Source organism: Scytonema sp. HK-05 (assembly GCF_963872035.1).
Lineage (GTDB): Bacteria > Cyanobacteriota > Cyanobacteriia > Cyanobacteriales > Nostocaceae > Kalymmatonema.
The window spans coordinates 57032-114702 of the sequence record NZ_CAWMYC010000125.1; the positions used below are offsets into that span (position 1 = coordinate 57032).

50 protein-coding genes, 1 tRNA gene and 2 pseudogenes (2 of these 53 running past the window's edge) are annotated in these 57671 nt (G+C 44.8%); 28 read left to right on the forward strand and 25 right to left on the reverse strand.

Annotation, left to right across the window (positions count from 1 at the left end; genetic code table 11):
• Positions 1-292, forward strand: partial view of a class I SAM-dependent methyltransferase gene (locus tag AACT52_RS26960; RefSeq protein WP_073627538.1) — the end only. The gene continues 434 nt to the left of window position 1, outside the view; only the last 292 of its 726 coding nucleotides appear in the window; its start codon lies off the left edge, out of view; the stop codon is at positions 290-292.
• A 112-nt stretch (positions 293-404) separates the two neighbouring features.
• Entirely contained in the window at positions 405-653 is a 249-nt protein-coding gene (locus AACT52_RS26965) for a hypothetical protein (protein ID WP_233153791.1), read from the forward strand.
• A gap of 40 nt (positions 654-693) precedes the next feature.
• Here AACT52_RS26965 and rfaE1 read toward each other — a convergent pair whose 3' ends face one another.
• The 3 genes from rfaE1 to AACT52_RS26980 all read right to left on the reverse strand — a co-directional run bounded on the left by rfaE1 (position 694) and on the right by AACT52_RS26980 (position 3426).
• Complete coding sequence (gene rfaE1 / locus AACT52_RS26970) at positions 694-1722, reverse strand: D-glycero-beta-D-manno-heptose-7-phosphate kinase (RefSeq protein WP_073627540.1); 1029 nt, start codon at positions 1720-1722, stop codon at positions 694-696.
• A 326-nt stretch (positions 1723-2048) separates the two neighbouring features.
• A complete protein-coding gene (locus AACT52_RS26975; protein ID WP_073627544.1) occupies positions 2049-2705 on the reverse strand; it encodes a DUF6391 domain-containing protein in 657 nt (218 codons plus the stop codon).
• A gap of 451 nt (positions 2706-3156) precedes the next feature.
• Positions 3157-3426: a helix-turn-helix domain-containing protein gene (locus AACT52_RS26980; protein ID WP_073627546.1), complete on the reverse strand. Its 270-nt coding sequence runs from the start codon at positions 3424-3426 to the stop codon at positions 3157-3159.
• 412 nt (positions 3427-3838) lie between these two features.
• On the opposite strand from AACT52_RS26980, the gene AACT52_RS26985 reads away from it, so the two are divergent.
• Positions 3839-3976, forward strand: coding sequence for a hypothetical protein (locus tag AACT52_RS26985; RefSeq protein ID WP_158054503.1), 138 nt, complete (start codon positions 3839-3841; stop codon positions 3974-3976).
• Between the two features lie 337 nt (positions 3977-4313).
• On the forward strand, positions 4314-5291 hold the full coding sequence (locus AACT52_RS26990) for a carbohydrate kinase family protein (protein WP_073627548.1): 978 nt from the start codon (positions 4314-4316) through the stop codon (positions 5289-5291).
• Between the two features lie 151 nt (positions 5292-5442).
• Here the strand turns inward: AACT52_RS26990 and AACT52_RS26995 are convergent, their stop codons facing one another.
• Positions 5443-6573 carry a DUF7453 family protein gene (locus AACT52_RS26995; RefSeq protein WP_073627550.1) on the reverse strand — a complete coding sequence of 377 codons (1131 nt, stop codon included), beginning with the start codon at positions 6571-6573 and terminating at the stop codon, positions 5443-5445.
• A gap of 551 nt (positions 6574-7124) precedes the next feature.
• Between AACT52_RS26995 and AACT52_RS27000 the strand changes: the two genes are divergently transcribed.
• The 5 genes and pseudogenes from AACT52_RS27000 to AACT52_RS27020 all read left to right on the forward strand — a co-directional run bounded on the left by AACT52_RS27000 (position 7125) and on the right by AACT52_RS27020 (position 10878).
• Positions 7125-7319, forward strand: a complete 195-nt coding sequence (locus AACT52_RS27000; protein WP_073627552.1) for a hypothetical protein — start codon at positions 7125-7127, stop codon at positions 7317-7319.
• 425 nt (positions 7320-7744) lie between these two features.
• Positions 7745-8452 carry an AraC family transcriptional regulator gene (locus AACT52_RS27005; RefSeq protein ID WP_073627554.1) on the forward strand — a complete coding sequence of 236 codons (708 nt, stop codon included), beginning with the start codon at positions 7745-7747 and terminating at the stop codon, positions 8450-8452.
• 172 nt (positions 8453-8624) lie between these two features.
• Positions 8625-9053 carry a GFA family protein gene (locus AACT52_RS27010; RefSeq protein ID WP_073627556.1) on the forward strand — a complete coding sequence of 143 codons (429 nt, stop codon included), beginning with the start codon at positions 8625-8627 and terminating at the stop codon, positions 9051-9053.
• Positions 9054-9102: 49 nt separating this feature from the next.
• Positions 9103-9297, forward strand: a pseudogene (locus tag AACT52_RS27015) (restriction endonuclease); the annotation flags it as partial.
• Between the two features lie 105 nt (positions 9298-9402).
• Positions 9403-10878 carry an SAM-dependent methyltransferase gene (locus tag AACT52_RS27020; protein WP_233153792.1) on the forward strand — a complete coding sequence of 492 codons (1476 nt, stop codon included), beginning with the start codon at positions 9403-9405 and terminating at the stop codon, positions 10876-10878.
• On the opposite strand, the gene AACT52_RS27025 is transcribed toward AACT52_RS27020, so the two are convergent.
• Complete coding sequence (locus AACT52_RS27025) at positions 10856-11341, reverse strand: gluconokinase (RefSeq protein WP_073627560.1); 486 nt, start codon at positions 11339-11341, stop codon at positions 10856-10858. The genes AACT52_RS27020 and AACT52_RS27025 overlap by 23 nt on opposite strands.
• An 80-nt stretch (positions 11342-11421) precedes the next feature.
• Positions 11422-12744 carry a 3-isopropylmalate dehydratase large subunit gene (locus AACT52_RS27030; protein ID WP_073627562.1) on the reverse strand — a complete coding sequence of 441 codons (1323 nt, stop codon included), beginning with the start codon at positions 12742-12744 and terminating at the stop codon, positions 11422-11424.
• A gap of 175 nt (positions 12745-12919) precedes the next feature.
• On the opposite strand from AACT52_RS27030, the gene AACT52_RS27035 reads away from it, so the two are divergent.
• On the forward strand, positions 12920-14251 hold the full coding sequence (locus AACT52_RS27035; RefSeq protein ID WP_073627564.1) for a hypothetical protein: 1332 nt from the start codon (positions 12920-12922) through the stop codon (positions 14249-14251).
• A gap of 63 nt (positions 14252-14314) precedes the next feature.
• On the opposite strand, the pseudogene AACT52_RS27040 reads toward AACT52_RS27035, so the two are convergent.
• The 3 genes and pseudogenes from AACT52_RS27040 to groES all read right to left on the reverse strand — a co-directional run.
• Positions 14315-14572: pseudogene (locus AACT52_RS27040) on the reverse strand (methyltransferase); the annotation flags it as partial.
• A 319-nt stretch (positions 14573-14891) separates the two neighbouring features.
• A complete protein-coding gene (groL, locus tag AACT52_RS27045; protein WP_073627768.1) occupies positions 14892-16532 on the reverse strand; it encodes a chaperonin GroEL in 1641 nt (546 codons plus the stop codon).
• An 87-nt stretch (positions 16533-16619) separates the two neighbouring features.
• Positions 16620-16931 carry a co-chaperone GroES gene (gene groES, locus AACT52_RS27050; RefSeq protein ID WP_073627568.1) on the reverse strand — a complete coding sequence of 104 codons (312 nt, stop codon included), beginning with the start codon at positions 16929-16931 and terminating at the stop codon, positions 16620-16622.
• Between the two features lie 261 nt (positions 16932-17192).
• Here groES and AACT52_RS27055 point away from each other — a divergent pair, with 261 nt between their 5' ends.
• Together AACT52_RS27055 and AACT52_RS27060 are read left to right on the forward strand one after the other, a co-directional pair.
• A complete protein-coding gene (locus AACT52_RS27055; RefSeq protein WP_073627570.1) occupies positions 17193-17651 on the forward strand; it encodes a (2Fe-2S) ferredoxin domain-containing protein in 459 nt (152 codons plus the stop codon).
• A gap of 355 nt (positions 17652-18006) precedes the next feature.
• A complete protein-coding gene (locus AACT52_RS27060) occupies positions 18007-18654 on the forward strand; it encodes a response regulator transcription factor (protein WP_073627770.1) in 648 nt (215 codons plus the stop codon).
• Positions 18655-18832: 178 nt separating this feature from the next.
• Here the strand turns inward: AACT52_RS27060 and AACT52_RS27065 are convergent, their stop codons facing one another.
• Together AACT52_RS27065 and AACT52_RS27070 are read right to left on the reverse strand one after the other, a co-directional pair.
• On the reverse strand, positions 18833-19141 hold the full coding sequence (locus AACT52_RS27065) for an NIL domain-containing protein (RefSeq protein WP_073627572.1): 309 nt from the start codon (positions 19139-19141) through the stop codon (positions 18833-18835).
• 257 nt (positions 19142-19398) lie between these two features.
• Positions 19399-20289: a LysR family transcriptional regulator gene (locus AACT52_RS27070; protein ID WP_073627574.1), complete on the reverse strand. Its 891-nt coding sequence runs from the start codon at positions 20287-20289 to the stop codon at positions 19399-19401.
• 156 nt (positions 20290-20445) lie between these two features.
• Here AACT52_RS27070 and AACT52_RS27075 point away from each other — a divergent pair, with 156 nt between their 5' ends.
• From AACT52_RS27075 to AACT52_RS27085, 3 genes are all read left to right on the forward strand, one after another.
• A complete protein-coding gene (locus AACT52_RS27075; protein WP_073627576.1) occupies positions 20446-21774 on the forward strand; it encodes a Na+/H+ antiporter NhaC family protein in 1329 nt (442 codons plus the stop codon).
• A 30-nt stretch (positions 21775-21804) separates the two neighbouring features.
• Positions 21805-22293: a GNAT family N-acetyltransferase gene (locus AACT52_RS27080; protein WP_073627578.1), complete on the forward strand. Its 489-nt coding sequence runs from the start codon at positions 21805-21807 to the stop codon at positions 22291-22293.
• Between the two features lie 172 nt (positions 22294-22465).
• Complete coding sequence (locus tag AACT52_RS27085; RefSeq protein WP_073627580.1) at positions 22466-27442, forward strand: beta strand repeat-containing protein; 4977 nt, start codon at positions 22466-22468, stop codon at positions 27440-27442.
• 256 nt (positions 27443-27698) lie between these two features.
• On the opposite strand, the gene asnS is transcribed toward AACT52_RS27085, so the two are convergent.
• Both asnS and AACT52_RS27095 read right to left on the reverse strand, forming a co-directional pair.
• Positions 27699-29090 carry an asparagine--tRNA ligase gene (gene asnS, locus AACT52_RS27090; protein WP_073627582.1) on the reverse strand — a complete coding sequence of 464 codons (1392 nt, stop codon included), beginning with the start codon at positions 29088-29090 and terminating at the stop codon, positions 27699-27701.
• A gap of 1 nt (position 29091) precedes the next feature.
• Complete coding sequence (locus AACT52_RS27095; RefSeq protein WP_073627584.1) at positions 29092-29445, reverse strand: hypothetical protein; 354 nt, start codon at positions 29443-29445, stop codon at positions 29092-29094.
• A gap of 70 nt (positions 29446-29515) precedes the next feature.
• On the opposite strand from AACT52_RS27095, the gene AACT52_RS27100 reads away from it, so the two are divergent.
• A complete protein-coding gene (locus AACT52_RS27100; protein ID WP_073627586.1) occupies positions 29516-29800 on the forward strand; it encodes a DUF6439 family protein in 285 nt (94 codons plus the stop codon).
• Between the two features lie 77 nt (positions 29801-29877).
• Here the strand turns inward: AACT52_RS27100 and AACT52_RS27105 are convergent, their stop codons facing one another.
• Positions 29878-30345, reverse strand: a complete 468-nt coding sequence (locus AACT52_RS27105; protein WP_073627588.1) for an ATP-binding protein — start codon at positions 30343-30345, stop codon at positions 29878-29880.
• A gap of 381 nt (positions 30346-30726) precedes the next feature.
• Positions 30727-32142, reverse strand: coding sequence for a 23S rRNA (uracil(1939)-C(5))-methyltransferase RlmD (gene rlmD, locus AACT52_RS27110; protein ID WP_073627590.1), 1416 nt, complete (start codon positions 32140-32142; stop codon positions 30727-30729).
• A 146-nt stretch (positions 32143-32288) separates the two neighbouring features.
• Between rlmD and AACT52_RS27115 the strand changes: the two genes are divergently transcribed.
• From AACT52_RS27115 to purF, 5 genes are all read left to right on the forward strand, one after another.
• Complete coding sequence (locus AACT52_RS27115; protein WP_073627592.1) at positions 32289-32774, forward strand: allophycocyanin subunit alpha-B; 486 nt, start codon at positions 32289-32291, stop codon at positions 32772-32774.
• A 781-nt stretch (positions 32775-33555) separates the two neighbouring features.
• On the forward strand, positions 33556-33678 hold the full coding sequence (locus tag AACT52_RS27120) for a hypothetical protein (protein ID WP_339375006.1): 123 nt from the start codon (positions 33556-33558) through the stop codon (positions 33676-33678).
• Positions 33679-34365: 687 nt separating this feature from the next.
• Positions 34366-34515: a hypothetical protein gene (locus tag AACT52_RS27125; RefSeq protein ID WP_158054505.1), complete on the forward strand. Its 150-nt coding sequence runs from the start codon at positions 34366-34368 to the stop codon at positions 34513-34515.
• A 33-nt stretch (positions 34516-34548) separates the two neighbouring features.
• Entirely contained in the window at positions 34549-38373 is a 3825-nt protein-coding gene (purL, locus tag AACT52_RS27130; RefSeq protein WP_073627594.1) for a phosphoribosylformylglycinamidine synthase subunit PurL, read from the forward strand.
• 151 nt (positions 38374-38524) lie between these two features.
• On the forward strand, positions 38525-40024 hold the full coding sequence (gene purF, locus AACT52_RS27135; protein ID WP_073627596.1) for an amidophosphoribosyltransferase: 1500 nt from the start codon (positions 38525-38527) through the stop codon (positions 40022-40024).
• A 211-nt stretch (positions 40025-40235) separates the two neighbouring features.
• Here the strand turns inward: purF and AACT52_RS27140 are convergent, their stop codons facing one another.
• The 3 genes from AACT52_RS27140 to AACT52_RS27150 form a co-directional block, all read right to left on the reverse strand.
• The gene (locus AACT52_RS27140) at positions 40236-40517 is read right to left on the reverse strand and encodes a hypothetical protein (protein ID WP_073627598.1); all 282 of its coding nucleotides are present in this window, start codon (positions 40515-40517) and stop codon (positions 40236-40238) included.
• Positions 40518-40606: 89 nt separating this feature from the next.
• Positions 40607-41653: an ABC transporter permease gene (locus tag AACT52_RS27145; protein ID WP_073627600.1), complete on the reverse strand. Its 1047-nt coding sequence runs from the start codon at positions 41651-41653 to the stop codon at positions 40607-40609.
• 60 nt (positions 41654-41713) lie between these two features.
• Complete coding sequence (locus AACT52_RS27150; protein WP_073627602.1) at positions 41714-42232, reverse strand: adenine phosphoribosyltransferase; 519 nt, start codon at positions 42230-42232, stop codon at positions 41714-41716.
• A 389-nt stretch (positions 42233-42621) separates the two neighbouring features.
• On the opposite strand from AACT52_RS27150, the gene AACT52_RS27155 reads away from it, so the two are divergent.
• Positions 42622-43251, forward strand: a complete 630-nt coding sequence (locus tag AACT52_RS27155) for a DUF3038 domain-containing protein (RefSeq protein ID WP_073627604.1) — start codon at positions 42622-42624, stop codon at positions 43249-43251.
• Positions 43248-44813 carry a DUF4335 domain-containing protein gene (locus AACT52_RS27160; RefSeq protein WP_073627606.1) on the forward strand — a complete coding sequence of 522 codons (1566 nt, stop codon included), beginning with the start codon at positions 43248-43250 and terminating at the stop codon, positions 44811-44813. Before AACT52_RS27155 ends, AACT52_RS27160 begins: the two co-directional genes overlap by 4 nt.
• 86 nt (positions 44814-44899) lie before the next feature.
• On the opposite strand, the gene AACT52_RS27165 is transcribed toward AACT52_RS27160, so the two are convergent.
• Positions 44900-47173, reverse strand: a complete 2274-nt coding sequence (locus AACT52_RS27165; protein WP_073627608.1) for a transglycosylase domain-containing protein — start codon at positions 47171-47173, stop codon at positions 44900-44902.
• A gap of 448 nt (positions 47174-47621) precedes the next feature.
• Between AACT52_RS27165 and AACT52_RS27170 the strand changes: the two genes are divergently transcribed.
• A complete protein-coding gene (locus tag AACT52_RS27170; protein ID WP_073627610.1) occupies positions 47622-48323 on the forward strand; it encodes a hypothetical protein in 702 nt (233 codons plus the stop codon).
• Between the two features lie 661 nt (positions 48324-48984).
• Here AACT52_RS27170 and lspA read toward each other — a convergent pair.
• The 3 genes from lspA to AACT52_RS27185 all read right to left on the reverse strand — a co-directional run bounded on the left by lspA (position 48985) and on the right by AACT52_RS27185 (position 50852).
• Positions 48985-49455 (reverse strand): signal peptidase II, encoded by a 471-nt coding sequence (lspA, locus tag AACT52_RS27175; RefSeq protein ID WP_073627772.1) that lies wholly within the window; start codon positions 49453-49455, stop codon positions 48985-48987.
• Between the two features lie 445 nt (positions 49456-49900).
• On the reverse strand, positions 49901-50209 hold the full coding sequence (locus AACT52_RS27180; protein WP_073627612.1) for a zinc ribbon domain-containing protein: 309 nt from the start codon (positions 50207-50209) through the stop codon (positions 49901-49903).
• Positions 50210-50261: 52 nt separating this feature from the next.
• On the reverse strand, positions 50262-50852 hold the full coding sequence (locus AACT52_RS27185) for a biotin transporter BioY (RefSeq protein WP_073627614.1): 591 nt from the start codon (positions 50850-50852) through the stop codon (positions 50262-50264).
• 795 nt (positions 50853-51647) lie between these two features.
• On the opposite strand from AACT52_RS27185, the gene pstS reads away from it, so the two are divergent.
• From pstS to pstB, 4 genes are all read left to right on the forward strand, one after another.
• Entirely contained in the window at positions 51648-52829 is a 1182-nt protein-coding gene (pstS, locus tag AACT52_RS27190; RefSeq protein ID WP_073627616.1) for a phosphate ABC transporter substrate-binding protein PstS, read from the forward strand.
• 194 nt (positions 52830-53023) lie between these two features.
• Positions 53024-53974 carry a phosphate ABC transporter permease subunit PstC gene (gene pstC, locus AACT52_RS27195; RefSeq protein ID WP_073627618.1) on the forward strand — a complete coding sequence of 317 codons (951 nt, stop codon included), beginning with the start codon at positions 53024-53026 and terminating at the stop codon, positions 53972-53974.
• 19 nt (positions 53975-53993) lie between these two features.
• Entirely contained in the window at positions 53994-54884 is an 891-nt protein-coding gene (gene pstA / locus AACT52_RS27200; RefSeq protein ID WP_073627620.1) for a phosphate ABC transporter permease PstA, read from the forward strand.
• A 53-nt stretch (positions 54885-54937) separates the two neighbouring features.
• Positions 54938-55744, forward strand: coding sequence for a phosphate ABC transporter ATP-binding protein PstB (pstB, locus tag AACT52_RS27205; protein WP_073627622.1), 807 nt, complete (start codon positions 54938-54940; stop codon positions 55742-55744).
• A 126-nt stretch (positions 55745-55870) separates the two neighbouring features.
• On the opposite strand, the gene AACT52_RS27210 is transcribed toward pstB, so the two are convergent.
• The 3 genes from AACT52_RS27210 to AACT52_RS27220 all read right to left on the reverse strand — a co-directional run.
• Positions 55871-55941 (reverse strand) — tRNA-Gly (locus AACT52_RS27210).
• A gap of 47 nt (positions 55942-55988) precedes the next feature.
• Positions 55989-57332, reverse strand: coding sequence for a hypothetical protein (locus AACT52_RS27215; protein WP_073627624.1), 1344 nt, complete (start codon positions 57330-57332; stop codon positions 55989-55991).
• Between the two features lie 217 nt (positions 57333-57549).
• Positions 57550-57671: the 3' end of a response regulator gene (locus AACT52_RS27220; RefSeq protein ID WP_073627774.1), read on the reverse strand. Its footprint extends 3391 nt past the window's final position; the window shows 122 of its 3513 coding nt (coding positions 3392-3513); its start codon lies beyond the right edge, outside the window — the gene reads right to left on this strand; it ends in the stop codon at positions 57550-57552.

Here is a 57671-nt window from a genome sequence, read left to right on the forward strand (position 1 = left end):
ATGGTTATTTGGTTATCACGATGAAATGCTTGGTCATTATCGGCGCTATCATAAGCAAGAATTAATCAACAAATTATCTCTTGACTTTAATGTCAACAAATGCCGTTACTTTGGCTCAAGTCTTATTCCTGTTGCCTTGTTTTATAGTCGGTGGTTACGCAAAGCTAACCCAGTTAGCGAACTAGAACAGCAGTCACTGACTACAAAAATTTTAGAATCTGTACTGGAATTTGAGTCTAAAGTACCCCTTCCTATTGGCATATCATTAATAGCATTAGCAACAGCGGCATAGGCGAAAATCACGCCAGATTCCTCAGATTCCCGACTTCTTTAAGAAGTCGGGAATCTTGTTGTGAGAATTGTAGTTAGTTATTGCACCTCACATCACAATTTATAATTTTCGTATGAATGAGCCAAAGTTCCACACGGTAGACCCTGAATCTCTCAAAAACATTTCCGTTGAGCAGATTCTTCGCCAGCACAACCCAGCATTAGAGAATGCTGATTATACAACTCCCATACCTACAGAAAATCAGACCATTCCTCACCGCGACGGTACTGATCACTACTACATAAAAGTGATAGAGGGATGGAACCCCATTGTCAAGCCTAATCTTGATTCTCCGTATCGAGGTCGTATTGGCGGATGTTAAGTTGCTCTTCCTGTGCGTCCTTAGCGTCTAGTGTGGTTAATTAACTATCCTCCAACAACCGTTGCAACGCCACCCTCATTTCTTCAGGTGTCGTCGTTGTCGTACCAAACCGCCGCACAACAATACTAGCCGCTAAATTACCTAAAATAGTCGCTTCCCATGCCGACGCCCCAGCAGTCAAACCCAAAGTTAACGCCGCCACCACAGTATCTCCAGCACCAGTCACATCAAACACCTTAGTCCGATTAAAAGCTGGGATGTGATGTTCACCGCCCTCGCTGTCAAACAAACTCATCCCTTGCTCGCCACGCGTAATCAAAATATGCTGCGCCTGCGTCAAGGCAAGCAAGTCTTGTCCTGCTTGAGTTAAAGTTGCCTCATCAGTAATTGCATAACCTACAGCAAGTTCTGCTTCCGGCAAATTTGGCGTAAATAACGTCGCCCCCTGATACCGTTCCAGATGTTTTTGGGCGTCCACAATTGTTCGGGAAGCAGACAGCGCCGCCGAAATCACAGGCTGAGTCAGAGTTCCATCACCGTAATCAGAACATATCACGGCATCTATGGAATGAATTTGTTCTTTAATATATTGAGACAACTGCACTTGCAAATCCAAGTCTGGCAAATCGTCCGATTTTCGGTCTACCCGAACGATTTGCTGAGTCACCGATTGACGCGAATGACCAGAAATCCGCGTTTTAGTCACTGTCGGGCGATTGGGATCAACAAAAACACCATCAGTATTGATTTGTGCAGCTTCCAAAAGACCACGTAGCGCCCTTCCCTGTTCATCTTTGCCCAAAAGTCCTACTGCTAAAACGTTTGCCCCCAATCGGGCAAAGTTGTAAATCGCATTCGCCCCACCTCCTGGCACTTGCTTGGTAGTTTCATGGCGGAGAATTAACACTGGTGCTTCGCGAGAAATTCTTTCCACCTGACCAGTAAGAAACTCGTCTAGAGTCAAATCTCCGATGACTAGCACCCGTGCAGAGGTGAATTTGTCTAACAAGGAGAACAATCGGTCAGCCGAAGCACGCAGTTTAGGGGCAAAATCAGGGTCTAAAGACATATAGTACAGAGTATTCAACACACCAGCACACGATTTTACAACCCAAAATGGGGAAATGGGGAGATGAGGAAGATGAGGAGCCAGCGCCCAACGGGAGAGCAGTCGCCTGGGTCGGGAGACCCTCCAAAGGGCGCTGTCTCACCGTGGGCGGGTTTCCCGACTTGAGGAGCCAGCCCCGTGCGGGGGTTCCCCCCGCCCTTGGGGACTGGCGTGCGACTGGCGTGGGGATGAGGGGGATGAGGAAGAGACTCCGAATTTTGAATTTTGAATTTTGAATTTTGAATTTTGAATTTTGAATTGATTTCTCCCCCTGCTCCCCCATCCTCCTATTCCCGCCACTGCACGTCGACAAAATACGCCTGTCGTCCCCAAAAGTCACGTGTACGTGTAATATTTTCAATTTCTAAATTGAAGGGAATTGAAGTTGTCAGGTAACGCTGCGCCAAAGCACCAATGTCAGGAGCTAGTTCAGCGGCTGTTGTCGCCGCCAAGCCCAAACCTATCAATTGCTCAATCGGTCCTCGCGGTAGCAGCAGATGCATTCCCACTGCTAGTCCAGCTGTGAGCAGCATTCCTACTGATGCATTTGTCCCACAACGGGGATGCACAGCCAAGTCCCATTCTCCATTAGTAAGGCGATGGCGAGCAAGCGTTACCGCACGCCGCAAATTGCTGATATTTACTTCTCCATATAGATAGAATCCTCGCTCTGTAGACAAACCCCCTAAGAGTTCGTTGTCAACTTGAAAATTGCTCGTCGGGGTTCTTGTGCGAGCTTGGAAGTTTTTTGATCCACTCAGAACCCAAACTGTGGCGTGTTCCAGCGCATGAACCTGTCGCACCATTAAAATTTCTTTTAATCCAGGGATAAACGATAGATGCCTCAGTAAATCCGCATCTTGTGTGGGCTGAGGTGCTGTAAAATCAAAATTAAAAAAATCAAAGGGAGACGAGCCACCTTTAGCAAAAGCGGAAGTATTCATTGCAACACTGCTCCCTAAGCTGATGGAGCAATAGAGATTTCTTTTAAATGTAGCGTTTCAGCCTGTGGATGGTTGCTAAATTTTGTTGATTATCGGATCTATTTCAGTCTACTAAAGGCAAAATTTTAATAAGGACACATAGCGGCAACGAGGTTTTTCCTTCTTGAAAGCTGAGAAACCTTGGCTTCTATGCTTTGTGGGCAAACCCAAAAAGCGCTTTCTGTCCAGCTTTCTGTCGCGCTGCTAGTGTCCTTGTGCCTAGGGTTGAAACAATTTCCACAGTAAATATCTTTATTTATGATCTGAGGAAAAACAACCTTTATCCAGAACGACATAATCCAGTAATCTGTGGTGCTTGATTTTGATAGGTTTACACTTAATAGGTAAGTTGTGAGGAGGAGAACAATAAGTTACCAGTCAAAATGAGCTTGGCAGTATACTAGGTATTCATTTATTCGTTCTGATTAGGCAGAGGCAGGGGACAGCAATTTACATCATTCAAGCAGACTTTGCCCCAATGCAAAGCCCAGCGGACTAGTGCCACTCGGTTGTCAGTACCGGTCTTGGTGAGAATATTGCTGATATGGTTATCAACTGTACGCTTGCTTATTTCCAGTTTAGCTGCAATTTCTTGGTTAGTTAAGCCAGCGGCCACTAAGTCGATAATTTGCAGTTCTCTGTCTGACAGACTAACGGGGGTCTGAGACTCGCCACCAGCCATGAGTTATTTTATCCTCCTTAGTATATGTACTTAATCGCTCTTTCTCATTCTAGAAGATTCTTCTGTGGGTAGTTGTTTCAAATGTAAGCATAAATACTCTTTTTAGAAAAGTGGAGTTTAGGGAGTTAGGGGAGGCAGCGCCCTTTGACTTCATGCCCGTTCCAAAGCGGTAACACCATTTTGGATTTTAGATTTTAGATTTGGGATGCAAAAGAATTATTCGTAATCGCTTTTAGCGCTCCATCTGTCGCAATCATTTTTCACGCTTGGTATAACATAAATCAAAAATTTAAGTATCAATAAATACTATAAAATTAAAAAAAAATACAAAATATTACTGATGTCAAATGAGCAGTAAGGAGCAACATCCACGGCTTATTTAAGAAACAAAAATTGCTATTTAATTGTATGAATGACTGCCGACAAAGTAGCACAAATTATTGTAGATTTTATACTGGCAATTCGTAATCCAAAATCTGAAATTCAGTCATCAACCCTTGGCTCAAGCCACTGGGCTTGTCCGAAACAAGTCGGGCGACGTAAGTGGTGACTAGCTCATAGAGACATAACTTGGTACACACTCCCGAATACTTCTCCAGTTTGGGTTATCTGTAAGACTTCTTGTTAAGTCGTGGTTAAAGACCAGCATCTTAGTTGTGTTGAGCGAGGAGACCCTTCGGGTATGCCTTCGGCACACCTTCGGTGAACGGCAATATCCTGCGACGGGAAACCCGTCTTCAGATTTGCCTCACTTAAACAGGTTTGCTAGTTCCTTGGGATTATATCCAATCAAAAACTAGCCCCTTTCACGGGGACGCGCAGTCCCTCGTGTCGTTTTTCCTCTCAGGGCTAAAGCCTCTGAGTTTCCAAACATCCCGCGAGGTTTTATGAGCAATCCCCATGTTTTGTGCCTGGGTGAAGTTTTGTTTGACCGTTTAGCCGATCAACTGGGGCGAAAGCTAGAAGAAGTTGAGTCATGGACTGCCTACCCTGGGGGAGCACCAGCGAACGTAGCTTGTGCTTTGGTGAAGCTGGGGACACCAGCAGCATTTATCGGAGCCGTGGGTGAGGATGCACCAGGTAATGAACTGGTAGAGCTATTACAAAAAGTTGGTGTGGATACAACAGGAGTACAGCGCCATCCCACAGCACCAACGCGGCAAGTGAATGTTGTGCGATCGCTCTCAGGCGATCGCACTTTTGCCGGGTTTAAAGACCATGACACCACAGAATTTGCAGATACGCGCCTCAAAGCTGATAAATTACCTCTGAAGTTATTTGAAGCAGCAGATTTTCTGGTTTTGGGTACTTTGGAACTCGCTTATCCTGAAAGTGGGCAAGCAGTCCACCGTGCGCTTGAGTTAGCAGAACAGTACGATATCAAAATTTTATTGGATGTCAACTGGCGTCCGGTATTTTGGACAAATCCTGACATCGCTCCCCAAAAAATTCAAGAATTATTTAAGCAAGTAGATTTTCTCAAACTTTCAAAAGAAGAAGCAGAATGGCTATTTGATACCGCAGATCCTGGGGCAATTACTTACCGCCTTGATTCTGTAGAAGGCGTGCTGGTGACAGATGGGGAAAACGGTTGCGCCTATTGCCTGGGTGAAAACGAAGGCAAAATACCTGCTTTTTCCATCCCCGTCGTTGATACAACAGGTGCGGGGGACAGCTTTGTGGCTGGGTTCATCCACCAAATCCTCACTCATGGTATTCACAGCTTAAACAATCCAGAGATAGTGAGAAGAATCGTCACATATGCAAGTGGATCGGGGGCATTAACGACTATGAAACCAGGGGCGATCGCCTCCCAACCGACAGCAGATGAAGTGGAAGCTTTTCTGGCTTCGCATCAAGTTTAGGGAGTAGCGCAAGTACAGGTAAAGATTATGGCGGGAGCGTTCTCGCGGAGTTAGGTAAGGGGAGGGGGACACGGCGATGTGTGCCTCCTTACCCAATAAAGTCAGAGGTTTTGGAATTTTCGGTCAGTTAACTTTGCCTGGAAGCACTAGCTCAGATGACTTGATTAGCAACAAAGATGCCTGTAGTGCCATTCGCCAAACTAGCGTAGAAAGCGATTTGACCGACATCATTGAGTCCTTCTCCAAAAAACTCAAGGTTTGTCACCGTCGAACCAAACAGAGAATCGCCGGTGGCAATAACCTTATCAGCTATCGGATCTGATCCAGTGTAGATGCCTTCACCACGGGTATCGGCGTCTAGGGAAGCGAGAAAAGCGACATCTCCACTATTATTAATAGAAGGATTGAAGTTAAAACGAGCAAACGGACCACTGGTATCAGCAATCGTTGAAATCACGCCATCGTTTTTGGTGAAGATGCCACTACCTCCTCCATCTAAGCTTCCACCAAAGGCTACTGTTCCTGCATCGTTGAGCGAAGGGTTATCTAAGGAGAGAGTGCCGAAACTGCTGAAAGGTCCACTATTATCAACAACGGTAGTAACTACCCCGTTGCTATTGATAGATATACTGTCCGTACCCTTGGAAGGTTGTAATGTTCTATAGAGTACTGTTCCTTCCGCATTAATGTCAGAACTAGAGAACCTAACAAAGTTGTCGCTGGTCTCAACAATAGGAGTGAGCGCTCCACCATTACCAGTGAAAACGCTTTCGCCCGATGTATCTAGAAGAGCCTGAAAAGCTACCGTTCCCTTATCGTTGATAGAAGGAGAAAATACAGACGAAAAGGAGCCGCTCGTGTCAGCGATGGTAGAAGTCGCCCCACCGTTACCAACAAAGATGCCGCTGCCACCCTCGTCTACATCAGCAGCAAAAGCCACCGTTCCTTGGTTGTTGAAGGAAAAATCGCTGTAGATGAAAGAAAAAGGACCGTTGGTGTCAGCAATAGTGGTCGTTGCTTTACCGTTACCAATGAAGATACCGTTACCTCCTGCATCTAATTCAGCAGCAAAGGCAACTGTTCCCGTATTGTTAATTGCAGGTCTAGGATAATTCGTGAAAGATTTAAACGGACCACTGGTGTCAGCAATCTTCGTAAACTTATAACTTACATTACCCCCTAGACCATCAAGCAAGTTATTGCCATTCGAGCGGAAAATACTATCAGCACCAGAAGTCCCAACGAGGGTGTCGTCTAGCACAGTACCATTGATAAGTGACATAAGTTTTATTTCTATCTCCTCAACTCAATAATCTCAGTGTTGTCCAACCTAGATGTCTAGAATCGGTCATCCTAAATGTATAAGGCTAGTTAATAGATGCTTTCAGAAAAGGAACTGGGATTGATGCGAAGTTATTTAGGACTACCCTGAATTCCAAACAGCTTAATCTTACTAGACAAACGCAAAACTTTTTCTGCTTTATAAGGACGGCTAGCTGGTTTTATCGACTGAACCATAAATTGGCTCTGTTGGCCCTGCAACGAATACACGAGTTGAAACGCATGTTGAGCTTGCGCTTGGTGCGGCACCGTGGTTATAAACTTTAGGTAAAACTAGACAGTACAACAAGAAGGCGGGAAGAAAACCTTCACCACCTTTTGCCCAGCAAAATTGCTTAAATTATCTGGTAACAATATAGTTCAGTTAAGGCTCCAAGTTAAGTAAATTTAAGTAGTGTTCCCAAAAATGGAAATTGAGTGTGGTGGTTCTGGTCGGATTTGTCGTTGCTGTCTGCCAATGTTCTCATTAGCCGAGCCAAAAAGGTGAGAGTCATGTCAAAAACAGAACATCAATACTGCGCTGTAGAAAAGGCAATCTTAAAAAGCTTTAATCGTCAATCTCTACTCTCCAACGACGATTCGCTTTGGAACGGCATCCGCTTCCAGTTCACTCAAAGCAGGAGCGCAAGTGCATTGCCAGAGGAGATTATCTTTCCAGAGAATGCGATTCATCAAAAACCTGGGTAGAAACCCCGTCCTTCTAGGACGGCTTTTTATTTTGCTTTTAGAATATTTGTGAACCATTACCGCCTTGGGGCTACTCAATACCGTGTAGTTTTGCAATCTACTTTCGCTCAGGCAATTATGAACTGATATCTTTTACCCTGTACGCATAACGGTTTTTGCTCCGTAGAGCCTTCTCTTTCGAGAGTAATGTGAGCCTAGACAAAGTTACTGGTCGGTACTTCTAAAAGACACTGGCTTAACCCGCTAAACCTGTTTAATCTTTTAGTTCTAGAGCGTAGAACTGGCCAGAGCGCATTCTACGGTAGGTTCTGAAACCTTGCCAGTAACGGAGTACGCGAAGGTACTGAGTCGGGTCAACTATTCCTAAAGGGAAGAGGCGCTTAAGCCCCGTACCTTTAGGTCGGGGTGTTGACATTTATACAGATATGCCCTCTGGGTACGTTGTTGAAGCGCGAATTAATGGACGCTTGCAAAAAAGCTCCCTTGTCACGGGTCATAGTCTCATCATTCCACGGGGCACAGCTTATTGGCAATCAGACAACCACAAAAGCAAAGGCATTACCTTAGGTTTGAATTTCGGCTTTCTTGAGCGCACTCTCTCTGAATCGATTGACCTAAGTAGTCTTGAACTGCATCCTCAATTTCCGACGTTTGACCCGCTCATTTATCAAATTGGGCTGGCGCTAAAAGCTGAACTAGAACAGAATCCGCATTCTAGCCGCTTATATGCAGAATCTGCCGCGACGTTTCTTGCCACCCATCTTTTCCACCATTACGCCCAAGGCAAACAAAAGGAGCAAATTACAACAAGTGGCTTGCCTAAGTACAAATTACAACAGGTCATTGATTACATCCATGCCAACCTTGAGTGTAATATTGGCTTGACTGAATTGGCTGACTTGGCTCAGATGAGTCTGTCGCACTTCTCTCGATTATTCAAACAATCAACCGGATACTCACCCCATCAGTTTGTCATTAAATGCCGGGTCGAGCGTGCTCGTGAACTCCTGCTCAAAGGTGACTTGTCAATCGCCGATATCACTTATAAAGTCGGCTTTGCCAATCAGGGACATTTAACCAGTCATTTTAAGCGCCTGCTTGGAGTCACGCCTAAGGTCGTTCGAGCAAAGTAGCACAAACGTGTAAAAAAAGCAAAAACTTGTAAGACCAAATAAGAGTGCGATCGCTACTTTGGAAATCAGGACGTACCACAAGTGTCAGATATTGCTTAGTGAGCAAAGTATGCTGGCTGCACCCGCGTCCTAGAAGTCACAAAACTTAGAAGTTCCAAGGAGAGACATTCTTATGACGATAAAATTTACTGGCGGTTGCCTGTGCGGATCTGTCCGCTACGAATGTTCAGCCGAACCCATTGCGATGGGAAATTGCCACTGTCGCGATTGTCAACGGGCGACAGGAACTGCGTATGCCTCCGGGCTTCTCGTGCCGCAAAGTGCAGTCACCATCACCGGAGATGTGAAATACTATGACGTGATTGGTGATAGCGGAAGCATTGTTGGTCGAGGTTTTTGCCCAAACTGCGGTTCCCGATTATTTAGCAAGCCCCCAATTCCTGAGCTTATGGGCATTTTGGCAGGGAGTCTCGATGACCCAAGTTGGTTTCGACCTACGATGGACTTTTACACAGCTAGTGCCCAACCGTGGGATCACATGAACCCGGATCTGCCCAAGTTCGACAAGATGCCAGTGGTGCAGCGGGAGCTCACCGAATAACTGGGTCTGAAGCCCCGTCCTTCTAGGACGGCTTTTTTAACCGTGCTACGACCTTGCTGCCTTCATGATGGATCGCAACCTACCAGTTGATGAAATTGAAGCAAATAACATTGCTGAGGAGATACTTAATAATCCACGTGAGCAGGGTTATTTAACAATCTCAAATGCTCTACAATGGCGACTTCAATATAGTCGTATTATACAGCAAGCTGGCGAGGTAAGCGGTATTATTAGAGTGCGATGAACTGAAATGGTACGACACAAAAGTAAGATTTTATGTGAATTTGGGGATTTTCAGACACCAGTAACTCTAGCCTTAGAGGCGACGAATGTCCTTAATAGGTTAGGTGTGGCACCAAGGTCTGTTTTAGAGCCTACTTGTGGTCGTGGAGCCTTTTTATTGGCTGCTTGTCAAGTATTTTCACAGGTCAATAAATTTCTCGGTGTTGATATTAGTACAGAACATTTAAGTTACCTCAAAGAAAGGGTTACAGCCGAAAAGTATTCTGCACAAATAGAGATTATTAACGGTGATTTTTTTAATTTCAATTGGTCACATATTATTAACACCTTAGCCGAACCATTACTAATTATTGGTAATCCTCCTTGGGTGACAAGTTCCGAGCTAGGCTTATTAAAAAGTTCTAACTTACCGCAAAAATCGAATTTTCAAGGAAAAAGCGGATATGATGCGTTAACGGGCAAAAGTAATTTTGATATTTCCGAATGGATGCTGCTAAAGCATTTAGAGTGGCTGAAAGAACGGACTGGCATAATTGCAATGTTATGTAAGACTTCTGTTGCCAGAAAAATTCTCACTCATGTTTGGCAGTATAAGCAAAAAGTTATCCGTGCTCAAATTTATAGAATAGATACGCTTAAAAACTTTAATGCATCTGTAGATGCCTGTTTTTTTGTTTTGTTGATTGGAGATGGGAGTTTATCAAATACTTGCGAGATTTTCGAGGATTTGTCTGCTCAAAAGCCATCACACGTTATTGGGTACCAAGATAATACACTCGTTTCCAATGTCATAGATTATAAGCGTTGGTCTCATTTACGAGAAACTAACTCAGTTTATATTTGGCGTTCAGGCTTGAAACATGACTGTTCCAATGTTATGGAATTAGAACAAGAAGGTGATAAATTCCGTAACGGATATGGTAATGTTTTTTCTCTTGAACGAGATTGGGTTTACCCACTTTTGAAAAGTTCCGATGTTGGAAATAGTCGTACATCTACTTGTAGAAAATATGTTCTTGTTACTCAACGGTATATTGGCGAGGATACAACACACTTAAAGTTTGATGCTCCCAAGATATGGGGCTATCTTCAGAATTATCGAGAGTATTTGTCAAAGCGTAGCAGTTCTATTTATCGGAATCGTCCAGAATTTTCTATATTTGGCGTCGGGGAATATACTTTTGCACCTTGGAAAGTCGCTATATCAGGTTTTTACAAAACTCTTAACTTTGTGCAAGTAGATCCGATTGACGGACAACCTGTTGTCTTTGACGATACAATTTACTTTTTATCATGCGGATCTAAATCTGAGGCATCTTTTATTGCTGCTTTGCTAAATTCGCAGCCAGCCAAAGAGTTTTTAGAATCAATGATTTTTTGGAGTGATAAGCGACCAATAACTATTGAATTACTCAAGCGGCTAAATTTGCGAGCATTAGCCCAGGTTTTGGGTAAAGAAGAGGACTATAACGGTTACGCCTTAAGCAATTATTATCAAAAATCTTCTATTTTGCCACTATCTCAGCATAGCCGTTATGAAACTTCTCCCATCAACTCGCCTAAACCCCCAAACTCACTCTAATCTTCTGCACAATCACCTCTTGTGGATCGGAAATATCCACAGTAATTGCACCAGATGGCTCCTCAAGGGTATTAAACTGACTTTTGAGGAGTTCTTCGGACATAAAGTGATCCTGACGCATATGCAGGCGCTTTTGAATTAACTGAAATGATCCCTTAAGGTAAACCAGCTTGACGCGTTCCTCATCCAATACCAAAACTTCGCGATAGCTGGCTTTTAGTGCAGAACACGCCAGCACCACATTTTTATTCTCTTGCAACCACTGTTGTATTGCCTGTTGTAAAGCAAGCAGCCAAGGCATCCTATCTAAATCATTTAGGGGGATACCATGCCGCATCTTCTCTATATTCTCTGGCGAGTGGAAAGCATCAGCATCAGCAAACTCGCAGTGTAAAGAGTCCGCCAACAGTTGCCCGATGGTGGACTTTCCAGAACCAGAGACACCCATTACAAGAATAATCATCTGGGCAAATTTGGATTTTAGATTTTAGATTTTTAACCACAGATGTAGGCGTAAGCCTACATCTGTGGTTTCATTTCTAATTAACTCAAAAACTCACGCGGATCTGTCACATACCCAGTGACTGCAGAAGCTGCGGCGGTGTAGGGCGAAGCAAGATAAACTCCAGCTTCTTTATGCCCCATACGTCCAGGGAAGTTGCGGTTGGTGGTAGAAACGCAAATTTCTGGCTCATTCATCCGCCCAAAGGTGTCTTTGGGACCACCCAAGCAAGCGGCGCAGGAAGGCGCAGCCGGTTCAATGCAACCAGCATCTAAGAAAATTTCCGAGAGGGTTTGCTCTTCGTACTTCAATGTAAACAGGTCTTCGTAGACTTTTTGAGTGGCGGGTACTATGTAGGTGGGAACCTTCACCTTGTGACCTTTGAGAACTTGTGCTGCATGGAAAAAGTCCTCTGTTTTGCCGCCCGTGCAGGAACCGATATAAACTCGGTTAATCTTGACATCGCTGCATTCGCGTGCCAAAGCGCGGTTATCGGGGGAGTGGGGTTTGGCAACGACTGGTTCTAGTTTGGAGACATCATAGCGATGCTGACTGTAGAATTTGGCATCAGAGTCTGTGTATACTGACTCAAAAGGTTTGTTGGTACGTCCTCTTAAATATTCAAATGTGGTTTCATCGGGAGCAATGGTACCATTCTTGCCGCCAGCTTCAATCACCATGTTGCACAAGGTCATCCGTTCTTCCATCGTCATTTGTTCGACGGCTTCGCCACTAAATTCCATCGTCCGATAGGTTGCCCCAGCAACGCTGATATCGCCGATTATTTGCAAAATCAGGTCTTTCGCTAACAAGTAAGGAGGCATTTCGCCATCCAATACAAAGCGCATGGTGGCGGGAACTTTGATTAACAGTTTGCCAGTTCCCATGATGAAGCCAGCGTCTGTGTTGCCGATACCTGTGGCAAATTGACCAAAAGCACCAGCGTTACAAGTGTGGGAGTCGGTACCAAATAAGACTTCACCTGGGCGGGTGTGACCTTCTTGGGCTAAGGCGACATGGCAAACGCCTTTGTAGTCTGGGTTTGCCTTAAAGTTGGCACGGTCAGTAATGTCGTAAAAGTATTTTATACTTTGTTCTTTAGCAAAATCACGTAAAATATCAACGTTGCGGTTAGCTCGTTCGTCGGCGGTGAAAATATAATGGTCGGGAATTAACACGATTTTTTCGGAGTCCCAGACTTTGGCATCAGCACCAAACTCGCGTTTGAAAACGCCGATGGTTCCCGGTCCACAAACATCGTGTGTCATTAAAACATCAACATTAACCCAGATATTTTCCCCCGGTTCGACGACTGATCGACCGGAGGCTTTTGCCAAAATTTTTTCTACAAGGGTCATGCCCATAGCGATCGCGTTCTTGTAAAAGGGTACAAATTATATCCTACCTGCCTGGTTGTCTGTCAACCAAACATTCATCAGGAAATAACGGATAAGCATCTCCACATATCCTGCAATAGCCAGATGCCAAAATTCTCTCGAAACCTCTAACCTACAACTGTCGAATCCGAGAAATTAACTTGTGGATGCAATTTTAGAGCGATCGCACCAACTCAAGCAAGACCTCACTGATTTTGTCTATGACGCTGAAGACGAACTCGCACAAGCACTGGAAACCTATGCTGCTGTGAAGTCCCGTCGTGGAAGCGGTGATAATTTTCAACAAGAACTGATTATTGACTCATTTATTACAGAAGGGCGAGTCGGTGACGACTCACCATTGGATTTGTTTATTCAAAGCCACCAAGAGTTGTCGGAGAGCGATCGCAAACTGATCAAAAGTTGGCATCGCACTTTTATTGGCTTATTTGCTATTACAAAAATTCTACCTGATGGCTTTGAGTTTAGGAACTGGCTAACAGATAAACACTACACTGTCAAGCCGGACAATGCCCAAAAACTACAGGAAATGTCTCGGCTGAAAGAGGGAGAAATTTTACTGACTCGCATTTCTCCTGTAACTGATAGCTACTGGACGTTCTCTGGTCCTTACACGCAAATGGGTAAATTGGGCAAACCAAAACTCGCAGTAGCTATTGGTAATTTTAAAGAGAATTATAAAGAACATCTTTATGGAGATGCGCCTGAGTTGCTAGAGGAAGCTTGGCAGTCTGTAGAAGTTTATCATCAGCAGTTTCTAGACTTTTTTGGCGCTGATGAAGTCACAATGCCAGGATATCAACTAAACAAAAAGATTGCCGAATTCCAAGAAATATTAACGAAAAAACGCTTGGAAGAAGCAGGCATTGATCCCTCAAAATCTCTGGAAGAAGTAGCACAAGAAGCTGGTATTGGAGAAGAAGAAATCAAAGCAGTTGCAGAAGAATTTGGTACCGACTCTCAAGCCGTTTCGCAAATGTTTGACAACAAAAACGGTACCAGCAAAATGGTAACGCCAAAAGTTGATTTGCCTGCTGAACTTAAAAAAGCAGAACAGTTGACAGCTATATCCCACCCGCGTTGGGGACAGATGTTTCTCCCAACCTACTTTAAGATGAAGGCAATTTTAGAAGCAGAAGATTGGCAAAGTGTAGAAGGTGCTGAAAAACTCATTCGTTTCTATTTACAAGATAAAAGTATTAATGCCTTCATTTGGCATCGGTTAGCTCAACAGTATCCAACACAATTACAAAAAGTGCTGCAAACATTTCTTCAACGTCCAGAATTTCAGCTTCAAACTGACTTGGATGCTCTATTACAAGAATACAACAAACCGATAGAGCCAGAATTACCAGAAATTGCCAGCGTCCCAATACATCTAAACAATTTATTTCAAGAAGCTGTGGTAGAAGTTCACAAATCTAAGCCCAAAGAGAAAAGTCAAAAGCAGTCAGCCAAGGGCTTTCAAAAATGAGATCAAGATACAAGCAGGGGAAGTTGTACTTAACGCAGTACACTTCCCTGTATCCGAAAATCTTTAAACTGGCACACCTTGTATCACACTCACAGCAGATGCAGTGGGAACAATTCTAATGAGCTGAAATCCTGCCTTTTCCATTAGGGTGCGATACTCTTGTTCCGTGCGTTCGCACCCACCCGGACATAATACCAACATATGTAGGTCAATCAACTTGGCAAAAAAAGGCTGATTACCGGGTGGAATGACTTGCTCTACAATCAATAGCTTGCCGTGTTCTGGCATTGCTTCGTGACAACGCTTAAGAATGGCGATCGCCCGTTCATCATCCCCGTGGAAAAAACCTGCACAAAACGCGCAACCCTTTTACGGTTACTCGTTCTACGCTCCACGATTACTCGTGAAGTGCCCCAAATCGAGCGGTTTCTTAGAAAAAATTGTCAAGCTTTCACGAAAAATGCCGCTCGATTTGTTGTCGGGTTGCGCGTTTTGTGTAGATTAATGCGTCCCCACAAAATTTGTATTGTACTCAAGTAAGAACCGCTATAAAAAGTTCGTTTCAAACAAAAAAACAGCCGCCTCCACAAAGGAAGCAGCTGTTTTATCAAAGGTGGGCAAAACCCACCCTACAAAAATCTTAGTAATCGAAGTCGCCGCCGCCCATACCAGCGCCAGCACCAGCAGGAGCGTTATCCTTTGGCTCAGGCTTGTCAACCACGATACACTCGGTGGTCAAGACCATACCAGCGATAGATGCAGCGTTTTGCAGAGCAGAACGTGTCACTTTAGCTGGGTCAACAATACCAGCCTCAAAGAGATCAACGAACTCGTTCTTGGCAGCATCGTAGCCAATGTTGAATTCTTTTTCCTTCACGCGCTCAGCAATGACAGCGCCATTCTGACCAGCGTTTTCAGCAATTCTCTTGAGAGGAGCAGCCAAGGCGCGAGAGACAATCAACGCACCAGTCAACTCTTCACCTTTGAGATTGCTATTTGCCCACTCTTCTAGCCCAGGAGCGAGGTGAGCCAGAGTTGTACCACCGCCAGGAACGATACCTTCTTCCACAGCAGCCTTGGTTGCGTTGATGGCGTCTTCCAAGCGCAGCTTCTTGTCCTTCATTTCCGTTTCGGTCGCCGCGCCTACCTTAACGACAGCCACACCACCAGCTAGCTTAGCCAGACGCTCTTGCAGCTTCTCTTTGTCGTAGGAAGATTCGGTTTCATCGATTTGACGACGAATTTGCTCAACACGAGCCTTAACAGCAGCTTCGTTACCTTCGGCAACAATGGTGGTGTTATCTTTGGTGATCGTGATGCGGCGAGCCTTACCTAGCGCATCCAGCTTGGTGCTTTCCAGCTTCAAACCAGCATCTTCGGTGATCACTTGACCACCAGTGAGGATACCGATGTCTTCCAGCAATGCTTTGCGGCGATCGCCAAAACCAGGAGCCTTGACAGCAGCCACGTTCAGCACACCGCGTAGGCGGTTGACGACCAGGGTTGCCAAAGCTTCTTTCTCGATATCTTCGGCGATAATCACCAAAGGACGACCAGCACGTGCAACTTGCTCAAGGACGGGTACGAGGTCTTGTACCAGAGCGATTTTCTTATCGGTCAGCAGGATGAAAGGTTCATCGAAAACTGCTTCCATCCGCTCGGGATCAGTTGCAAAATAGGGAGAGATGTAGCCTTTGTCAAAGCGCATCCCTTCGGTGATTTCCAATTCGGTGGTCATGGACTTCCCTTCTTCCAAGGAAATCACGCCTTCTTTGCCCACCTTATCCATTGCTTCGGCAATCATCTGACCGACTTCTTCGTCGTTACCAGCAGAGATTGAACCAACTTGTGCGATCGCTTTGGAATCTTCTACAGGACGAGCGTGTTCTTTGATTTTTTCTACTAAGAAGTTGGTACCCTTATCAATACCACGCTTTAGCAAAATGGCATTCGCACCTGCTGCAACGTTCCGCAAGCCTTCTTTTACGATTGCATGAGCCAAAACGGTCGCAGTTGTGGTGCCATCACCTGCAGCATCGTTGGTTTTGGAAGCCGCTTGACGGATCAGAGCAACGCCAGTGTTTTCGACGTGGTCTTCCAATTCAATTTCTTTAGCAATGGTCACACCGTCATTAACGATTTGTGGTGCGCCAAACTTTTTCTCTAGCACTACGTTCCGACCTTTGGGACCGAGGGTCACAGCAACAGCCTCAGCCAGAATATCCATGCCTTTCTCTAGGGCACGACGTGCGTTTTCGTTGTAGATAATGCGCTTTGCCATAATTGTCAAAGAATTTTGAAAAGAACAGTACGAATTTGTAAGTTGTCCTTTGCCCTTTGCCAATAATTCATGACAAAGGACTCATGACTATGAAACGATTGCTAGAATGTCTTTTTCTGAGAGCAGGACGTATTCGTCGGTTCCAAGTTTGATGTCGGTACCAGCGTACTTCGAGTAGAGAACTTTTTCTCCCACTTTGACATCCAGTGGCTGACGACTACCGTCATCTTTGAACTTGCCATCACCCACAGCGACAACCTCGCCCACTTGGGGCTTTTCTTTTGCGTTGTCGGGCAAATACAGACCACCTGCGGTCTTTTCTTCAGCGGCGCTTACTTTGACGAAGACGCGATCGCCCAGAGGTTTAACTGTAGAAACGCTTAGAGATACAGCTGCCATACCAATTTCTCACCTTGTTAGCACTCTCGACTCCTGAGTGCTAATTTAGCGAAACCTAGCGTGCAATGGCAACATTTTCTTTTGTACGGGTTCCCGAACTTTACTCGTGCTATCCTACTTAAGTATAAATACTCAACTTTTCCTAGCTTTCAGGTTTTATTCCGTAAAGGACGAATATTGATATATGGGCAACTTTGTTTGCAAAGCTGGGATATTGATATAGAACAGTAATCAGGGAGCCGCGAATTGAGTAACACTACAGTGAACCAGTCCTGCCTTCAGCTACCACAGACCACGACACGACCAGCGAAGAAAGCCCTAAGTATTTCTCTAGAAACTTTAGGACTGTCAAAAATTCAAACGGACCTTTTCATCTGTACTGTCCAGACAGTTTCTAAATGCTTCTCAAAACAAACTCGTTTGCCATTTTGGAAATACTTGAAAAAGCGCCTCAAACAGCTCAATCTTCGCCTACCACAAGATAGCAATTCTAGTTGCCTCTTTAGAAATAAAGCTAACTGCTTGCAAGTTTGTTGTTCTAGACTGATAATAGAGGATTACCCGGATGCTGTGCGGTATCGCCCAACAACCCCGGAAGTAATTGTTCGGATTATACGAGAACACTTATTAGGCAACAATGTGGTAGAAGAATATGCATTTTTAACCCATCCTTTGCCAGAAAGTTCCCAAGTTTGTCGTGAAAAGCTTATAGAAGCTTAACATCCAACAAGGATATGGCACAGTAGTAAACAAATGAAAGTGCGGGTTAATTGTAATTTGGGAACATCTTGAGACCAACATTTACTTGTTAACCTGAATAATTATTATTTTATCAGTGTTTTTTAACCCGCAACTTTCAAAGCGATATATAATAACGCATTATGAATACTACTGCTCTACGTATCCTTACTGGAGTTTTGCCGTTAGTACAGAATTTCTTGAAGGTGATATCCACTTTTGGGACTTGATGTAACAAGGGCAAGTTAAGTGAGAAAAAGCACCACACCTCCTTAATCCACCAGAGAGGATGACGATTCAAGACCTTGATGGATCAAGCGCGATAAGTGCCACTGCTATGAAAGAACCCAGCATGAAAGATCACAAACGACTTCTACTTATTGATGATGACCCTAACCTCATCTTGCTGGTGAAGGATTATTTGGAATTCCGGGGTTATGATGTCACCACCGCCGAAAATGGTCGAGAAGCACTGGAAGTTTTAGAGCAGGATATTCCAGACATGATCATTTGCGATGTGATGATGCCGGAAATGGACGGGTATACTTTTGTAGAACAAGTCCGGCAAACCGAACGCACCAGCTGGATTCCCGTTCTATTCCTTTCAGCGAAGGGACAAAGCGCAGACCGAGTTAAAGGTCTGAATAAAGGTGCTGATGTGTACATGGTCAAGCCTTTTGAGCCAGAAGAATTGGTAGCACAAGTAGAATCTTCTCTGAAGCAGACCATTCGCTGGAAAGAACATCAAGCAAAAGGAGGAGAAAACGGTTCCCGCATCCAAGTTCCCTTCGATGTGCAGTTAACCCCAACGGAACTCAAAGTCGTGCAATTTGTGGCTCGGGGTTTAGCTAATCGCGAAATAGCTGAAGAATTAAATGTCAGCCAACGCACCGTTGAAAGCCATGTGTCGAATATGTTGGGCAAAACCAATCTCCACAATCGCACTGAACTAGCACGGTGGGCAATTGAAAATCAAATGGCATAAGTACAGTGCACACTCCTGAGTACTGACGAGCTTTTCGCCTGCTTTGGTTCCTACTAGATGAGGAGCCACTGCGCCCTTGGGCATCCCCCCGAGAAGCGTGCAAATGGGGTGCGACTGCTGTTGCCGAGTGCTGAGTAGCTGGCTAACTCAGCACTCTTACTCATTTGTCAGGACTTATTTACCAACCGTCTTCTCCAGTAATGAATCGGTGCGAAATTTCTAAATTCAGTTCATTCAGGTACGTTAAGGCACTGGCAATCTGGAAAACAGTTCCTCGTAGTTCCAAATCAAAACAGCCTTGTTGCGGCACATGACCATTGAGCTGGGCTGCAGCCATATCGACTGTGATGCCGCAATAGGAAATGAGCCGTGAAATGACTGGTTGTTCGTGCCACTCCTTGGGAATACGAACTGTAATACGAGTTGTGGTGCGTCGGTTGTCTCGAAAATCGATAGTAGATTTACCCTGTTTCCTTGGAATTGCCATAATAGCTTTCCTTTCAAATGGTTTGATGCGGGTTTTATGTTACACATTTTTTTCTCCCGCCACAAAAATCTTGACACTAATCTTCTCAAATGGGTCTACTGTCATGACCCCCCAAATTCCTTCTGGTATTAATCACCTGTTTATCGGTCGGAATATAGGGTATTACTAAGATTTTACATAAGCAGGTTCCAAAACGCAGAACAACCGCGCTGCAGCAAGGTGAAACTTGGAACAGAAGCGGAAATATGGCGAATACATTAACCAACTTTGAGGATGTCCAGAAAAGCAAAAACTGCTCTTGGCAATAAAGCGTCTGCCAGAATCGCTACCCCAATCACTCGCTCTAGCGGTACTGGCAAACTCCTCACTTCTATCTCTTCTAAAATGGGTTCAGCCGCAAGTCGAGCCATCACAGTCGCCCCCAATCCTTGCTTGACCATACTGAGAATCGTCGAATCTTCCCTCAGCTCGTAGTCAATCTTGAGAGTTTGACCAAATTGTAAAAAATGAGCGCTGACTGTTTTGTTATGTTGAGGACTACGAAGATTCACAATCATTGGATACTTTGCTAACTGTTCCCAACTGAGTGACACACCAGGAGCAATCGACCCAGGCGGTAGCAGCGCAACAAATTCATCTCGAAATAGCTCCCACGTCTCAAATTCTGTACTACTTGGCAGCAACGTGAAGCCAACATCCGCCTGACCTTCTCGCAGTGCCTGTTCTACCTCTGCATAGCGATCGCACTCGGTCATCACAACGCTAATCGTTGGCAATTTCTCGCGAAAACGAGCGATGACCTTTGGGAGTACGTGAGTTGCGATGCTCCTTACACAAGCAACGCGAACCTGTCCCGTCTGTAATCCTTTCTCTTGGTTGGCTTTTTCCCGAATCACCTCTAATAAATGCAAAACTTGACGCGCTTCCTGAATCATCTGCTCTCCAATTGGCGTCAAAATTGCACCGTAGCGACCCCGAAAGAGCAACACAATTCCCAGTTCTTCTTCAAGTGTGGCGATCGCATGACTGACAGTTGATTGAGATAGCCCCAATTCTAGAGCAGCCGAACTGAAGTTACCGTGGTTGGCAATAGCCACGAAAGCCCGTAACTGAGAGATTTTTAACTTACTGTCGTTGACTTCATTCATCTAGGTAAGAAAAGCCACATTTAGATAAAAGCAAAAGCCTTTGACCTTTATCTATCGATTTTATCGATATAAGGTATCTAAAGAATACTTTGCTTTCCAATTTCGTAATGGCTACACTGTCTAATGTCGGCGAATAAAGCATTTCATTACTAAAAGATGAATTCATTATTTTCTCTAATTCTTTGCTTTATTATCTTGCTGTGCAGCGTTATTAAAGGATACTTTGTTGCCTATCCACTTTTACTTTCTCTGGTCATCCTATTTATTACTTTTGCTTTCCAAGGATTTCCAGTCAGAGATTTAATTGTAATGGCTTTTGCTAGTAGTCAAAAAGCTTTTCCAATCATCCTAATTTTATTATTAATTGCAGCAGTGACAGCGGTTTGGATGGCTGCGGGAACAATACCTGCTTTGGTTTACTATGGAACCCAACTCATCAATCCTCAATATTTTATTCTTTCAGCCTTTGTCCTCACCAGTTCTATTTCTGTACTACTAGGCACCTCCTTCGGCACAGTCAGTACTGTAGGAGTTGCCCTAATGATTATGGTGAAAGGAGAGGATGTTAATCCTCACATAGTTGCTGGAGCAATCATCGCAGGAGCTTATTTTGGAGACAGATGTTCTCCTATGTCTTCTAGTGCCAATCTTGTTGCTAGCATTACCAAAACCAAGCTACATAAAAACATAATAGCTATGATATCAACTGCTTGGTTGCCTTTAATGGCTTCTAGCCTGATTTATTTAATCCTTTCAATCAGCAATCCAGTTCAAGTTAGAAATAGCCGTTTTATTTCAGAAATTCCTAATTCTTTTAATATTAACCCACTGGTTTTACTTCCAGCCTTTGCCGTGATAGCTCTTTGTATTTTTAAAGTAGAAGTTAAACTGACATTACTCGTGAGTATCTCGATTGGATTCGTTTTAGGAATATTTTTTCAGAGTTATTCTTTTGTTAAACTAATAAATTTCGTTATGTTTGGATTCCATTTAGAACCAAGAATGGACTTAAGTGAAGTTCTGACAGGAGGAGGCATCTTTTCGATGCTTCAAGTTTCGATAGTCGTCATCCTATCGACTTCTCTATCAGGACTAATCATTGGAACAAAGACATTAGCAACTGTGGAGAATATTATCAATAAAGTTTCTTCCAGAAGTAGTTTATTTTTAGGAACTACTATAGTTGGGTTAGCATCCGCCGCTTTTGGTTGCACTCAAACGCTTGCGATTCTCATGACTCACCAGCTTGTAAAGGAAAAGTATGAGCAACAGCTAAATAGTTATCAATTGGCAACTGATATTGAAAACACAGCTGTTGTACTTTCACCTCTCATTCCTTGGAATATTGCCGGACTAGTACCAGCAACTATATTAATGACTGATTCAGGATTTATTCCCTACGCTGTTTATTTATATTTAATACCCCTGTTGAATTGGGTTCAATTTAAGGTCTTAGAATCCAAGACACAAGGCGAATTTGAATAAATTTCTTGATATTTAAATAAGATAAAACTTATGAACCACAAACAGTTCTTAATTCGAGACGCCAATTCTAGCGACATTTCTACTTTTATGGAGCTAATTCGGCTTAAGGCTGAATTTGATGGCTGTCTTGACTTTCTAGAGGCTACACCGAAGAAACTAGAAGATACTTTATTTTGTGAAAATCCACTTGCCTTTGTTTTGTTAGCTGAGATTGACGGGAATCCAATTGGATTTGCAACTTATCACCGGATATATTCCACTTTTCTTGCTCAGCCAGGAATTTGGCTAGATGATTTATATATCAAAGCTGAATATCGCAGGCTTGGGATCGGTGAAGCGCTGATAAAACGTTTATGTCAAATTACCCAAAAAATAGAGGGTGGAAGAATCGATTGGATAGTTGCAGTAAATAATACTCCAGCAATTCAGTTTTACGAAAAAATGGGCGCGAAAATTATCCAAAAGTCAAGGTTTTGTCGGCTGGATAGGGAGGAGATTAAGCAAAAAACAGCACCCTAAGGGGCGATCGCCACTAAGGGACGGGGGTAAAGCGCGATCGCCTCAGTATGGACAATACCAAGTTCTGTTTGCTACTGAAAGTAAAGCCTAATTGTTGGAGCAACTACAGCAAGTACCACTACTTGTGGTTTACTGAGTAATAATGTAAACGCTGTAAAAAGCTGAGGGTGTAATGTCTAGGATCGGTTGCTGGGGCAGCTTAGTAGGGATTGCGATCGCACTTGGAAATACTTTCAATGCACATTGCGCTCTTGCTCAAATCACACCGGATGGGACTTTACCTAATAATTCTATTGTCACTCCCTCTGGTAACACCATCAATATCACTGGCGGAACACAAGCAGGAAACAACCTTTTCCACAGTTTCCAAGAATTCTCTATTCGCACTGGTAACGGAGCTTTCTTCGATAATGCGCTTAACATTCAAAACATCATTAGCCGAGTAACAGGTGGGTCGATATCTAACATTGATGGTTTCATCCAGGCTAAGGGTGCAGCTAACGTGTTTCTGCTTAATCCAAATGGGATTATCTTTGGTCCAAATGCCAGTTTGAATGTCGGTGGTTCATTTGTGGCAACAACGGCAAATGCGATCCAATTTGGCAATATTGGCTTTTTCAGCGCTGATAACCCGAATGCACCCACTCCATTGCTGACAATAAACCCTTCAGCATTGCTGTTCAATCAACTCCCGACTGCCATCATCAACCGTTCTCAAGCAGCCGCAGGAACGAATCCAGCAGGTGTTGAAGTCACGGGTTTGAAAGTACCAGAGGGCAAGAGTTTGCTCTTGGGGGGTGGAAACATCAACGTTGAAGGTGGCGCACTCAGGGCTTATGGTGGGCGTGTCGAGTTGGCAGGATTGGCGGCACCGGGAGTCGTGGGACTAAATGTGGCGGACAATACTCTCAGTTTCAGTGTTCCTAATGAAATTGCTCGCGCCGATATATCTTTGACTAATGCGGCTGAAATCAATGTCCGTGGTGCAGATGGCGGGAGTATCGCCATCAATGCTCAAAACTTGAGCTTGGCAGGAGAAAGTAAACTACGGGCGGGGATAGACACGGGATTGGGTACGCCCCAAAGCAAGGCGGGAGATATTGATATTAATGCAACAGGAGCAACGACTTTAACTGATGGCAGCTTTATTGCCAATGTTCTGCAAGCAACGTCTGTAGGTAAAGGTGGCAACATCAATATCACTACTGGGTCACTTGGGCTTATCAATGGTAGTAACCTAAATACTAGCAACTTGGGGCAAGGGGATGGTGGCAACATCAATATCACTACTGGGTCACTTGGGCTTATCAATGGTAGTAACCTAAATACTAGCAACTTGGGGCAAGGGGATGGTGGCAACATAAATCTTAATATTCGCGATGCCCTGACTTTAGCTGGAGTGGATCAAAACGGAATCGGCAGTGCCATCGTAAGCAGTGTACGATCGCAAGCCGTAGGTAAGGGAGGTAGTCTCAATATACAGGCAGGCTCAGTTTCCTTAGCCGATGGCGCTTATGTCGATGTCAGTACTTTTGGAAAGGGCGATGCTGGCAATGTCTCAATACTGGCTAGGGACACTGTCTCGCTCTCATTTGCCTACATTTATAGCAATGTAGAAGCAGGGGGAGTAGGCAATGGTGGCAATATCAACATTACAGCCTCTTCACTCTCGTTAAAAGATGGCGCCCAACTACAAACTACACTGCGTGATGCTGATACCCAGAATAACCTCCCAGGAGGTCGTGGAAATGCAGGTAATATCAACATTGATGTTCGTAGTGCGGTAACTCTTGCTGGGGTGAAGGACGGAGTTAATAGTGGCATTTTTAGCAGCGTGGGAACTGGGGCAGAGGGCAATGGCGGTAGTATCAACATCAAATCAGGAACCTTTTCTTTAACTGATGGTGCTCGACTAAATGCCAGTACTTTAGGTAAAGGGAATGCTGGTAGTATATTTATCCAAGCTTCTGATTCTGTTTCCCTTGACAATAGCGGCATAAAGAGCGATGTAGATACAGGGGCAGAAGGCAATGGCGGTAGTATCAACATCAACGCTGGTTCCGTGACAGTACAAAACGGAGCTGAACTGTCTACCACGGTTTCGGGAAAAGGGAATGGGGGCAACATTATTATTAATGCCCGCGATCGCATTTCTTTTGACGGCAAGGGAGAGGAAATATTTAGCCGTGCAAACACTAGTGTACGACAAGGGGGCGAGGGCAAAGCCGGAGACATCCAGGTAACAACGGGTACTCTATCATTGAACAATGGAGCATTTTTCAGTAGCAGCACCTTAGGAAAAGGCGACGCTGGAAATATCACGATTGATGCGAGCGATCGCATTAGCTTTGACGGTAATAGTTATGCCTCAAGCACTGTGGGTACACAAGCTGTCGGTAAGGGAGGAGATATCCGGGTAACAACTGGCTCACTCTCATTGACTAATGGCGCTCAACTGAATACCAACGTTTCAGGGCAAGGTGACGCAGGCAATATCACTGTTGATGCGAGCGGTACGATTACTTTTAACGGTGGCAATAGCGGCATAAAGAGCGATGTAAATACAGCGGCAGAAGGCAAAGGCGGTAGTATCAACATCAACGCTGGTTCCCTGACAGTACAAAACGGGGCTGAACTGTCTACCACGGTTTCGGGAAAAGGGAATGGGGGCAACATTATTCTTAATGCCCGCGATCGCATTTCTTTTGACGGCAAGGGAGAGGAAATATTTAGCCGTGCAAACACTAGTGTACAACAAGGGGGCGAGGGCAAAGCCGGAGACATCCAGGTAACAACGGGTACTCTATCATTGAACAATGGAGCATTTTTCAGTAGCAGCACCTTAGGAAAAGGCGACGCTGGAAATATCACGATTGATGCGAGCGATACGATTACCTTTAACGGTGGCAGTTCTGCCCAAAGCAGTGTGTATGATAGCGGTGTGGGCAAAGGCGGAGACATCCGCGTGAGAACAGGCTCACTCTCATTGACTAATGGCGCTCAACTGAATACCAACGTTTCGGGGCAAGGTGACGCAGGCAATATTACTGTTGATGCCCGCGATACAGTTAATTTAGATGGCGTAGTAGGCGATGAAATTAGTGGTATTTACAGCAGTTTGCTAAGTGGTGTTGGTAAAGGGGGAGACATCCGGGTGACAACAGGTTCCCTTTCTGTTACCAATGGCGCTCAACTATCTAGCAGCACGGATGGGCGAGGGAATGCAGGCAATATCACGGTTGATGCCCGCGATACAGTTACCTTTGAAGGCATAGGAAAGGATAAACTTTTTGGCAGCAGTGCAAGAACTACACTGGGAAGTAATGGTGTAGGTAATGGTGGAAATATCCGCGTGAATGCTAGGGCGCTGTTCTTAAAAAATGGTGGTCAACTCAATGCTGATAGCTTCGGGCAAGGTAATGCAGGCAGCATCACCATCGATACCCGCGATACAGTTGCCTTTGACGGCGTAGCTAGTAATGGAAATTACAGCGCGGCACAAACCTCAGGACGTCAAGGCAATGGCGGAGATATCCGGGTGACAACTGGAACACTCTCATTGACTAATGGCGGTCTACTATTTACCTCTGCACGAGGAAATTCAGGCAATATCACTATTAACGCCCGTGATGCCGTTAACTTTGATGGCGTAGGCAGCAACGGAAGCTCCAGTGGTGCTGTTAGCCTATCGTTACCTGGAGGAGTAGCTGGTAAGGGGGGAGACATCCAGGTGACAACAGGTTCCCTTTCTGTTACTAATGGCGCTCAACTGCTTTCCAGCACCGCTGCGCGGGGCAATGGCGGCAATATCACCATCGATGCCCGCGATACTGTTAAATTTGATGGCACTGGTAGCAATCAAGCTTCCAGTGGTGCCTACAGCACAGTAGAATCTGATGGCGTAGGCAATGCAGGAAATATCAAGCTCACAACTGGTTCCTTATCTTTAAACAACGGTGGGCAACTCAGTGCCGCTACCGCTGGGCAGGGTAATGCGGGTGATATCACTATTGATGCCCGTGATGCCGTTACCTTCAACGGCACAGGCAGCAATGGACGTTTTAGCGGTGTCTACAGCACAGTAGAATCTGGTGGCGTTGGTAAAGGGGGAAATATCCAACTTAAATCCGGAACATTCTCCTTGTCCAATAATGCTCTGATCAATGCCGCTACCAGTGGACGCGGAGATGCAGGTAACATATCTGTGACGGTAAATGATGCTGTTTCGCGGAGAAACTCCGATCCCCGTCGAATCACAATTAGAGATGGGGCAAAAATATCAGTCAATAGCGATGGTACAGGAAATGCAGGCAATATTACGCTACGAGCAGGTAATCTAACTCTTGACAATAAAGCCTCGATTTCTGCTCAAACTGCTACCAGCCAAGGCGGTAATATTAATTTAAATTTGGGAGAAGTCTTATTGCTGCGTCGTGGCAGTCAAATCTCCGCCACCGCAGGCACCGCTGGTGCTGGCGGCGATGGCGGTAACATCACCATTGATGCCCCCGGTGGCTTTATCGTTGCTGTCCCAAATGAAAATAGCGACATCACCGCCAATGCGTTTAGCGGTCAGGGAGGAAACGTTACAATTCGATCTGCTGGTATTTTTAACATCGCACCACTGAGCCGACAAGACCTTGAGCGGTTAAGCCCTAATGATTTAAACCCAAATAACTTACCAACAAACGATATCACAGCGATTTCCCAGCAAAACCCTACTTTAGGCGGTCAAGTCAGTCTTAACACACCCGATGCCGACCAAAGCTTGGGATTAGTCGAACTACCCACAGTCTTAGCAGGTACATCAGAGCTAATAGCAGAGAGTAGCTGTGCTGCCGTTGCTAGCACAGATTCTGACACAGGAAAAAGCAGATTTACCTTTACCGGACGTGGCGGTTTGCCTCCCAGCCCTTACGAACCCCTCAGTACTGATGTAGTATGGTTAGATACTCGCCTGTCAGCGATCGCATCGCAACAGCAGCGTTCAGAGAAACCTGCTGGCTTACCACCGTCTAAAGCTGAAACCGTGAAGATTGTCCCCGCGACTGGTTGGGTGTTCGATGGCAAAGGGCACGTTACCCTGATCTCTCACACCTCAGGTAATAGTAGTTTGGGGTCTACTCCTGCTGGGTGCCCCAAACAGTAAAACCATATAGGGACTTCCAGATTAAAAAATACCCAACTTTTCTTGTGGGATGGGCTTCTAGCCCGTCCTATAAACTGGGGGGTTCAGATAAGAAAATTTGTTCAACATTAATCTTGTAGAGACGTTGCATGCAACGTCTCTACACCCATGAAATCTCCACAAAAAATCATTAACTGAACTGTATTGTCCTATAAACTGGGCGGGCAAGATGCCCACCCCACAAAATTGGATAATTTATTGGTTGAAAATCCCATATCTAAAACTCGGCACTTTCCGGCGTCCGTGGAAACGGGATCACATCTCTGATATTCCCCATCCCCGTCATAAATTGCACGAGTCGTTCAAAACCCAATCCAAAGCCAGCGTGAGGAACAGTCCCAAAGCGGCGCAAATCGAGATACCACCACAAATCTTCTGGTTTCATCCCTTGAGCGAGTATGCGGCGTTCAAGAACATCTAAACGTTCTTCTCTTTGAGAACCGCCGATAATTTCGCCAATTTTAGGCGCAAGCATATCCATAGCAGAGACAGTTTTTTCATCGTCATCTAAGCGCATATAAAAGGCTTTGATTTGCGCTGGATAATTGCTGACGATGACCGGCTTTTTGAAAAGTTGTTCGCAAAGATAGCGTTCGTGTTCTGATTGTAAATCCAAGCCCCAACTTACCGGATATTCAAACTTAACATCAGCTTTCTCTAACAGTTTGATGGCTTCTGTATAAGTTATGCGCTCAAATTCATTGTTAATAATATTATCTGCCGTTGCTAACACGGTATTATCAATGCGCTGATTGAAAAATTCCATGTCTTCTGGGCAAGTTTCCAGCACATATTTGAAAATATATTTGAGAAACGCCTCGGCTAAATCCATATCTTCCTTGAGTTGACAGAAAGCCATCTCCGGTTCTACCATCCAAAATTCTGCCAAGTGGCGGGAGGTGTTGGAGTTTTCTGCACGGAAGGTAGGACCAAAGGTGTAGACGTTGGTAAACGCCATCGCCATAACTTCGGCTTCTAACTGACCGCTGACTGTTAAATATGTTGGTTTGCCAAAAAAGTCTTTGCTATAATCTATTGCCTTGCTTTCTGTGCGAGGAACATCTTTAAGATCCAAACTCGTCACGCTGAACAATTCACCCGCACCTTCGCAGTCGTTAGCGGTGATGATCGGAGTGTGTACCCACAAAAAGCCGCGTTCTTGAAAGAATTGATGAATGGCGGTAGCGCACGCGTTTCTAACTCGGAAAACTGCACCCAAGGAATTGGTACGCGATCGCAAATGTCCAATAGTTCGCAGAAACTCAAAGGAATGACGTTTCTTTTGCAGGGGATATGTTTCGGGATCAGCTTCCCCGTAAACTTTCAGCTTTTGAGCTTTCAACTCGATCCGCTGTCCTTTACCTTGAGAAGCTACCAGTACCCCAGCCACTTCCACAGAAGCACCTGTATTGAGCTTTTTCAAAATATCATCGTACTCTGGCAAATCCTGATTAATGACTACTTGCAAATTAGCCAAGGATGAGCCATCATTTACTTCTATAAAAGAAAAACCTTTTAATTCGCGTTTGGTACGAACCCAGCCTTGAACTATCAGCCATTCATCAGGTTGACCACTTCGCAATATTTCTGCAATTCGTCGATTTACCATATTATCCAGCAACAGACTTTAATAACCAGCCTATGATAACGCCCAATCCGCCAAAGCGGATGGCTTGCCAAAAAGGTTCTTTAAGGCTACCCCAGGAAAACAACTGGCTTTCCAAGTTGAGTTCTAGCACTTCCAACTGCTGTTTAATTTGCTTTAACTCGGCTTTCACTTCTGGCAATTTACTATGACGCAGTTGTTTGAGGCGTTGTTGCAATTCTGTTTGACGGAATCTGTCTGCTTGCACTTGATTGTAGCGTTCTTTTAAAGTAACAAGCGCTTGCTCCACTTCCAAGAGTGCTTGTTCAAATTCTTCGTGTTGATTTTCCTCACCGAATGAGAGCTTAGGCGGTTTCATGCACAAGTAGTAAACTTAGGATTAAATGCTTCCCCATCAGTCACTTACTCAGCACTCAGGATTTCATATCATGTCGCAATCAACTCAGCTGCCTAACACGAGTCAACTGAATGAATTTAGTACCTTGGAACTAGCGCAAGCTCTTATGGAGAGGCTGAGCATTTCACCTGACGATTGGCATCGCCTCAAGTCTAACCGCAAAGTTCGTGCAAGTGAACAAGCTGCTGCTGCTCTTGTGTATCTCCTTAAAGATCAACCACAAGAAGCTTTACTCAGACTTGAGCAAGCAACTGGTTGGTTGGATCGCTCTGTTTCTGCTCCACCCTGTCCAACTCACGGCGAGAAGAAGGGCTAGGGAGAGAGGGAGGGAGAGCGAGGAAATACAAGAAATTTCCCCCAGTCTCCCATTCCTTTACTTTCCCATTCCTCTTTTCACCGTAACAGAGCTAGTCTGGATCGATTCTCTAGGTGTTTACAAAGCCTCAACTCTGTGCCTTTCCTATTCCACTGCACCTGATCGAAAATTTGATGGAGAATACACATACCACGACCGTTTTCTGACTCATCCGGGGGTAAGTATTCTGTTGGATCGATATCTGGATCGACATCGACATCGCTAGTAGAGGAAGGTGTAAAGCCGTCGCCTTGGTCGGATATCACCCACCAATACTGTTTATCAATTAACGAGAAACGGACGACAACTGTTTTACTTGGATCTAGATTATTGCCATGTTTAGCAGCGTTTACTAAGGCTTCTTGAAGTCCTAGTCGCAGTTCTGCTTGTAATTTGACCGGAATCTCTGCCAAAAGCAAATCTAGTATTGGACAGAGGTATAGAGTTGAGGCAAAACTAATTGTGCCCCAATTACGCCCTGTAGGACGAAGCGAAATAGTAATCACAAGTGGAACCCCGTAGCTTTCAGAGTTAGCTAGACATCAGTTTGCTGTCACAGGCACCCTGATAGAATTTGAGGTGGTCATGTTGCCTTCAAACTTTCGTCTTTTAAACTAAATTTTGAAAATGCTAGGGAGCATTAACTCTCCTTAATGACATAGAGTCACTCACATAAAAAACGGCTTTTATAGCAACTGCTCAAACAGTAAGCAACTGAATATTCTTTCTAATGAAAAGAGTATTAACATACTCTTTTACTTGCCGATTCATAACTTAAACAACTCGATTCATATTTTTGGGAGAGTCTTTGCAACTTCAAGATCTTCACACAAAAGGAATCATATATTTATCTTAATTCAATTCTAGCATTTTTACTATGTATTGGACTACAAATTTTTAGAGTGAGTTTTTGTCAAGGAGTTAGTACCTTTGGTCAAATCTGATAGTACAAGAAATGCGGCAGCTTCCACATGAGCAGTTTGCCCAAAGAAATCAGCTGGTTGTACCCGTGTGAGAGTATATACTCCGTTTTGACAAAGTAATTTGAGGTCACGGGCAAGGGTAGCGACTTTACAACTGACATAAACAATACGTCGTGGTTTTGATTTCAGTAGGGTTTCAATCACAGCGCGATCGCACCCCTTACGCGGGGGATCAAGCAAAAGAATGTCTGGTGAAATCTCCATCTGGGGAAGTAATTTTTCTACTGCACCAGTGTGAAAATTTACATTATGAATATTGTTGTGTTTGGCATTTAAAATTGCTTGTTCCACTGCCTCTGGTTGCAATTCTAACCCCATTGCTTGCTTAACTTGTTTAGCAAGTGGCAATGTTAACGTTCCAATACCGCAATAAGTATCAAGTAGCACCTCAGAACCTTGTAAATTCAGTTCCGACTGAATCACCTGCAATAATGCCTCTGCCGTCTCCGTATGTACCTGGAAAAACGTATCCGGTCGTACCTGGAATTCCAGCCCAGCAAATTTTTCTCGCAGGTAGGGACGCCCTGCAATACAACGAGTTTGGGTGCCAAAAATGGCATTAGTACGGTCTGGGTTGCGGTTTAAGCAAATCCCCACCAACTGGGGATAGCGCTTTAACCACTCCTCGGCTTGGTCTTGAATTGAGGGTAAATTCCAGTCCTTGACCACCAAAGTCAGCAACATTTCCCCAGTCCGGCGACCAATGCGAAAACTGAGATGGCGTACAACACCTGTGTGGCGCTGTTCGTTATAAACTTGCCAACCGTGCTTTTGGATGTCCTGTTTGACTTCCAACAGCAGAGGATTTAATCTTTGGTCTTGCACGGGGCATTGATTCAAGTTAATCAATTGGTGGCTACCTTTTTGGTAGTAACCTGCTTGAACTTGTCCGGTGTGAGATGATCCCAGAGGATAAGTGGCTTTGTTACGATAGCCCAAACACTCGGGACTCGAAAGCACTCGATCTACTGGTGGTTGGACGAAACCGCCAATGCGTTCCAAAGCTTGAATAACTTGATTTCGCTTGGCAGCTAACTGGTACTGATAATCAATATGCTGCCATTGACAGCCGCCACATTTATCAGCCACAATGCAGCTTGGTCGGACACGGTGAGGAGAGGGTTGCAACAGTTCTTTAAGTTTGGCGTGCGCGTAGTTAGGTTTAACGTGTACCAGACGGACAACAGCGCGATCGCCTGGTACAGTATCGCTTATAAATACCACCCTCTCGTGCCAACGCCCTACACCATCACCCGTATCGTTCAAATCCGAAATCTCAACTTCAATTAACTCACCCTGTTTCCAAATTTTTTCAGTCATTGGTCAAAACTCAAAACTCAAAAGTCAAAAATCATTCTCCCCATCTCTCCCATCTGCCCCATTTCCCCCATCCCACTCTCTTCACTTGTGTACTCAAGACTCGTTAAACTAGCAAATAATAATTAATTCATGTCATTGCCATAATCATGACTGTAGTAAGCCAAGTTATTCTCCAAGCCGACGACCAACTGCGTTATCCCAGCAGTGGCGAACTCAAGAATATCAAAGACTATTTGCAAACCGGCGCACAACGGATACGAATTGTCACAACCCTAGCTGAAAATGAAAAAAAGATAGTTCAAGAAGCTACTAAACAGCTTTGGCAGAAGCGTCCCGACTTTATCGCGCCAGGAGGCAATGCATACGGTGAACGTCAGCGTGCTTTATGTATCCGTGACTTTGGCTGGTACTTGCGCCTAATTACTTACGGTGTACTTGCCGGTGACAAAGAACCAATTGAAAAAATTGGTTTAATTGGCGTGCGGGAAATGTACAACTCGCTTGGCGTTCCCGTACCTGGAATGGTAGAAGCCATCAACTCTCTGAAAAAAGCCTCCCTTAACTTACTGAATGCAGAAGACGCCGCTGAAGCAGCACCCTACTTTGATTACATCATTCAAGCGATGTCGTAATACAAAGTGAGTTTTGTTTTCCTTGTGCTTGCGGGCTTCTAAACAAAGTGCAAGCAACCAGGACTCAACACCAATAATACTTATATACTGATCATATCTTCCCCACACTAGATAGTGGCTCCGGCAGAATCTCTGTCAAGTTACTAACAGGTTGTGGGGAAATTTTATTGGATACTCAACACTCAAGAGTTATTAGTAAAAGACTTTTGACTTTCTCCCCACCTCCCGATTTTCCGCCACTCCTGTGACTTTGCCCCATATATAAAAAGCCAACAGTCTTCAAGAGAAGGCTGTCGGCATTTAGTGTGTTCCCTATTAATGACTCGGCTAGAGTTCAGTTGTTTGTATTCTCCCAACTTACTCATATGAGGAATACGATCTTAATCATGGGTATCAGTGATGTTCATCACAAAATTATTTCTGGCAGACTGTATCCACACATAAACACGCGGAACTTCGTATCTCTAGAATTCAGACAAGCTTTATTATATTCTCTCATCAAAAACTGCAAAATTAATTATTAAATCAATTTACGTAAAGCTCAACGTACATGATCGAAAATGCGTCAGTTCATCTATTTAATGGCAGGGATACTCGTGCTTGGTGCTTGCTTGGGTTGTGCTACTCGACCCCAAAACCGAGTTTTGGACAGTAATAGTATAATAACTCTTGAAAAAGAAAAAATTAAGAGCCATGATCCATGACCCAATCGAATATGAAGACGGGTTTTCAGTGAGAGCAGATTTGTTGAATGCAAAATCTAGAAACTAGTTCATGACTCATGCAGGAGTGTTGGTTTGAGCAAGATGGGTGCAAAAGCATTCATCATGCACCAATGACATTTTTGAAACTAAAAATGAGTCAGGAAACAGCAGAAACTCCCATTCGCAGCGAAATGCTGTAATTAATTTCTAGAAAAGTCAAAATAGCAGTTGAAAAAAGAAATTTTTTCATACACATAGCACCGATGAAAATTGCGGACAAAGCTTCACACATAATGACTTCACTAGCGCTCTAATACAATTCCTTTTGTGAAAAGCGCAAACTAAGCCACCAATTCAATCAATCAGGTAACTGGAACGATTGTGTTGAGTAGTACTGAGAACAGTACACAAATAAAATTTTGTTAACTAAGGTAAGGATGATAGCCATTGCAGAATTGATGATTTCAACAATATAGAACTTGTTCAATCACCAGTTGAGATAGGCATATTGTATATAGTGAAATTTATTTTCATCCTTGGCTTAGTACATATTTATTTTATGAGAGAATTTACAAGATTCAATTAGTGGAAACACTTATTTGTTTCTTGAGAGCTTCAAGTTTAAAGAAAAAATTACGTATTTCTACAGTTGCTGCCAAACGGCAATCATCAGCCGTCATAGGCTAGAAATAATAGCATAACTAAGTCATAAGATCTTGCAATCAATCTAGCTAGGGGTAACGATGGCAGCAGAACAAAAGCAAAGCATTTTACTTGAGGAAATAGAAAGCCATTTACGTCAGTTGTCTCCTGAGAGCTTGCAAGTAGTAGCTGCGTTTTGAGTTTATTTCCACCGAAGAGAAGAAACCCAAGCAAAAAAGGAACTATTGAGCATTCCTGGGTTTGCAGCATCCTTCCGTGAAATGCAACCTGAAGGACAGGAGGAAGCTTATAACTTGGTCATGGGAGTTGTTCAACGGGAAATGTCTAAAGAAGAAGTCTCTGCATTTTTAGAAAAGCACCTAAGTAATCGCTAAAATAATGCTCTGTCCCCTTGGTGCATTATTGCCATGACCGCCATTTCCTCTGCTCCTTTTTCTCCTGAAGAAATCGCTGCTGAAGGTTTGAAGCTAGAAGAATATGAAGAAATTGTCAGGCGTTTAGGGCGTCATCCCAACAAAGCTGAACTGGGAATGTTTGGGGTGATGTGGTCAGAACACTGCTGTTACAAGAATTCTCGTCCGTTACTCAAACAATTTCCCACGACAGGACCCCGCATTCTTGTTGGACCTGGTGAAAATGCCGGTGTTGTAGATTTGGGCGATCGCCTGCAGCTAGCATTTAAGATTGAATCACACAACCACCCCTCGGCTGTTGAACCGTTTCAAGGAGCCGCTACAGGAGTAGGAGGTATCTTAAGAGATATCTTTACAATGGGTGCGCGTCCCATTGCCGTATTAAACTCCCTGCGCTTTGGTTCGTTGGAAGATGCGAAAACACAACGGCTTTTTAGTGGCGTCGTCGCTGGTATTTCACATTACGGAAATTGTTTGGTTGGTAAAGAAACATTTATCTGGCGCGATCGCACTGGCGTACATTTTGACACCATCGGCAACTTTGTAGAATCAAGGCTGCATTCAAATCTCATAACCTTAGAGTTAGATGATACTGCTGCAGTTGAAACCCTATCCGTAGACCCTGACACTCACGAAAGTTGCTGGCAGCGCGTGCGGCGTGTGTTTAAACGACGCACTAAAACCCTGGTAACTATTCGTACATCTCTTGGTCGTAACCTAACTGTCACACCAGATCATCCGATGTTAACCCAGTCAAACGGTGAGTGGGAAATTTGTCCAGCCCAAAGCTTACAGGTTGGTCACGAATTGCCAATACTAGTGTCGTTGCCAGAATCACCAGAAGGTAGTGGGGATTTTTCACCACTCGATTTCATTAGCGCTTTGAACCCTCAAGATGAAAGTGGTAAAAATGTTTACGTGCAACTGCCCTCAAATTGGCAAGCAACAGATGTCATTCGGACAGCTTTACAATTAATTGAACCTTCTGTTTACAGTCGTCACCGCTACCTAAACAATTGTATACTACCCCTTTCACATTTTCTGAGCTTGGAGCCACTGCTCAATGTTGCTCGCCACGAAGTTTGTCTTTTCCGTCGTGGTAAAGCTAATTACATGAAAGCAGCCATCCACGCAGATGAGGTGTTAGCACGCTTACTCGGTTACTATCTTTCAGAGGGATGTGTCTCTCAAAACGGTAATACATATAAAATTATCTTCACCTTTGCTCTGCACGAAACCGAATATGTCAATGACGTTGTGTACGGACTCAAATATCTGGGACTTCGCCCTTGTTTAGAAAAACGGGCTTCTACAATCATTGTTTATGCGACTTCATGGCTGTTTGGTTACATTTTAAAAGACGTTTGGCGCTGCGGTAGTGGAGCAAGTGATAAAGCTTTCCCAAGTTTTGTTTTCCAATGGTCTGCTAACTTACAGTTGGAAGCACTCAAAGGTTTATTCAGAGGTGATGGTTCCCTGACCACAAAAACTCATGGAAATCATGCAAAAATTACCTATGCGACAACTAGCCGCAAACTGTTTGACCAAACCGTGGCACTCGTCCAAAATCAGGGGGTAATCCCATATATTTATCAGCGATCGCCATCAACAGGACAAATAGAAGGTCGTCAGTATACGGGGCTACCATTATGGCAGTTAGAAGTTAACAACTTCGTGGGACTAACAGCGTTATCAAACGTTTTTGCCGAGGAACGCACTGTAGAGTTAGCGACAGCTTTGGCACGCTATGACGGCACGAAATATTCTTTCCCACGTTTTCGTAAGTCTTCAAATGAGGTAGCTGCTGTCAAAATTAAGAGCATAGAAACCAACACTGTTGAGGAATGCGATGTCTATGATGTTGAGGTAGATAACACTCATCTTTTTGTGACGACTTCTGGTATCGTTACACACAACTGTGTTGGAGTCCCCACTGTAGGCGGTGAAGTTTACTTTGACCCCGCGTACTCTGGCAATCCTTTGGTGAATGTGATGGCGCTGGGATTGATGGAAACGCCAGAAATTGTTAAATCTGGTGCATCTGGTATCGGCAACCCAGTGCTTTATGTTGGTTCCACCACCGGACGTGATGGTATGGGAGGCGCAAGCTTTGCCAGTGCAGAACTGAGTGATGAGTCCGTAGATGACCGTCCGGCGGTACAGGTAGGCGATCCTTTCTTGGAAAAGTCATTAATTGAAGCTTGCTTGGAGGCGTTTAAAACAGGTGCAGTGGTCGCCGCACAAGATATGGGTGCTGCCGGGATCACCTGTTCTACCTCAGAAATGGCTGCAAAAGGCGGCGTAGGTATTGAATTCGATTTAGACAAGATTCCTGTACGGGAAGCGGGAATGGTTCCTTATGAATACCTGCTTTCCGAATCTCAAGAACGAATGCTATTTGTTGCCCACAAGGGACGCGAACAAGAGTTAATTGACATTTTCCACCGTTGGGGACTGCAAGCTGTGGTTGCAGGAAGCGTCATTTCTGAACCTATTGTACGGATTCTATTCCAAGGTGAAATTGCCGCAGAAATTCCCGCGACAGCGTTGGCAGAAAATACGCCGGTGTATCACCGAGAAGTGTTGGCACAACCACCGGAATATGTACGAAAAGCTTGGGAATGGACGCCTGATTCTTTACCTGAGACTACATCTGCTGGAATTGAAATTCAAGGACGTTTGCAAAGTTGGAATGACATCCTGTTGACTTTGCTCGATACGCCCACTATTGCATCGAAACGTTGGGTATATCGTCAGTATGACCATCAAGTGCAGAATAACACCGTTGTGTTACCTGGTGGTGCAGATGCCTCTGTGATTCGCTTGCGTCCTCAGCAGCTTGAGGCAGAGCCTGATATGCAGGCATTCCCAGGCAGAGCCTGGGAACGAGGTGTTGCGGCTACGGTTGATTGCAATCCTCGCTATGTTTATCTTGATCCCTATGAGGGAGCTAAGGCAGTCGTGGCAGAAGCGGCACGAAATCTTAGCTGTGTGGGTGCAGAACCTCTGGCGGTCACTGATAACTTAAATTTTGGCAGTCCAGAAAAACCTATTGGGTACTGGCAATTAGCAGAAGCCTGTCGCGGTTTGGCTGAAGGTTGCCGAGAATTAGCAACCCCAGTGACTGGTGGAAATGTCTCTCTTTACAACGAAACTCTCGATTCCCAAGGCAACCCACAACCAATCTATCCTACCCCTGTTGTCGGTATGGTTGGCTTGATTCCCGATTTGACTAAGATTTGTGGTCAAGCTTGGCAAGCGAATGGTGATTTGATTTATCTGTTGGGCGAACTTTCTTCTCACTGCACACTGGGCGGTTCGGAATATTTAGCCACTATCCACAACACTGTTGCCGGAAAACCGCCACGAGTTGATTTTGAATTGGAACGCCGTGTACAACAAGTGTGTCGTGAAGGAATTCGCAAAGGTTGGGTACGTTCGGCTCATGATTGTGCTGAGGGTGGAGTCGCGATCGCCCTGGTAGAAAGTTGTCTTGCTGGCAAACTTGGTGCCCAAATCCAATTAGAACTACCAGCACAGAAGCCCCAACGTTGGGATGAAGTTCTTTTTGGCGAAGGTGGCGCGCGAATTGTAGTCTCTGTTGCAACAGAACAACAAAAAACTTGGGAAACTTATTTAACAGAACAACTCGGTAATCATTGGCAGCAACTTGGCAAGGTTGGGAATACCGAAATAGGTTTGCGGGTTTTAACAACTGATAATCAAAGTTTAATCAACGTTAGCATTGAGGAAATGAGCGATCGCTACTTAAACGCGATTGAAAGGCGTTTAACCATCCATAACACCACTCCCAGTTAATTGATAAAATCCCCTCACCTGGGATACTGGCGTTCATAGGCATAATTGCGTTACTGTTTTAATGGATGGTTAAGAGTTTTTTAAGAATTTCTACAACTATCCTTTGACATATTTCTAGTGACTTGATACCCTCATCAGGAGCACAGCTAGCATGATTCCCAACCATCCCGACTCTTTGGATAACCATCCCGAATTGCCTAACGACTCAGTCAATGACCTGGAAAATCGTCCAGACAAGCCAGAAGAAGCTTGCGGTGTTTTTGGCGTCTACGTACCAGGAGAAGACGCTGCCAAACTGACATACTTTGGATTGTACGCTCTCCAGCACCGGGGTCAAGAATCGGCTGGTATTGCCACATTTGAGGGTGAACAAGTCAACCTACATAAAGACATGGGGTTGGTGTCTCAAGTCTTTAATGAATCCATTTTGCAAACTTTGCCTGGTAGTGTAGCCGTTGGTCACACTCGTTATTCAACCACGGGTTCCAGCCGCAAAGTCAATGCCCAACCTGCTGTTGTCGAAACCCGTTTAGGTTCCGTTGCTCTTGCACATAATGGTAATTTAGTCAATACGGTGCAGTTGCGAGAGGAATTGCTCAACAACAACTGGAACTTAGTCACCACAACTGACTCAGAAATGATTGCTTTTGCCATTGCTGAAGAAATCAATGCTGGAGCAGATTGGTTAAATGGCTGCATTCGGGCATTTCACCGCTGCCAAGGAGCCTTTAGCTTAGTCATTGGCACATCAGCAGGTATCATGGGTGTCCGCGACCCCAATGGCATTCGCCCCCTTGTGATTGGTACCTTAGGTGAAAATCCAGTTCGCTATGTTCTCTCCTCCGAAACTTGTGGTTTAGACATTATTGGTGCCGAATATCTGCGGGACGTGGAACCAGGCGAGTTAGTTTGGATTACCGAAGAGGGTTTAACTTCCTTTCAATGGAGCCAAAAACCCCAGCGGAAGATGTGCATTTTTGAGATGATTTATTTTGCCCGTCCTGATAGCGTCATGCATAACGAGAGTTTGTACAGCTATCGAATGCGTATCGGGCGGCGACTGGCTCAAGAATCTCCTGCTGATGCGGATTTAGTGATTGGTGTTCCTGATTCTGGTATTCCTGCTGCCATTGGGTATTCTCAAGCCTCTGGCATCCCCTACGCTGAAGGACTCATTAAAAATCGCTACGTCGGGCGTACCTTTATTCAACCGACACAGAGTATGCGGGAGTCAGGTATCCGCATGAAACTCAACCCCCTCAAAGATGTGTTGTATGGCAAACGAGTGATCATTGTGGATGACTCGATTGTCCGAGGGACTACTAGCCGCAAGCTAGTCAAAGCGTTGCGTGAAGCAGGTGCGTTGGAAGTGCATATGCGAATTTCCTCTCCCCCAGTCACTCACCCCTGCTTCTATGGTATTGACACTGATAGCCAAGAGCAGCTCATTGCTGCCACCATGTCAGTGGAAGAAATTGCCAAGCAAGTGGAGGTAGATACTCTAGCTTATCTAAGCTGGCAAGGTATGCTAGAGGCGACACGAGAAGATCCTGAAAGCTTCTGTTCCGCTTGCTTCACTGGAGATTACCCCGTTTCCATACCCGAACAAGTGAAGCGTTCTAAGTTGAAATTAGAAAAAGCACCAGTGTAGAAATTTTACGATTTTCGATTGAATAGACCTCGTTGCAAAACAGCAATGAGGTCTTTTGTATGCTTAGCCAAAACAATTCGTTTGCCTTTTCTAAAGTGACAACAGAGGCGGCGTTCGAGAATTGGCTTTGTTTGAGGCACTAAGAACCAGAAAACCATGCTTAGCCACAATGGCGCGCGGTGAAGCATCTGTATCGATTGGAGGTATGCTCTTAACTTTGCTGCAAAAATTCAATTGTTGGTATTAACGGGTCAGAAACAATACCCACGCCACTAAAACCCCAGCGTTTGAGCAAACCTCCTATTTGAGAACCTGGAACAGATTCTATAGAAAAGCGATTTGCAACAGATGCAGCATGAGTGTTGAGGTAGCTGAGGGCATCAAAGTTTTCGCGAAATAATAATAAATAACCCAAAGCTTCGCGGTTGGGAAGAGCCGCCAGATAACGACCGTCAGCTTTTGACCGCACCAGATAATAAACTTCGGAAAACATAGTTATTAATCATGAGTCATTAGTCATTGGTTTGGTACAAATGACAAAAGACGGTCAACACGAGTGCGCCGCCCTTTGCATCTAGTTAGTTAATTAAGATTTTCTAAGCGAATGCGAGGATCACTCGCCTTGAGCAACAAGTCTGCTATCAAATTACCAACACTCAGCAGTACAGCGCTGATCACCAAACTTGCCATCACTAAATACAAATCTTGAGCCTGCACCGCTTGTAAAGTCAATCTCCCTAAACCAGGCCAGTTGAAGAAAAATTCCGCAATAAACGCACCACCCAATAAACCTGCTAACTCGAAACCTAACAAAGTCATCAAGGGGTTGATTGCATTACGCAGAGCATGAACATAAATAACACGGTTTTCGGGCAGCCCTTTAGCACGAGCTGTTTGGATATAATCTTGGCGCAGCACATCCAATAATTCGCCCCGAGTGATGCGCTGTAAGCCAGCAAAGCTCGTGACACTCAAAGCAATGGTGGGTAGAATCATGTGCCAGCCAATATCAAGGATTTTACCAAACCAGTTGAGTTCGGCGTGATTGATGCTGGTCATGTCACCTACTGGAAAGATGGGCGAGACGTTTTGAGCCAAAATCAGCAGCAATAGGGCGGTGATGAAACTGGGAAACCCTTGCCCTGCGTAACTAATCACCTGCAAAACACGGTCAACCCACTGATTTTGTTTCACAGCAGCGACTATGCCCAAGGGGATGGCGATCGCCCACGTTACAATCAGAGAAGATACTGCCAACAGCAAAGTTGCGGGTACCCGTTCCCACAACAGCGACGACACCGACCGCTGGTAAACAAAACTGGTGCCAAAGTCCCCCTGTGTCACGATTCGCCACAGCCAAAGTCCAAATTGCTCAAGCCAAGACTTATCTAGACCAAACTGTCGTCTCAGTTCCTCAATTCTTTCTGGAGAAATCTTTGGGTTTTGCCGTAACGTATCTACATAATCCCCTGGGGCAAGTTGAATAATCACAAACGACAACGCCGACGCTAACAACAAAGTCAACAGCGCCTGCAATACCCGTTTCATGACATAAATAAAAGTCTCACTTGTGACTAACTTTAAAAGCCAATCACGACCTGCATCCAAGGAAATTCGTGTAGTAGTCATTTGTGCTTTGTCCTTTGTCCTTAGTCATTTGTCCTTAGCCAAATGACTAATGACAAATGACTAGTATTCTAAAAGGGTGACGATGGGCACATCTGGCAGATGTTTCCGCCCTTGTAAATCCCGTAGCTCGATGATAAACCCAAAACCCTCAAGTTTGCAGCCAATTTTTTGGACTAGCCTTGCGGTTGCACCTGCGGTTCCACCTGTGGCTATCAAGTCGTCTACAATTAAAACTCGGCTACCTGGGTACAAAGCGTCTTGGTGAATTTCCAAACAATCAGTACCGTACTCTAGTGCGTACTCAATTGAATGAACTGCTGCTGGTAACTTACCAGGCTTGCGGACAGGAATAAAACCAGCTCCTAATAGACAAGCAAGCGGTGCGCCAACAATAAAGCCCCGTGACTCTATTCCCACCACGAACTCTGGTCTCAGTCCAGTAGCTTCTATCTTTTGTGCAAACAGGTCAATCGTGTAGCGCAGTCCCTCTGGATCGCGCAGTAGCGTAGTGATATCGCGGAATAAAATTCCCGGTTTAGGAAAATCTGGAATGTCACGAATCAGAGACTTCAAATCCATAAAATAGAAAAAAGTTTTAGTTCAGTGCAGTACAAGCTACAACCCTATTCGCCCGATTGCAAGCTCCTGGTTAAACAAGGCGCACCCTCCCGGAAAAATCGTACACTAAAATGTCATACGCTTGGTATTAGCCCTCAATAAACGCTATCCGTTGACGATGAGAGCGAATCTACAAGCTAAGGATGTAATGATACTAACGACTGAGGTTAAGAGAAATGATGCTTTAAAAACTTTGATTCAAGGCAATGCGGAAACAATCGTCTTGGAAGAGTAAGTAATGTATATATCAACCAGACTTGCCAATAATACCGTCAGTCTGATTTTCTTGACTGGCTGTCTATTTTAAATTAGTTTTACTTAGTTTGTTGCAGCTGTATAAGGTATTTATAATGAATGTCTCTGCTAGTGTCACGCAATTTAACAGTCCAATCCCCAAGTCTTTGCCGATGATTCTGGCCACTTTACCCGAACCGGCGATAGAGGGACAGGGATGTCCCCCTAAAGCCCGGTTGCAAATTGACCTCATTTTACTGGCAATTGAAGCATTAGAGCTTGGTGGCTCTGAAGCGATTTTGTCATTTGCTGAAGAGTTGGATCTTAAAGGAATTGTTAAAGATCGAGTGAATTTATGGCGAATGCGTAGCACTAACCCGATACGACGAGCACACATCCGCCGCCCCCTGTCTATCATGGAAGCAAAAGCCTTAGTGGTCATTGCTTGCTACATCGCGCGACGGTTAACAGTTGTCATTCGCCAATTGCTAATGATATATCAACAAATGGTTGAAAAACAGCTTCCTCTGGAACAGAATTTGCGTCTATCTAACTACCTAGAGCGGTTTAGAACTCATTTTAAGAGCCGAATGAATCCCCGGCGTTCTGGTGGTGTATTGGCATTAAACTCTGATGAAAAATTAGATGAGCTAGCTATAAGTTTGTTGGGACAATTACTATTCTGTACCGGCACAGCTGGAATGCAGCGGTTCTGGATTAGTCTTTTTGACGGTGAAGTGGAATGAATATTCAACGTAAGTATAGTCTACCTAATTGCACGCTACTGTTGGAGGGTTTAAGTGATGCCTCAAGGGCTGCACATTTTCAGGAACTGCGCCCAGAGTTATCCATATTGGTAAATGCAGAATGCTATTTATCTGGCTATAGTAAACCGATGGTAGGAGGGCGAGAATTTTTTGAAAGTTTGGTCAGGGCAGTGAGTGCATATGCCCAAGAATTTTTGAGTAGTGTGCCACACCCTCAAGCACACAACTTTGAGTCGGAGTTAGTGCAGTTCCAGAAAATCGATAGCAACCGACACAGAGTCATTGTACATTCAGATACTGCACCACAGTCAGTCGGGTCTAACCCCAATAATGGAAAGCAGCCGATACAACTCGATTTGAACACAGTGCAGTTGTTCGATTTGGTGGAAGCAATAGACCAATTTTTTGCAGATAGCCAAACTTTACCAGAGTTAACACTGCAATTACAACCAGTTGCCAGACGTCATGGCGGTGTCAGTCAGGCGTTAGTCAAGCAGGCGGTTCCAGCGAGTGTGGGAGTGACGAGTTTGGCAGCCGCCGCCGTTGCTTTTAGCTTGGTTCCAGTCCCGCAAGTGCGTCCGCCGCAGCCACAGGCACAGAACAACGCAAATACAACCACCAATGTCAATAGTCCGGCAACGCCTGCTGTCACCCCCACACCGACTCCTAATGAACAAATGGGCGCAAATCCAACATTGACGCCCACACCAACTGCCCCAGCTACGGCAAATTCCATTCTTAACCCTACGACACCTGCCTCAGTTGCAGCAAATTCTACAACTGCGGCAACTCCCACACCCGGTGCCTCGCCTGCTGTTAAGGATTTAGAAGCCCTTTTAAATACAGTTCCTGAAATTACTGATGCATCTCAACTGCGTGCATTGAACCGGGAAGTTTATAACCAAATTAATCCAAAGTGGGTTCAGCGCTCAGGATTGAATCAGGATTTGGTCTTTCGCTTGGGTGTGGCTGCGGATGGTGCGATTGTTGGATATAAAGCGGTAGATAAAGGGACGAATGATGCAGTGGAGAAAACTCCCTTACCAAGTCTACTTCAGAATCCGGCAAATCGTGCTTCGGGAACTAATCAAGCGATCGCCCAAAGCGCAGCGCCGCAAGCGGCGATCGCCCAATTTAAAGTCGTCTTTACTAACACAGGCGTGCTACAGGTTAGCCCTTGGCGAGGATACCCTAAAACGCCAGATGTTGTTGGTACAAAAATCACAGACCCTAACGCAGTTAAGGATTTAAACCAGAAACTCTATAACACCATCAGCCAAAGTTGGAGTACTTCTCCCTCCTTTACACGAGATTTGAAATATCGGGTGGCGGTCAACAAAGATGGCGTGATCGCTGACTATGAACCACTCAACCAAGCCGCCGTTGACTATTTTCAAGGAACACCTCTTCCTAAGATGTTCCAAGATGTCTACGGTTCATACCTAGCCCCTGCAAATAACAAAGAACCTCTTGCACACTTCCAGGTGGTATTCAAGCCTAACCGCACGCTGGAGGTTATACCTTGGCGGGGATATCGTTAGGAGTAAGTAGTCAGGAGTCAGGAGTCAGGAGTCAGTAGATAACTCTGTCTCCTGAATTCTGTATTCTGTATTCTGACTCCTTTGAGTTACCGTGTAATTTTACCCATATAATTTCCCCATAATTGAGCAGCTTGAGCGCTACTTCCAGATGTAGGGGAATTGTTGTCGTTTCCCAGCCAAATACCAGTGATTAGTCGCCGACTGGGAACAAAGCCAATAAACCACAAATCAACGTTGTCATTTGTTGTACCGGTTTTCCCTGCTTCCCCTAGTCCTATGGCAGCACTGCGACCAGTACCGCTTGTGACCACGCCGCGCAGCAAGCGAGTCATTGTATCAGCTATGTTCGTTTGCAGCACTCGTTTATTAGCCTCTGCGTCTTGGTCATAGGAGTAAATCACGCGGCAAGTTTTAGGGTCGTTCCGGTCACGGCAATCACTGCTATCTAAAATCCGGCTAATTGCATGAGGGCGATTCCACACACCGCCATTGCCAATAGCGCCAAATGCACCAGTCATTTCCATGACAGTTACTACACTTTGACCCAGTACCAAGCCAGGAACTGCATCTAAGTGCGACTTCACCCCTAACTGTCGCGCCATTCCCACAACTTTATCCAGCCCGACTTCATGAGCAACCCTCAAAGCAATAGGGTTTTCAGATAAGGCAAGCCCCCTGGCAATATCTAAACTACCAGCGCCAGTACGACAGGGTTTGTAGGTAAAGCCTTGCCAACGAAAAGGGGCACAGGAATAAGACTTTTCCGGTGAAATCCCTTGCTCGATAGCAGCTGTGTAAGCAAAGATTTTGAAGGTGGAACCTGGTTGTCTTTTTGCCTGAACAGCACGATTGAACTGGCTTGTTCTATAATCGGTGCCTCCGACCATTGCGAGTATTGCTCCATTGCTCGAATCTAAGGTAAGCATCGCTCCTTGGGAAAAATTAAAAGATGACTTACCAGTGCGGACATGATTACGCAATGCGACTTCTGCTTGTGCTTGAATTGCTGGATCTAGTTGGGTTTCAATGATAAAGTTCCCTTCTGTTGCCAGTTCTTTTCCCAGAATTTTTTCTAGTTCTTGGAAGACATAACTATAAAAATAAGGAGCAATTGTTTTTGCTTGCCGTTCGCAGACTTTGGGGCTGATTTCGATGGGCGATCTGCGAGAGCGGTTATACTCATCTTGTTTGATTTTACCCATCTCCAGCATCCGCTTCAGTACGCGATTGCGGTATTCAATCGTTCTGAGCTTATTCTGGCTATCTCCTCCGGCACAATAATCGAACCCGTTGGGAGCAGGTAAAATTGCCACTAACGTTGCAGCTTCAGACAGTGTCAATTCTTTTGCTGACTTGTCAAAGTAATAGCGAGCAGCATCCTCAAAGCCTGAAGTATCAGCTCCTAAGAAAACCCGATTTAAATAAGTCAGCAAGATGTAATCTTTGCTGTAAAACGTTTCTAATTTCAGGGCAACCATCGCTTCTCGGAATTTGCGACCAAGCGAGTCTTGCCTGCCTACATAATCGCGGAACAAACTTCTGGCAACTTGCTGGGTCACTGTACTCGCCCCTTGTTGGACATCACCGCTTTGCGTGTTGATGAACACAGCTCGCAAAACCCCCAAGGGGTCAACTCCAAAGTGCCAGTAATAACGAGTATCTTCTGAGGCAACGATTGCCGTTGGCAAGTAAGGACCAAAGTCCTGCAACCGCTTCATATCTATATGAGCAGTCGTCCGAGGTTCGCGTAACTTGGTGGTGGCATCACGAGCATAAATCACCACCGGTGCTTGCGTTGGTCCGGGTAGGGGTTTGACATCAAATTTGAGCCATTCCACGCCAATGACTAGCGCCATCAGAGCTGTGATTCCACCGACACCGTAACCAGCCCAAGTTCCTGCTGTCACATACCAAGGCGGTGGATCGACGTATTGCAGTCTGACTGAGGCGGCAAGTTCTGGAGGTCCGAGGGTCAGGATATCGCCATGACGCAACTCTAAAGAAGTGAGCCGACGCTTACCCCGATAAATGCCATTTGTAGAGTTTTCATCTTTAATCACAAAAACCGGTTGTCTTTGAGTAGAATCCCGTGCTAAAGACAAATGAATTTGGCTGACAACTGGGTTGCGGACAACAATATCGCAGGATTTGGAACTGCGACCGATGATGTAGCGATCGCCCAACAACGGATACACCTCCGCCTTATCCGCCCCCGCATCCTGCACCCAAAGTTCTGGTACTTTGGCATTTGGTTTCAGCGCTAGTTTGGAAAAATCGACTCTAGCTTGAATTGTTTGTACTGCTTGAGTTATCTGACCAAGCAAAGTTTGTGGCTTTTGAGGCGGTTGGGGGGAACTCATCGGCTATTGACACCACGTTTATTGGTAAGGAATCGGACGCACTGCAATCTCGCTGCTTGTATTCCACCATTGTACTCATAAGCCTATGAGGACGTTGGCTGCACCGAATTGTTCCCGATTCAATTTGACACTAAGATATATATATAATTTGACTTATGTTGTTAATTTTGTCACATCTTTATATAAGATTCCCAATATTTTTTCTTCTTTCCTTGTAGTGTTTGTCTTGTCTCTGTTTCATGTATTGAACAAATGTGAAGTTGGTACCTTTCATTTTGTATTTCTATTAACTAGCACTCGATAAATAAAACAGATAAATTTTCCCGTTTTAACACATAAGCACATTTTCAAGCAAAAATACAGATCTTCATTTAGGATGATTTTCTAAATGAAGATCTTTTGGTTTAATAAGCGGGAGTACTCCGTTGAGGTGTGGAGGTTAAGTAATATGAACGGAAAATATCTAACCCTTATCGGTACAGCCTTGACTCTGGCTTTAACCAGCAACGTTGCTCTTGCCCAGTCAAGCAAATTCGAGACTGCTCAATCAGGTGGTCAATCAGGTGGTCAATCCACTAGCTCATCCGGGGAAGTCAAACTTTCACCAAGGGTAAATAAGGAAAAGTTTTGCAAGGATTTCCCGCTTAACTCCCGTTGTCAAGGTGGCGCAGCATCTACACAAAGCCCATCTGGCAGCGGTGCAGGAACACAAAATACACCGGCTGATGGCAGCACAGCTGTTCCAGGCAAAGCGCCAAATGACCCTGGCACGCTAAACACTCCCAGCGGCACCACTGATCTTCCCCCGGCTCCTGCTGGCAACCCTGCCACCCCCAGTGGTGGGACTCAACAACAGACCCTACCTGGTGGCACAGGCGATACTCAAACGTCTCCATCAGGCGGTACAACAGGATCTCCCGACAGCCCTGCTCCTGGTGGTTCAAATGTACCAGGCACAGCACCTACTGAACCTGGTACCCCAGGAGGCACACCCGGTGGTGTTGCTCCGCTTCCTCCTGGTAGCACAACTCTTCCTGGCGGCAGTACTGAGCAAACCGCCCCTGGCACAATTACCGATCCAAGTTCATCTCCCTCTCAAGATCCAGGCTCTGGCACGACAAACCCTGGTTCAGGTGGATCGTCGAGGTAGTCGTCTCAACGCTAGATTGGGCGTAATTTGATCGGCATTTTTCGTCAGTTGTCAGGAGCCAGAATTCAGCCATAATTCTGTGCAACTCGTGGTTCACTTGAGCAATATGCCCCCACTGAATCAAAGATGAGCGTGGGGGCATATTGCGATCTGGGGTTCAGGCCCTTACTGATTACAAACTCAGTTCAGAAATTGCACAAATTGTGACTTCTTCTTTTTGACAGTAGTTTGCAAGATAAAAATTATACCTTCAGACTAAAAGTCTGGGGATAGACAAAAAAGTCCGCTTGTGCGGACTTTTCATTTTTGAGCCTGGGTTCACCGTAGGGCGTACCCGTAAGTCATGGGACAGGTACTTTGGGGCGTAGCCTCTGGAACAAAACAAGGGTACGCTTTGCGCAAAAGCCGTTCTTCCAGGGTAGCCAGACTTTTTTTCGTCAGGTCATCGTACTTCTACCTTTTACCGAAGAAGAATTCAGGAGTCAGTCGCTGCTGAGTCAGAATGACTCCCGTGCGTAGGCGTGGATGAATCGTGGTTTAAAGCCCCCGATTTTAATCGTGGAGATAAAGAAAATTTTTCCTTGCTTGAAACCCCGGAACTAGGGCATGGGGTATTCTGACTCCTGAATTCTGACGGATGACTCCTTCTCATTTTTTATCGTCACCTGCGATTTGAAGTGGGAGTCTTTTGAAAGGTAGCAATTAGCAGGCAAACAATACCGATATTAATGAAGACATCTGCTAAATTAAAGACTGGAAAGTTAATCACTCGAAAATCAAGAAAATCAACGACGTAGCCCAGAACAAATCGGTCGATGCCATTACCGATCGCTCCGCCTAAAATAAAGCCATAGCCTAGTTGCTCCCAAAGATGTAACACCGGACCAAACGATGCCAGTGCTATCAATGCTAAACTCACTCCCAAAGATAGCCAGCGCAACCACTCTACTTTCCCTGCTAACAGACTAAAAGCTGCACCAGTGTTGGTAACGTAGGTGAAGTGAAATACCCCCGGTAGTAGTGCTTGTGTTTGTCCCAAGGCAAAAGTTCGCACCACCCAGTATTTTGTTAGTTGGTCTAAGAAAAAAGCTAACAAGGCAGCAATCCAGAACAGGAGATTTTTTAAACGCATGGCGAATTTGTCATTTGTCATTTGTGAGCCAGCGCAGCAACAAAAGAAGTTCTGCAGGCGGTGAGATCGGTGCTGTAAGCGCTTCGTGTTGGCGCAGCCTGTCCGTAAGGACTTACGCGTAGCGTGCCCGTCGTGCCTCATTCGGGAAAAGCTTACGAATTGCGCGAGCGCGTGTCCGTGCCTTTGCGCATGAGATTGCACGGTACAGCCCTTGGTGTGCCCACGGTGAGGGACATACCCGAAGCCGTAAGGCGTGGCGTCAGGCATAGGGGTTTCCCAACAAGCGGAAACTTCGCTTAAGCTTTTCAACTGGGCGGCGACTGGCGTAAGTGCGAAGGCGCTGCGGAGGAAATACCCGAAGGGTCATTTGTCATTTGGGCAAAGGACAAAGGACAAACCAGTGAACTACCCACACTTCTCTTCGAGTAAGTGTGGGCTTCCGGCGTCATTGACAGATGCCTTTCCACATGCGCGGTTTATTGGTCTTACTCCGCCTCGGCACGGCAACAACGGGGTTGCCTCCGTCATTTGATAATATCCGAATACCTTCATTTCTTATGTTCAATGCTGCATTACCATCACGATCATGACGTTTCCCACACTTGGGACAATCCCATTCTCTGACATTAAGTGTTAACTCATCAACAAGGTGACCACAGCATGAACAAGTTTTTGAGCTAGGGAAAAATCTTCCCAACTTAACAAGTTGTCCATCCTTCGCTTTCAACTTGTAGTCTAGGAAGTTTACAAACATCCCTTACGGGTGAGACGTGGGGATGGACGCCGTTCAAGCTAAAAACTCATGACTAGTAAAACATTAGATGGCGCAGCACATATGCTATAACAACGACAGCGCAAACTACGGATAGTTGTCCAGGCAGTGCCAACCAGGAATATGTGAGCATTGCTTCTTGCATCAGAGACAGAGTTTCTGTTCCTTTCCATTGAAAAACATAGCTGATAATCAAATAAGTAATACCGCACAAGTGGACAGTTAACAAGCCACAAAAACAACTGAAGGCGAGAGTTTCTAGCCGAGGTCTAGCTTTAAAGGCGAAAAACCCACAAATCCAAGCTCCAGGGATAAAACCAAGCAAATAACCAAACTGGGACAACTTCACATAACCAATGCCCCCACCGTCAGCAAACACAGGTAACAAAGTTAACCCCATCACTAAATATGCGATTTGCGAGAGCGCCCCAGCATTCTTGCCCCCTAAACAACCAACGAGCAGCACCCCACCAATTTGATAGGTGACACCCACAGACAAAGTATGAATTCCATACTGGCTCCAATCCCAAGGTAAGGTGGTAACATAGGCTTCTAGGAATGTACCACCCATCGTTAGCAGTAAGCCAATCATAGACCAAAGTAATTGATTGGATGCGGCTAGCATTTACAAGGCACTCATGCAAAGGACTCTCGTACAAAAGTGTAATTAATATTATTTTATTTTTTAATCTATAGTTCAAAAATATACATACACCAGGCAAATTTGACCCTCAAAGTATATGAAGCCTTGCTAAGCAGTGAAGAAAACCTGTTCACTCTTTTGGTATAAACCTTAAGGTATACTCAAGTTAGTGATACACAGCTGACTCCTGAGTTGAACTCACTACCAACAGGAGGCAGGCACAAGTTCTTCTCATTACCAGCAGGTGAAAAGATTACAAAATTTTACCCTTTGCCAAAGTTTGCTTGAGGCATAGTTGTGAGACCCCCCTATAGTAAGAAGACATTGTTTTAACCAACTACTTGAATAAGAGCAAGAGGCAGACAAAGGCTTTTCCTCAGAAATTGCTATCTCTTGCTCCATGCTTTCTTGTGCCATATTCTGCTTAAATTTCAGCAGGATTGCTATTTTATAAATTTAAACAAGTTAAAAATGCTAATTTGAACACATCTAACTGTCTAAGAGTAATTTTTCATTCTTTAAGAGGATGAACTCTCTACATTACCACCGTCGTGTCACTTGTGTTTGTCTGTGTTCTACTAAAACTAATGTACTAATGTATTATTTGTTCTCCGAATTAACTGATTGCAGCCATAAAGATTGATCCAGTCAAGAAGATTAAACTTTGCAATATTAGGGGTATGAAAAAGTAGTCATTCCAATAATGTTAACCTTATCTTTACTTTGCAGCTGTATAGTATAAACGCTTAGCTGGAAAATTACCAAAACTACACACCCATGTTTTTTCGTGACCCTGTAACTAATTGTTCTCAGTCAACGAGAACAATTTCAGTATTCGCACTGACTATGGCCTTGGCGGCTTGCGGTGGACCGCAAGCGCAAAATGGTGCTAGCACTGGCGAATCCTCTCCTGGTGCTGCTACTAATACAACTGCAACTGCTCCTGGCAAACTAGACTTAGGTGGAAAAGTCTCGTTAACTGGTGCTGGTGCGTCTTTTCCAGCACCTCTCTACCAAACTTGGTTCCAGGCTTTAAACCAAAAATATCCCAATCTCCAAGTTAATTATCAGTCAGTTGGTAGCGGAGCCGGAGTGGAGCAATTTACCAAAGGTACTGTTGACTTTGGTGCTAGTGATGTTGGCATGACGGATGAAGAAATCAAGAAGGTGCAAAACGGCGTACTTTTGCTACCGATGACTGCGGGTAGCATTGTGCTGTCTTACAACCTGCCTGGGGTACAGGGACTAAAACTTCCACGAGATGTTTATAGTGGCATCTTCCAAGGTACTATCAAGTCTTGGAATGACCCGAAAATTACTGCCGCGAACCCTGGTGTTAACCTTCCTAACCAGCCAATCACAATCGTACATCGTTCGGATGGTAGTGGTACCACGGCTGTGTTCACGCAACACCTGAGTGCTATTAGTCCAGAATGGAAGTCCAAAGTGGGCAGTGGCAAAACTGTCAGCTGGCCTGCAGGAGTTGGTGCTAAGGGCAATGAAGGTGTGACCGCCCAAATACAACAAACTCAAGGATCAATTGGATACGTTGAGTACGGTTACGCCCAACAAAATAAACTTAGCTATGCTACTTTGCAAAACAAAGCAGGTCAATTCGTTACACCTACTGATCAATCAGCGTCTAAAACACTGGAATCAGTAACTTTGCCAGCAAATCTCCGTGCCTCGATTACAGATCCAGAAGGAAACGAGTCTTACCCGATTGTCACCTACACTTGGATTTTGGCTTACAAGAAATATCCTGATGCAGCAAAAGCCAAAGCGGTAGAAGCCATGATTGAATACGGTTTGACAGAAGGTCAAAAGGTTGCTCCACAACTAGGCTACGTTCCTTTACCTCAAAACGTGGTAAAACAAGTTGCTGCTGCTGCTGATGGTATCAGTGCAGATTACAAAATTGCTGGTGGCGATGCCGGTGGTGCTAGCGCTAGTAAATAGTGATCAGTAAAAGTCACCCATTCAAAATTGATGAGTGCTCACTTATAAGCTAGCAGTTACGCATTTCATTGACACTAGCCAAATCACTTGGATGCTTGTGACAATTAGCGGAATCCAATGCGTAAATTTTGAATTTTGAATTTCTTGGTGTGGTTCGCTCCCACGTTTTTTGAGTTGATGGGTAAAGTCATTACATGAATACACAAGCCGAGAATCGTCAACCAAAAGTTAAACCTCGCTCTCAAGCAGAAAAGTCAGTAGATCAAGGTTTTATTTGGCTGACTCGGATTTTTGCACTCGCAGTTGCAGGAATTTTATTGTGGATAGCGATTCAGGTTGCCATTCAAGCAATGCCTGCTATCCAAAAGTTTGGTAGTAGCTTTTTAGCAAAAAGCGCTTGGAATCCAGTAAACAATGATTACGGAGTGCTACCACAAGTCTATGGAACTTTGGTGAGCGCATTTATTGGTCTGTTGATAGCAGTACCAATTGGTATTGGCACTGCTGTTTTGCTGAGCGAAAGTTTACTACCCTCATCTGTACGAACGGTACTGGTTTTCTTGGTAGAAATATTAGCAGCTATTCCTAGTGTTGTTTATGGCATTTGGGGAATTTTCGTTTTGGTTCCTTTAACAACAGCTGTGGGAAAATGGCTCAACGCTTACTTAGGCTGGGTACCAATTTTTAGTACCCCTCCTACAGGACCAGGAATGTTCCCAGCAGGGGTCATTTTGGCAATTATGACTTTGCCAATTATTACAGCTATCTCTCGCGATGCGCTGATTTCTGTACCTCCAAGTTTGCGTCAAGCAGCTATGGGACTAGGTGCAACGCGGTGGGAAACAATTTTGAAAGTCATCATTCCAGCTGCCTTTTCAGGTATTATGAGTGCTATCATGCTGGCGCTGGGCCGGGCAATGGGAGAAACAATGGCTGTAACGATGATCATTGGGAACGCCAACGTCATTAATGCCTCGATATTTGCACCAGCTAATACGATTTCTTCTCTGTTAGCAAATCAATTCGCGGAAGCAAGTGGTCTGCAAGTCAGCGCTCTGATGTATGCTGCATTAGTTCTGTTTTTCTTAACCTTGATAGTCAACATTTTGGCTGAGTTAATCGTTCTGCGAGTGAAGCGACTGTAGTATTTGGGTGTATGAAATAATGACTTTTACTTCTGGTGACCATCCCTCTACGGGATTGGCTGGCAGCCTATCTCGCTCTCCCACGTCTCCCCGGACGCTGTTTAGCACGGTGATGACTGTTGTCGCTTTTTTGTGCGGGATATTGGCTCTTTTGCCTTTGATAGCGGTGCTGTCTTACATCATTATCCAAGGGGTAAGCAGTCTGAGACTAGACTTATTTACCAAATTGCCACCACCGCCTTTGGTACCGGGAGGAGGCTTTGGCAATGCCATTTTGGGAACGCTACTCATGGTGGGAATTGCAGCTTTAATTAGCATCCCCTTTGGAGTTTTAGCAGCAATTTATTTAACAGAATTTAGCACTGGTAAGACATCCCGGTGGATTCGCTTTGCGACTAACGTCCTCAGCGGAGTTCCCTCAATCATTGCTGGAGTTTTTGCTTACGGTATTGTAGTGGCTGCAACAGGTGGATTCTCAGCTGTGGCTGGGGGAGTGGCTTTGTCTATTTTGATGCTGCCAATTATTGTACGAACCACCGACGAAGCCTTGCAATTAGTATCGCAAGATTTGCGACAAGCAGCAGTGGGATTAGGTGCGACTAAATTTCAAACTGTCGCGTTAGTGGTTGTGCCAGCCGCTGTACCAGCAATTGTCACTGGGGCAACATTGGCGATCGCCCGCGCTGCTGGAGAAACTGCACCTTTGCTGTTTACCGCTTTATTCTCACAGTACTGGTCCAATGGTATATTCGAGCCGACTGCATCTCTTGCGGTTTTAGTTTTCAACTTTGCAATTTCTCCGTTTAAAAACTTGCAGTCATTGGCTTGGGCTGCGTCTCTAATCTTGGTGCTGTTGGTTCTACTTACTAGCGTTATTGCCCGGTGGGCAACGAGTCGCAAAATTCAATAAGTAAAACTAATTGCAAATTTAACTTTAGTTACAATAAAACCTGTAATTTTTTTATGACAACTGACATTAGAAACGGAAATCAAACTGATACCGTTTTCCGCACTGAGAAACTCAACGTTTACTACAGCAATTTCTTAGCAATACGCGATATTTGGCTTGATATCCCGAAAAATCGGGTAACAGCCTTAATCGGTCCTTCTGGGTGTGGTAAGAGTACTTTGCTACGCTGTTACAATCGCCTCAACGACCTAATTGATGGGTTTCGGGCTGAAGGAAACATTTTATACCAAGGTGAAAATTTGTATGCACCTCACATTGATCCGGTGTTCGTGCGGCGTCAAATTGGGATGGTGTTTCAAAAACCGAACCCTTTTCCAAAGTCAATTTATGACAATATCACCTTTGGACCCAAACTAAACGGCTACAAAGGTGATATGGATGAATTGGTAGAGCGATCGCTCAGACAAGCGGCTTTGTGGGATGAAGTCAAAGACAAACTGCGGCAAAGTGGCTTATCCTTATCTGGAGGACAACAACAGCGCTTGTGTATTGCCCGGGCGATCGCAGTTCAACCTGAAGTTATTTTAATGGATGAACCTTGTTCTGCTCTTGACCCCATCTCCACCTTACGCGTTGAAGAACTGATTCACCAACTCAAAGAGCAATACACAATCGTTATCGTGACTCACAATATGCAACAAGCTTCGCGGGTTTCGGATATGACTGCCTTTTTTAACGTCCAAACGTCAGAAAAAGGAGGTCGTACCGGCTACCTTGTAGAGTATGACCGCACAGAAACAATTTTCCAAAATCCCAAACAGGAAGCTACCAAAGAATACGTCAGCGGTAAGTTTGGTTGAAGATTCCATATTCCTTTTGTCGCAATAACTCGCAATACGCAATAATTTAATAATGCTACATAAAGCACTTCTGGTTTCTAGGCTTCACCTGGAAACTATTTTTATATACTACTTTTATATAAATAAAGCGGGCGGCGGGAATCGAACCCGCATTAATAGCTTGGAAGGCTATAGTTTTACCACTAAACTACGCCCGCAAATTTCCAACCCTAATAACGTAACATAATTCTAGCGAGAAATCAAGCTAGCGGCGATTAATTCTTACACGTACAGGTAGATTGCTCATTACTGGGTTTTTCTCGCCAGTTACAGGGTCTTGATTGGTTGCGGGGACAAATTTTTGACCTTGGTAAATTTCATCCGCATATTTCTGGTATTGGCTTCTTTGCGGTAGCGGTATCTGTTCATCTACTTTGATGAAGATTAAGTTGCCTTGTTTGTCAATTGTTAGCCACACTAAAAAATCTACAGGCTGAACATCGCCTCCTGCGTCAGATAAAACGATATTTAATTCTTTTTGCCTGCTGTTGTCTTCGGGTTGAGCTAGGTTTTCTGGTATATCTCTTTTTAATTTATCAGCTTCTATATCCCAAGTCGCGACTCCTACTCCTTGCCCATTTTGCTCATTCAAAGCTGGCGACTGTTCTGGTTGTACTGGTGGAGCGATATCTTGTAGAGGCGTTTCCTTTCCAACAGCAACCTCACCATCTGGTTTGGGAAGACTACTAGGTGTCCCTTGCGGTTGCTCACCTGTTCCGGGTGAGGAATCAGTACGAGTTGAATCTGTGCTGTTATTCTCGGGATTTAAAGCCTGATTTTGCTCACCTAGTTCTTGATTTGCCTGATTTTGAGTGTCTGTATTTGTACTGTCAGCAGTGTTAGGCTCTGGAGTTGGCTCTGGTTGTTGTGCTTGGGGAGTGACTTCTGGAGTCGGTTCTGGGGTTGGTTCTGGTTGTTGTGCTTGTGGAGTGACTTCTGAAGTCGGTTCTGGGGTTGGTTCTGGTTGTTGTGCTTGTGGAGTGACTTCTGGAGTCGGTTCTGGGGTTGGTTCTGGTTGTTGTGCTTGGGGAGTCTTGACTATAAATGGTTCAGGTTCGCGAGTTGGTTCAGGTGTTGCATCTTGTTGAGGTGATGGTTGTGCTTCCTGCTCGACAACCCGTTTTTGTGAAGATTGCTGGGTTGTATCATCTGCTTTAGGTTGAGAAGTCGTCGCTTTTTTGGTGTTATCGAAAGCGATCGCATTACTATCTTCTACACTAGAAGTCTTTGGAGTAAAATTCTCTTGAGTAGCTGGCTTTGATGACCTAACTACAGTCGGCTTTCCAGTTGTGGAAGCTCTTTTTGACGAAACTGGCTTTGCTTTTGATGGCGCTTTTCGTCCTGACGGAATCTCCACAAACTCTACTGGGATAGGATTTGAAGAACTTCGTTGCGACAGGCTATAGGAATTCGAGCGTAGCAACCAGAATACCAGCAAGTGGAGGGTAACAGAAATTGCGGCTACAGCAATCCACAAACCAGGTGGATCGGTGTGTCGCCTCCGTGCTTTATCTGGAAGAGGAGTTTTGTCAGCAACCGATTGTGTCATAACTAAGGCATGAGTCCTGATTCCTGAGTAAGTGTAGCACTGCCTTATCACGTGTTGTGATTTGTCCGAATAATCACTAACTACTAAACAGTGTCAGTTAATCAGGAGTAATATAGCGCTTCTCGTTTGAATGAAGTACAAATTTATCTGTGTCCATCTGTGTCCATCTGTGGTTTTTATTTCTTGGTGTATTGCACTCAATTGAGAACCGCTATAATTATCGATTAGCTACGAGTTCTGGTTTTACAGCGAAGGTAAGAACAGTTTCGTCTACTCCTTTGAGTTGTAGCGGACTGCATTTCGTCATTTCTTCATCCTGCAAATAATCTGCCACAGCCG

What these genes read in the sequence shown, in the direction of transcription:
- AACT52_RS26965 (WP_233153791.1), top strand. Translation starts at nt 405, where the DNA reads ATGAATGAGCCAAAGTTCCACACGGTAGACCCTGAATCTCTCAAAAAC.
- rfaE1 (WP_073627540.1), bottom strand. Translation starts at nt 1,722, where the DNA reads ATGTCTTTAGACCCTGATTTTGCCCCTAAACTGCGTGCTTCGGCTGAC.
- AACT52_RS26975 (WP_073627544.1), bottom strand. Translation starts at nt 2,705, where the DNA reads ATGAATACTTCCGCTTTTGCTAAAGGTGGCTCGTCTCCCTTTGATTTT.
- AACT52_RS26980 (WP_073627546.1), bottom strand. Translation starts at nt 3,426, where the DNA reads ATGGCTGGTGGCGAGTCTCAGACCCCCGTTAGTCTGTCAGACAGAGAA.
- AACT52_RS26985 (WP_158054503.1), top strand. Translation starts at nt 3,839, where the DNA reads ATGACTGCCGACAAAGTAGCACAAATTATTGTAGATTTTATACTGGCA.
- AACT52_RS26990 (WP_073627548.1), top strand. Translation starts at nt 4,314, where the DNA reads ATGAGCAATCCCCATGTTTTGTGCCTGGGTGAAGTTTTGTTTGACCGT.
- AACT52_RS26995 (WP_073627550.1), bottom strand. Translation starts at nt 6,573, where the DNA reads ATGTCACTTATCAATGGTACTGTGCTAGACGACACCCTCGTTGGGACT.
- AACT52_RS27000 (WP_073627552.1), top strand. Translation starts at nt 7,125, where the DNA reads ATGTCAAAAACAGAACATCAATACTGCGCTGTAGAAAAGGCAATCTTA.
- AACT52_RS27005 (WP_073627554.1), top strand. Translation starts at nt 7,745, where the DNA reads ATGCCCTCTGGGTACGTTGTTGAAGCGCGAATTAATGGACGCTTGCAA.
- AACT52_RS27010 (WP_073627556.1), top strand. Translation starts at nt 8,625, where the DNA reads ATGACGATAAAATTTACTGGCGGTTGCCTGTGCGGATCTGTCCGCTAC.
- AACT52_RS27025 (WP_073627560.1), bottom strand. Translation starts at nt 11,341, where the DNA reads ATGATTATTCTTGTAATGGGTGTCTCTGGTTCTGGAAAGTCCACCATC.
- AACT52_RS27030 (WP_073627562.1), bottom strand. Translation starts at nt 12,744, where the DNA reads ATGGGCATGACCCTTGTAGAAAAAATTTTGGCAAAAGCCTCCGGTCGA.
- groL (WP_073627768.1), bottom strand. Translation starts at nt 16,532, where the DNA reads ATGGCAAAGCGCATTATCTACAACGAAAACGCACGTCGTGCCCTAGAG.
- groES (WP_073627568.1), bottom strand. Translation starts at nt 16,931, where the DNA reads ATGGCAGCTGTATCTCTAAGCGTTTCTACAGTTAAACCTCTGGGCGAT.
- AACT52_RS27060 (WP_073627770.1), top strand. Translation starts at nt 18,007, where the DNA reads ATGAAAGAACCCAGCATGAAAGATCACAAACGACTTCTACTTATTGAT.
- AACT52_RS27065 (WP_073627572.1), bottom strand. Translation starts at nt 19,141, where the DNA reads ATGGCAATTCCAAGGAAACAGGGTAAATCTACTATCGATTTTCGAGAC.
- AACT52_RS27070 (WP_073627574.1), bottom strand. Translation starts at nt 20,289, where the DNA reads ATGAATGAAGTCAACGACAGTAAGTTAAAAATCTCTCAGTTACGGGCT.
- AACT52_RS27075 (WP_073627576.1), top strand. Translation starts at nt 20,446, where the DNA reads ATGAATTCATTATTTTCTCTAATTCTTTGCTTTATTATCTTGCTGTGC.
- AACT52_RS27080 (WP_073627578.1), top strand. Translation starts at nt 21,805, where the DNA reads ATGAACCACAAACAGTTCTTAATTCGAGACGCCAATTCTAGCGACATT.
- AACT52_RS27085 (WP_073627580.1), top strand. Translation starts at nt 22,466, where the DNA reads ATGTCTAGGATCGGTTGCTGGGGCAGCTTAGTAGGGATTGCGATCGCA.
- asnS (WP_073627582.1), bottom strand. Translation starts at nt 29,090, where the DNA reads ATGGTAAATCGACGAATTGCAGAAATATTGCGAAGTGGTCAACCTGAT.
- AACT52_RS27095 (WP_073627584.1), bottom strand. Translation starts at nt 29,445, where the DNA reads ATGAAACCGCCTAAGCTCTCATTCGGTGAGGAAAATCAACACGAAGAA.
- AACT52_RS27100 (WP_073627586.1), top strand. Translation starts at nt 29,516, where the DNA reads ATGTCGCAATCAACTCAGCTGCCTAACACGAGTCAACTGAATGAATTT.
- rlmD (WP_073627590.1), bottom strand. Translation starts at nt 32,142, where the DNA reads ATGACTGAAAAAATTTGGAAACAGGGTGAGTTAATTGAAGTTGAGATT.
- AACT52_RS27115 (WP_073627592.1), top strand. Translation starts at nt 32,289, where the DNA reads ATGACTGTAGTAAGCCAAGTTATTCTCCAAGCCGACGACCAACTGCGT.
- AACT52_RS27120 (WP_339375006.1), top strand. Translation starts at nt 33,556, where the DNA reads ATGCAGGAGTGTTGGTTTGAGCAAGATGGGTGCAAAAGCATTCATCAT.
- purL (WP_073627594.1), top strand. Translation starts at nt 34,549, where the DNA reads ATGACCGCCATTTCCTCTGCTCCTTTTTCTCCTGAAGAAATCGCTGCT.
- purF (WP_073627596.1), top strand. Translation starts at nt 38,525, where the DNA reads ATGATTCCCAACCATCCCGACTCTTTGGATAACCATCCCGAATTGCCT.
- AACT52_RS27140 (WP_073627598.1), bottom strand. Translation starts at nt 40,517, where the DNA reads ATGTTTTCCGAAGTTTATTATCTGGTGCGGTCAAAAGCTGACGGTCGT.
- AACT52_RS27145 (WP_073627600.1), bottom strand. Translation starts at nt 41,653, where the DNA reads ATGACTACTACACGAATTTCCTTGGATGCAGGTCGTGATTGGCTTTTA.
- AACT52_RS27150 (WP_073627602.1), bottom strand. Translation starts at nt 42,232, where the DNA reads ATGGATTTGAAGTCTCTGATTCGTGACATTCCAGATTTTCCTAAACCG.
- AACT52_RS27155 (WP_073627604.1), top strand. Translation starts at nt 42,622, where the DNA reads ATGAATGTCTCTGCTAGTGTCACGCAATTTAACAGTCCAATCCCCAAG.
- AACT52_RS27160 (WP_073627606.1), top strand. Translation starts at nt 43,248, where the DNA reads ATGAATATTCAACGTAAGTATAGTCTACCTAATTGCACGCTACTGTTG.
- AACT52_RS27165 (WP_073627608.1), bottom strand. Translation starts at nt 47,173, where the DNA reads ATGAGTTCCCCCCAACCGCCTCAAAAGCCACAAACTTTGCTTGGTCAG.
- AACT52_RS27170 (WP_073627610.1), top strand. Translation starts at nt 47,622, where the DNA reads ATGAACGGAAAATATCTAACCCTTATCGGTACAGCCTTGACTCTGGCT.
- lspA (WP_073627772.1), bottom strand. Translation starts at nt 49,455, where the DNA reads ATGCGTTTAAAAAATCTCCTGTTCTGGATTGCTGCCTTGTTAGCTTTT.
- AACT52_RS27180 (WP_073627612.1), bottom strand. Translation starts at nt 50,209, where the DNA reads ATGTTTGTAAACTTCCTAGACTACAAGTTGAAAGCGAAGGATGGACAA.
- AACT52_RS27185 (WP_073627614.1), bottom strand. Translation starts at nt 50,852, where the DNA reads ATGCTAGCCGCATCCAATCAATTACTTTGGTCTATGATTGGCTTACTG.
- pstS (WP_073627616.1), top strand. Translation starts at nt 51,648, where the DNA reads ATGTTTTTTCGTGACCCTGTAACTAATTGTTCTCAGTCAACGAGAACA.
- pstC (WP_073627618.1), top strand. Translation starts at nt 53,024, where the DNA reads ATGAATACACAAGCCGAGAATCGTCAACCAAAAGTTAAACCTCGCTCT.
- pstA (WP_073627620.1), top strand. Translation starts at nt 53,994, where the DNA reads ATGACTTTTACTTCTGGTGACCATCCCTCTACGGGATTGGCTGGCAGC.
- pstB (WP_073627622.1), top strand. Translation starts at nt 54,938, where the DNA reads ATGACAACTGACATTAGAAACGGAAATCAAACTGATACCGTTTTCCGC.
- AACT52_RS27215 (WP_073627624.1), bottom strand. Translation starts at nt 57,332, where the DNA reads ATGACACAATCGGTTGCTGACAAAACTCCTCTTCCAGATAAAGCACGG.